The sequence below is a fragment of the Alteromonas sp. MmMcT2-2 genome, assembly GCF_022348305.1.
In the GTDB taxonomy this organism is placed as follows: domain Bacteria; phylum Pseudomonadota; class Gammaproteobacteria; order Enterobacterales; family Alteromonadaceae; genus Alteromonas; species Alteromonas macleodii.
On the sequence record NZ_JAKRFA010000018.1, the window covers coordinates 57,672 to 115,342 of the forward strand.

The window sequence follows — 57,671 nt, forward strand, 5'->3', positions numbered from 1 at the left end:
TCTTGTGTAATTTGTGACTGAATTTTTTCATCACTGCTGGTGTCATAGCCAAGTGTGTTAAGCAGTTTTGCTTTACTTGATTCTGCGATGGTTGCTGGCTTTCCCCATGCGTCGACGTATTGGGTTTCAATTCCCCGCATTTCAACCAGTTGTTGCAGAAGTTGTTGTGTCATGGTGTGTCATTCCTGTTATTCGGTAAAAGACGCAAAGCAAATTAAACATAGTGCGTCTACAAACAAATTTTTAACATTATTCTAGAAACAAGGGCTTGGCGATATCTGAATACGATTGCAATAGCACTTATTCGTAATTTTGCAACACTTTGGCTTTTTATTTTGCTAATTATGGCATTTTGATCCATACTTTACGTAATTTATTTTCATTTTATTTAAATAATCGGGGTACGTTATGACAATTCGCATCGGTATCAATGGTTTTGGCCGTATTGGACGCCTAGTAATGCGCGCAGCAGCGGAGCGCAACGACATCGAAGTTGTTGCAATAAACGACTTACTAGACACGGACTACATTGCTTATCTATTGAAATACGACTCGACTCACGGTTTATTCGACGGTGAAGTTACAGTAGATAACAATAGCCTAGTTGTAAACGGCAAAACTATCCGCATTACATCTGAAAGAGATCCAGCTGCACTTAAGTGGGATGAAGTAGACGTTGACGTGGTTGTTGAATCAACAGGTCTGTTCCTGACTAAAGAAACTGCCGCGAAGCACATCGAAGCTGGCGCGAAGAAAGTTGTTATGTCTGCACCTTCTAAAGATGACACGCCTATGTTCGTTATGGGTGTTAACCAAGAAAGCTACGCTGGCGAAACTATTGTTTCAAACGCGTCTTGCACAACTAACTGTCTTGCTCCACTTGCCAAAGTGCTTAACGATAAATTTGGTATTGTAGACGGTTTGATGACAACGGTTCACGCAACAACTGCTACACAGAAAACGGTAGACGGTCCTTCAATGAAAGACTGGCGTGGTGGTCGTGGTGCTGGTCAGAACATCATTCCATCATCAACCGGTGCAGCAAAAGCAGTAGGTAAAGTTATCCCTGAGCTTAACGGCAAGTTAACAGGTATGGCTTTCCGTGTACCTACGCCAAACGTTTCAGTAGTAGACCTTACTGTAAACCTTGCGAAGCCTGCTAGCTACGATGAAATTTGTGCAGCAATGAAAGAAGCTTCAGAAGGCGAGCTTAAAGGTATCATGGGTTACACAGAAGATGCGGTTGTGTCTAACGACTTCCTTGGCGACGCTCGCACATCGGTATTTGACGCCACTGCAGGTATCGCACTTACTGATACATTCGTTAAACTCGTTTCTTGGTACGACAACGAATGGGGCTACTCAAACAAGGTTCTAGACCTTGTGGCTCACATTTCTAAGTAATTAACGGTATTAAGCTAAAATAGTTAAACTATTCACGCTAAAGTTGAGTTAATCTAAAGGTGTAAACACGGCGTTTGCACCTTTTTTGTTTTTCGTGGTCGTAAACACGCATAATAACGATATTCCAGCGACATACGCTTTCCCGTCGCTTACCCTTTGTTGTTTTCTTATTAGTCCAAGGAGGGCTTATGCCACCTGTGAGTTCAGTTACCGTTAGTGAGTCTAATGGACTTACCTTTTTAGACGTAGATAATGCGTTTGCCTCTGCGCGTATTAGCCTATTTGGCGGTCATATCTTGTCATATGTGCCTAAAAGCGATGGCAGAGAGCGTCTTTGGGTAAGCCCCCATGCTTACTTGAACGGAGAGCGACCTATTCGCGGTGGTATTCCGGTGTGCTGGCCTTGGTTTAGCGATGATCACGGTCGAGAAAAAGGTGCCCTCCCCGCTCACGGCTTTTTGAGAACACAAGTGTGGAAGCTGATTCATTCAGAAGATAAAGAAAGCGGAACAACGATTACGCTTTCGCCAAGCTTTACCCGAGCTGAAGGGTTTGAGAACGATTGTAACGTGACCATGGTAATTACCGTTGGTGAGACGATGGACGTCGCGCTAACTACAGAAAATACGGGTGTTGTACCATTCGAATTTAACTGTGCACTACATACATATTTCCACGTTGACCACATTCAGCATACCCAAATAACTGGAATTGAAGGTCAATATAAAGACAAACTTGACGACTGGGGGCTTAAGACGACACCGAGTCCGTACACCATCACAGGCGAAACGGATCGCATTCATGTTGCGCCGATTAAAACGGCAGAAATTGAAGTCGAAGGCAACGCGTTCACGGAAGTGGTATCCGACGGCAATGACTCTTTGGTAGTGTGGAACCCGTGGTTAGGCGCAGCGTCTATTTCAGACATGGACCCATTTGGCTATAAGCATATGTTGTGCGTAGAAACATCGCTAACTCAGGGAAAGACACTGTCCCCCGGTGCTAGCCACACACTGAAACAATCTATTGTTCCGAAGTAAATTTTTTGAAGTGCAAGCGCAATTTCACTGACACTTCGGAAGGTAGACAGTCGCAGTTCACGATCAAGAGATAAAAAAAAACCTGCCAATGAGCAGGTTTTTTCATTTAAAGGTTCAGCAAATTACTGTTTAGCACCCGCAACAGCTTCTTTTGCTAGCTGCGTAATACGCGCCCAGTCACCTGATTCAATTGCGTCGTCAGGGGCAAGCCACGAACCACCTACACATTTAACGTTGTTAAGCGCTAAATAGTCATTGTAGTTGTTTGGACCAATGCCACCCGTTGGGCAAAACGTCACATCAGGGAAAGGACCACTGATTGACTTAATGGCTTTAACGCCACCTGAAGCCTCTGCTGGGAAGAATTTCATGTGGGTATAACCCGCATCTTTACCCTTCATCAAATCAGAAGTTGAAGAGATACCAGGGATAAGTGGAATTTCTGAATCCATACCCGCTTTTAGCAAATCAGCCGTCATACCTGGGCTAATTGCGAACTTAGCGCCCGCTTCAACTACCGCTTTAAGCTGTTGGGCGTTAGTCACGGTTCCAGCACCAATTAGCGAGTCAGGCACTTCTTGTGCAATTCGCTTAATCACGTCAATAGCAGCAGGGGTACGTAGCGTTACTTCTAGTACTTTAATACCACCTTCCATCAGCGCTTTTGCCAGAGGAACCGCTTTTTCTACGTCATTGATTACCAAAACAGGTACAACTGGACCGGCCGCAAAAATTTCCTCTGGAGAGTATTTCCATTTCGTTGTCATAATTTAGCTCGCTGTATTTTGATTCAGATATGCAGCCGCACCCAATAAACCATGATCAGGCTCTGCAATTAAATAGGTGGGAATGTCTTTCACGTAGTGCTTCATTTGACCTTTCGCTTCAAAACGCGCTCTAAAATCGCTATTTTGAATAAATTCAGGGAAACGGTTAGCAATACCACCACCAATGAAGATGCCGCCCGTGGTCGCCATGTTAAGTGCTAAATTACCCGCAAAGCTTCCCATAATTCGGCAGAATTGGGTAAGCGTCGCTTCAGCAATTTTACAGGTACCGTTCAGCGCAGCGTCAGTGATTTGAGCCGGCTCGGTAAATACAACTGGTGCTGATGCGTGGTTTGCTAGCGCGGTGTAAATATTATGCAGACCGCGTCCAGACATTACTTCTTCAGCAGAAGCACGTCCTAAGGTAGATTGAAGGTGACGCCATACGACAACATCGGTTTCATCTACCGGTGCAAAGTCTACATGACCACCTTCACCGTCCAGCGTCTGCCAGCCAGTTGAGGTCATTGTAATATGCTCAACACCCAATCCTGTACCAGGTCCAAAAACAGCGATATTGCCATTTTCTTTCGCAGTGCCTTCGCCAATTTGTACCACTTGCTCTTCGCCCAATACAGGCAAAGAGTGCGCTACGGCAGTGAAGTCATTGATAACGAACAACGCGTCTAGTTTAAGCTGAGAGCGAAGTGCATTTTGAGAAAATGCCCAGCTGTGATTCGTCATCTCGACTTGATCGCCCAATACTGGACATGCAATTGCAATACAACCTTGCGAAAAGCTGTATTCCGGCATGTCGCTAAAGTATTGTGCAATAGCAAGGTCTATGCTGGCGAAATCATTACACATATATTTTTTGATGTCGGCTACACCTGACTCGGTTACCCTTGCAACACGAATATTCGTACCGCCAACATCAGCCACAAACTTCTGGCTCATTATGCTTGCTCCTGCGTGTAAAACAGTGAACATGCACCCTCTTCTGCACCCGTCAGAATAGCGCGCATACCCGCAAACATTTCACGTCCCATTCCAACGTGATGCTTAGCTAAGTTCGCTGGCGCTGCTTCACGTGCAGCCAGTGTTTCATCGTCCACATGCAGTGTTAGTGCACCAGTTTGTGTGTTTAGCTCAATAATGTCGCCCTCTTGCACTTTAGCAAGTAGACCGCCTTTATAAGCTTCTGGAGTCACGTGGATAGCTGCAGGAACTTTACCTGATGCACCAGACATACGACCGTCAGTAACTAGCGCCACTTTAAAGCCGCGATCTTGAAGCACCCCAAGAGGTGGCGTTAAGCGGTGAAGTTCTGGCATACCAATCGCTGAAGGACCTTGGAAGCGAACAACTACAATGCAGTCTTTGTCTAACTTGCCAGACTTAAACGCGTCATCGAGTTCAAACTGGTCTTCAAACACAACTGCTGGTGCTTTGATATTACAGTGAGGCGTGCGAAGTGCTGAGGTTTTAATAACACCACGACCAAGATTGCCGTCAAGCACACTCAAACCACCATCTGGCTTAAACGGTGCGTCAACAGTTGCTAGCACTTCTTTATCAAGGGATTCCGTTGGGCCGTCTCGCCATTCTAATTCGCCGTCTTTAAGCACAGGCTCTTTAGTGTAGAAGTCTAAGCCTTCACCACAAATGGTCTTAACATCGTTATGTAGTAGACCCGCATCAAGCAACTGTCTAATTAGCAATGACATACCACCTGCTGCAACAAAGTGGTTAATGTCAGCTGAGCCATTCGGGTAAATGCGAGTAAGAAGAGGCACAGCATTAGAGATATCTGAGAAGTCGTCCCAATTTACGATGTAACCTGCAGCGCGTGCTACCGCAATAAGGTGCATGGTGTGGTTAGTAGAACCACCCGTAGCAAGAAGACCTACAAGGCCGTTCACAATGGCTTTTGCATCTACAATATGACCAATTGGCGTATAGTTGTCGCCAAGGTCAGTTAAGCGTGTTGCTTGAACCGCAGCCGCTTTAGTTAGCGCGTCGCGCAAAGGAGTGCCCGGATTAACAAACGACGAACCAGGAAGGTGCAAGCCCATCATTTCAACCACTAGCTGATTCGAGTTTGCCGTTCCGTAGAACGTACAGGTACCTGCAGAGTGGTAAGATTGAGATTCAGCTTCAAGCAGCGCGTCACGCCCTACTTTACCTTCGGCAAATTCTTGACGAACACGGGCTTTTTCTTTGTTTGGAAGACCCGATGGCATTGGACCTGCTGGCACAAAAACGGTTGGCAAATGACCAAACGTTAGTGCGCCCATTAGAAGCCCAGGAACGATTTTGTCGCAGATACCTAGCATCAGTGCGCTATCGAACATGTTGTGAGAAAGCGCAATGGCAGCCCCCTGAGCAATGTTATCACGGCTCATTAGGCTTAAGTCCATGCCAGACTGGCCTTGTGTAACACCATCACACATAGCAGGTACGCCACCTGCGAACTGGGCTACGCTGCCTACCTCTTTCACTGCATCCTTAATGAGCGCAGGATACGTCTCGTAAGGCTGGTGCGCTGAAAGCATATCGTTATACGCAGACACAATTGCCACGTTGGCTTTGGTCATTGAACGAAGATCTGATTTTTCGCTTGTTCCACATGCTGCAAAGCCGTGAGCAAGGTTACCGCATGACAACACACCACGGTGTGGTCCTTGACGTCGTGCACTCTCAATTTTTTCTAGATACGCCTTACGCGTTTCTTTACTACGCTCGATAATTCGTTGCGTAACTTCAGCAATTTTTGGATTCATGTTTGTCTCCTATGGCGCCCACATCAAAGTAACCGGCGCGCGATTAACTACGGCGGTGATGGGCTTTTGCGCTTCGGTGGCATTTTCAATAGCATCAAGTAAGACTTGTTTTTTCTTCTCGCCTGTTAAATGCAAAAAGATATTACGGCTATTGAGTAACGCTGGTAGCGTTAATGAAATACGTTGATGAGGTGCTGTTGTAGGTTGAACAGCGATGCAGGTTCTGCCGCTGCTCATATCTAAGCCGTCAAGTACTTGTTCAGAGCAAGGGAAAAGCGATGCAGTGTGACCATCTTCCCCCATGCCAAGAATCAATGCATCAAAAGGTTGTGACATGCTAGCCAGATTTGACTCTGCGGCATTTACGCCTTCGTTTGCATCATTAGCATCGCTTTTCAATTCGATAAAACGAGCTGCTGCGGCTTTATTTTGAATTAGATTATTTTTGACTAGGCTGGTGTTGCTGGCCTCGTGGCCCTCTTCAACCCAGCGCTCGTCGGCAAGGGTGACATCAACCTTATCCCACTCAAGTTCGGTTTCACTTAGTTGTTTAAAAAGCGCCAGCGGTGTACGACCACCACTAACGACAAGCGAAGCTCGACCGCGAGTTTTAATACCTGTTTTTAAAATGCTGACTAAGTCTTGCGCAAATGCATCAGTCAGCGCATCAGGTGTTTCAAATGATAGAGTTGTTAACGCCATATTACTTTTTCTTCCCTGTTTTGCTTTCGTACCAGCTGCGATTTTCGCGAGCAAGAAGACCTATAGAGTCTACCGGCCCCCACGTACCTGCTTGATACGGTTCTGGCGGCTCGCTCGATTGCTTCCACGCTTCAAGAATTGAGTCTACCCACGTCCAAGCTTGCTCAATTTCGTCACGACGAACGAATAGCGCCTGATTACCCAACATAACTTCAAGAAGGAGTTTTTCGTATGCGTCAGGAATACGCTCATCGGCAAACGCTTCAGAGAAACTTAGGTTTAGCTTAGATTTTTGTAGATCCATAGAGCCTGAGCTGGTTAAGCCAGGTACTTTATTCATAACGGTGATTTCTACACCTTCGTCCGGCTGTAGACGAATAACGAGCTTATTGGGTGGGAGATTCTTGAAGCTGTCACCGAACAAGTTGTGTGGCTGACGCTTGAAGTAAATAACAACTTCACTCACCTTAGTTGGCATGCGCTTACCTGTGCGTAGGTAGAACGGCACACCAGCCCAACGCCAGTTGTCAATTTCCGCTTTAATAGCAACAAAGGTTTCGGTTTTACTTTGCGTATTAGCACCTTCTTCTTCAAGGTACCCAGGCACTTCTTCGCCCTTCACGAAACCAGAGGTATACTGACCGCGTACTGTGCTGTCATTAATATTAAACGAGTTAATCGGACGAAGCGCTTTAAGCACTTTCAATTTTTCGTCACGAATGCTGTCAGCGTCGAGCGTTGTCGGAGGCTCCATCGCTACCAAGCTTAGAATTTGTAGCAAGTGGTTTTGCACCATATCTCGCATTTGACCCGCGTCGTCAAAGTAACCCCAACGCCCTTCAATACCCACTGACTCTGCAACTGAGATTTGAACATGGTCAATGCAGTTGTGGTCCCAGTTAGTAGCAAAAATAGAATTGGCAAAACGCAGTGATACTAGGTTTAGTACTGTCTCTTTACCAAGGTAATGGTCAATGCGGTAAATTTGCTTTTCGTCGAAGTATTCTGCAACTTGCTCATTGATCACTTTAGACGATGCCAAATCGTGACCAATTGGCTTTTCTAGCACAACGCGAACGCTTGAGTCGATAATTTTGCAGCTATGCAGGCCACGACAGATATCACCGTATATCGCCGGTGGCGTCGCTAAATAACACACCATGGTGCGGCTTGGGTCAACGTGGTCGTCTAATACGCAATAGCTTTCAACGTCCTTCATGTCTACACATGCATAGTGCAAACGCGCTTTCATTTTTTCCCAAGTGGCTTCACACAAGTTCTTCTCGCCAAACTTGATTAGGTTGGCATGAACTTCTTCAATATAGGCATCCAGCTCCATTTCTTGACGCGCAACACCCACAATAGTGGTGTCTGGGTGCATCAAGTTTGCTTTTTCAAGCTGATATAAAGAAGGCAACAACTTGCGTCGTGAAAGATCTCCCAGTGTACCGAAAAGTACAAAATCACAGGGTTCGTAGGAATTATCCAATACCATATTCGTCGACCTTTTAAATGTATGTGTCCGCGGCGTATTGTACAGTTATTTACAACACTAACGACTATTTTTACCGTATAGTTAACACCAAATGTAGTAAAATTACAACTTGTACCAACTATAGGATCTGAATCTTTACTGTTTCCCTCAGTTTACCCTCATTTAACCCGATTGAAATAACAAAAATTGTCAAAAAATTACATTTTTCTTGTCACAGACGTCACATTGGGTACTATTACGGGTGTACCTTACAATAAATTGTGCTAACTAATTGCTATATCTGTATGAACATTTTAGAAAAAATTACACAAAACCAAGCGGCATTCAGTAAATCTGAGAAAAAGGTAGCTGAAGTAATTCTAGCTAACCCACAAACGGCCATTCATTCGAGTATAGCAACTCTCGCTAAGATGTCGGATGTTAGTGAGCCTACCGTAAACCGTTTCTGCCGAAGACTTGATACTAAAGGCTTCCCAGACTTTAAACTGCATTTAGCGCAGAGCCTGGCTAACGGCACGCCTTATGTAAACCGCCATGTTGATGAAAACGACAGCCCAGACGAATATACCAATAAGATATTCGAATCGACCATGGCGTCCCTGGAAGTGGCGCGCCAATCTGTGGATGTGAACGTGGTAAATCGCGTTGTTGATTTACTTACACAAGCACAGAAAATTTCATTTTTCGGCTTAGGCGCTTCAGCTTCAGTGGCACACGATGCACTAAATAAGTTTTTCCGCTTCAATGTTCCAGTGGTCTACTTTGAAGATATTCTGATGCAGCGCATGAGCTGCATGAACTGTTCAGATGGCGATGTTGTTGTATTGATTAGCCATACGGGCCGAACTAAAAGCTTAGTAGAAATAGCGCAAATTGCCCGCATGAACGACGCTACTGTAGTAGGAATTACCTCAGCAGATAGCCCGCTGGCACAAGAGTGCAGTTACGTGTTATCGCTGGAAGTGCCGGAAGATACTGATATGTATATGCCTATGGCCTCTCGCATCGCACAGCTCACGCTAATTGATGTACTGGCAACCGGCTTTACACTGCGCCGCGGCAACAAGTTCAGAGAGAATCTCAAGCGAGTAAAGGATACGCTGCGTGGTTCACGTTATGAAAAGCGTGGTGAGTAATTTTCTTCCCACGTGATCAAATAAGAACCACCTACCGTAGCAATATTGGTTCAATAAATCAGCGAAAACGCCTAACTGGTCGAGCCAGTTAGGCGTTTTTGTTTATTTCATTCACATTTTTGTCAAATTCAACTATTATTCTGTAATAAAATTACGTAAAGCGATTACAGGCATACCGTATAAACGCGTAGCCTATCACTCTTTGTCTTTTCTAACTTAGAAACAGCGACGGAATCACATGACCAGAAGAACGAAAATTCTTGCCACCCTAGGACCTGCAACCGACTCACTTGAAAAGATTCAGGCACTTATTGCCGCAGGCGCAAACACTGTGCGCATGAACTTTTCACACGGACAAGCCGAAGACCACATTGAACGTGCAAAGCGCGTTCGTCAGGCAGCAAAGAACCTAGGTAAATACGTAGCGATTTTAGGTGATCTTCAGGGCCCTAAAATCCGTGTTGCTCGTTTTGCCGAAGGTGCAGTTCGTTTAGAGGTTGGCGCAAAATTCATTCTAGACGCTGAATTAGGCCGCGACGAAGGTGATATTAATCAAGTAGGTATTGATTACAAAGCGCTTCCTGATGATGTATCAGCAGGCGATATTCTGCTTCTTGATGACGGTCGTATTCAGCTTCGAGTAACTGGCGTTGAAGGCCGCAAAGTGATTACTGAAGTAACAGTAGGCGGCAAGCTTTCAAACAATAAAGGCATTAACCGTCAAGGCGGTGGTCTTTCTGCAGATGCACTTACCGAAAAAGACAAAGAAGACATTAAAACCGCCGCGAAAATTGGTGTTGATTACCTTGCAGTGTCATTTCCTCGCAGCGGCGCAGACTTGAACTACGCGCGAGAACTTGCCGAAGCAGCTGGCTGCTACGCAAAAATTTGTGCAAAGGTCGAGCGTGCTGAAACGGTGGCGTCTAACGAAGCCATGACGGATATCATCAGCGCTTCAGATGCGGTAATGGTTGCTCGTGGTGACTTGGGTGTAGAAATTGGCGATGCGGAACTTGTTGGTGTTCAAAAGAAACTGATTGCCCGTTCTCGCCAGCTCAACAAGGTTGTGATCACCGCGACGCAAATGATGGAGTCGATGATTGACAGCCCTATGCCTACACGTGCAGAAGTAATGGACGTTGCAAACGCTGTACTAGACGGCACTGACGCGGTAATGCTTTCAGCTGAAACAGCGGCGGGTAATTTCCCTATTGAAACAGTTGCAGCTATGGCTCGTGTTTGTGAAGGCGCGGAAACACATCCAAGCGTTAAAATTTCCAAGCACCGCATGGATCAGCAGTTTTCTTCTACTAGCGAGTCAATTGCTCTGTCAGCGGTTTACGCTGCGAACCACTTGCCAAGTGTTAAAGCGATTGTAGGTTTAACTGAAAGTGGAACTACACCAACGTTAATGTCTCGCATTACTACATCTCTGCCAATTATTGCGATGTCTCGTCACGAATCAACGCTTAACACGATGGCGCTTTGCCGCGGCGTTAAGCCGGTTTTCTTTGACTCTTCAAACAGTGAACCTGGCAAATTGAAGTACGATGTCATTGCATCACTTAAAGAGAAAGGGTTAGTGAAAAGCGGCGACAGTATCATCCTGACTTACGGCGATGAAATGGAAAAAGTGGGCGCGACCAATACCCTTAAAATCGTAGAAGTCGAATAGCGACGAATACACTATTAAAGCGAAGCAAATGCTTCGCTTTTTTTTGCCTGTAATTTACTAAAGCAGTGGTAAGCTGACGCTTATAATAAGAACACTCATCTAAGTCAGTATCAAAATTACAAGAAACATATCCAACAAAACAACGAGAATTCGTTAACACTCCTCGGGACAACAACGACAAAAATAAGGATAGACATGCAGCTAGTTTTCAATCGCTACACACGTTTTTCAGCAATTATAACGCTCTTGGCACTTTTCACTCATAGCGTATGGGCAAATACACAGCACGTACACACCATGAAGCGTGTAGAAGTAGCTTCACAGAACGCTCCGTTACAGCCAATAATGATTCAAGGCCCCATGCCCATTGAAGCCGAATACTTTGCTGCGCTTTTGGATAACACTACAACAGAGTATTCAGGTAATGCGGTATTCTATAAAGGGACACTAGACGGGTATCCCATTGTGGTAGCTAAAACCGGTAAGGGTTTAGAAAATACAGCGGCCGCCACCGCTATTGGCATAGAGAGATACCACCCTCGCCTTATCATCAATCAGGGAACATCAGGTGGCCACGATCCTTCCTTAAAAGTTGGTGATATTGTTCTTGGCGAACGCAGTATTAATGCATCCAACTTTAAAACGCCCAAGCTAGCTCAAGGAGAAGGTTCTCATCCGTTTAATTGGCTACCGATGGATCTTATGGCGTCAGAAGGCAGCGCGGGAGAAGGAAGTAGCGCTAAAGACGCAGAAAAGTTGCGTTTTTATTTAGGAGACAAACAGCTCATCAACCTAGCTCTATCGCTATCCAAGCAGTACAAACGCGGGAACGTCGTTAAAGGAACGATTGGCAGTGGTAACTTTTGGAATAATGAGTTAGATCGAATAGCATGGCTCCATAAGAATATGGGAACGAGTGTGGAAGAAATGGAAACCGCTTCTGCAGCGCAGATTGCACATGCCTACCACGTTCCCTTTTTAGGTATTCGCGTATTATCGAACAACATTACCAACCATGGTGAATATGACCCAACCACGGCCAAAGATTGTCAGGCCTTTGTTGAAAAAGTGGTAAGAGCTTATATTTCTGCGCTGTCGGAATAAATTTGGAAAACACTCAACCGAAAAACGCGCCCTACATTGTAAGAATGTAGGGCGCGTTTTCATGTATAGCCTTTGTATTAGATTGCTTGAGCGGTATAAGTTTCCGCATCTTGACTAACATCATTCGCGTATTGAGTAAGATGGTGATTTAGAATATTTTCGGCGCGCTCAACAAACTCATCACGCTTAAATTTCCAACCTCTTAAATCGGCTTGCTTAGCCTGTGCAATGTAGTGCTCTACACGCGTTTTTCTCAATAGATGTGCCTTTTTCGACAAATCAAATTCTACCAATGAGAAGTTGCGCTGTACTTTTTGAATATCCATGTGAACGGGGCGCTGTTCGTCATCAGCTGATGCTTGGCTTACGGATAGCTTTCCTTGCCCAATTACACCGACTATAACAATGATTGCTGATACCACTAAGCCTGAATAAACCCACTTTAAAAAGTTCATGCCCCACTCCTTGAACGATTTTGCACTTGTATCGATAAGCTCGCTACAATCCACTTAATTAGAAGTATTTATCACCAATGTATTGAGTCATTCGACTATTTAAGTTTCTAGCTTTCACGTTGCAGCAGATGTTTTCTGCCTGACAATACAAACTTTCGTCTATTCAATACATCAAGTAATTCACTCATATCTACTTAACCATATGCACCTTCCGCACCATATAGTTAATCTTTATTTTTCAGCAGCTTAGACCAACCCAAAACTTATACTAAAGTTGTATAAGGTACTTTCTACACACAGCAAGATAAAATTTTCCTTTCAAATTTAATAAACTCACTCCCCTTAATACTGTACACTTATACAGTATTGAGATATACCACAACAAGCAAAGTACTGGTATGGAATCTTGTTTTTTTTCAGACCGTCTACCACGTACATTTGCCTAGAGAAAGTGACCATTTGCGATGCATGACAAACTCATTCAAAAACTCGAAATTCTTTCAGATGCCGCTAAGTATGATGCTTCTTGCGCAAGTGGCTCCGCCGGTAAACGAAAAGCAGGTAAAACTGACAAAACAGGAATAGGTTCGCTCACAGGAGGGTCAGGGATATGTCACAGCTTTACCCCTGATGGTCGATGCGTATCATTACTTAAGATCCTAATGACCAACTATTGCATATACGATTGCCATTACTGCATCAATAGGGTGTCTAGCAACGTTCAACGAGCGCGTTTTACCGTTAAAGAAACAGTTGATTTAACGCTTAATTTTTATAAGCGTAACTACATTGAGGGATTATTTTTAAGTTCCGGTATTGTCGGCTCTCCTGACCTGACTATGGAGAGCATGGTACGCATCGCGAAGTCTCTTCGCGTTGATCACGGATTTAAAGGATACATTCATCTTAAGACCATTCCGAATGCATCTCCTGAACTACAGGCTGAAGCTGGCTTATATGCCGATAGGCTAAGTATAAACATCGAAATGCCGACGCAAAATTCGCTGAACAAATACGCCCCGGAAAAAGACCTTGGTGAAATTCACGGTTCAATGAATACATTGAAAGACAAAATAAATGAACACAAAGTAGATAAAACCTACTCGGGTAAACGTCCACCTCGCTTTGCTCCTGGCGGACAGTCCACCCAGATGATCATAGGAGCCGATGACTCAAATGATAAAGTTATCCTTGGCACGAGTGTCAAACTGTATGGTCAACAAAAATTGCGGCGCGTTTATTATTCTGCATTTTCGCCCATCCCAGATGCGTCTGAAGTCTTGCCTCTTAAACCGGCACCACTTATCCGTGAACACCGACTTTATCAGGCCGATTGGCTCCTGCGCTTTTATGGATTTGGTTTAGATGAAATCGTACACAACGACATGCTAGATATGGAGCACGACCCCAAGCTTGCGTGGGCGCTACGCAATCGCCACATATTTCCCATCGATTTAAACAAAGCTGACAAGCTACTTTTATTGCGAGTTCCTGGACTGGGAGCACGCACAGTACAAAAAATTCTGGCTATTCGACGTTACACGAAGCTTAGCTGGTTCGATCTCACAAAAATGCGTTTACCCTTACAAAAATTAAAACCGTTCATTACTGTTAGCGATTATTCCCCCGCTATACATTTGCTCGATAGCAGTAACTTTGAACAGCAATTTAAACAACCAAAACAGTTTGAATTGTTCAGCGCCTAATCTAATTGGTACCGCAATGAAAAAAGTAACAATTTCATCAGTGCCCGGATACGACGAATGGCGAAAAGCATCGAGAGAATGTCTAGCCCAACACATACCTCCCGAGAACGTTACATGGCAAACTTCGCAATCTAACCAAGACGACTTGTTTGCCGTGACCGATTCGTCCAACGCTATTGGTGAAAGCCAAACGAATTTCAGAATTCCCAGATCAGTTTTAACGCTGTTGAAGTATGCGTTATGCCACCAAGCCCCCGATCGTTTCGCTTTATGTTACCGCGTTTTATGGCGAGTAGTTTTCGAAAACAGAAACCTTATTCACTTAAAAACTGACGAAGATGTGTTGCGTCTCAACGTGCTGGCTAAAGCAGTAAAACGCGATGCATATAAGATAAGTGCTTTTTTGAGATTTCGAGAAGTTGTACTTGACGGACAAGAGCATTTTATTGCGTGGTATGAACCAGAACACTTCAGCTTGGAATTGAAGCTCGATTTTTTTCAGACTCGTTTTAAAAATATGTGTTGGTCAATACTTACCCCTTATCGAGCTGCGCATTGGAATACTAAAACACTTGTTTTGGAAGATAATCCTGATCCAAGTATCATTCCGAATGATGACAGAATTGAAAAATACTGGCTTACGTATTATGCAAATATATTTAATCCTGCCCGCGTAAAAACAAAGGCATTGTTAAGTTCAATGCCAAAAAAATACTGGAAGAATATGCCTGAGACGTCGCTTATTAACGATATGATACGCCAATCGGATGCTAGAGCACGTAAGATGATACTAAATGGAAAAAAGGTGGAGAATGGTGAATAAGTTCTCCTGACAAATATTAGCAGCTGTGCTTCCTTTGTTTATTGCGATTTGAAAAGCTCTGTAAAACGTGACCAAAAAAAAGGGGCCGAGGCCCCTTTTTTGTGTAAAGCAACAATGATATTAGTTCATCGCAGTTTCAGTAACTACACGAAGGTTGCTTTCAACATCTTTCACGTCAGACGCATTCTTAGCAATTTCCACAGCTAGGTCACGCTCAGCATCAGAATCAACGTCGCCAGTCAGTGTTACTACACCGTTTTCTACGTCAACATCGATGTCGAAACCTGAAATATCGGTATCCATAAGAAGACGAGTTTTGATTACTGTGGCGATTTTGGCGTCAGTTAACTCGCTTGTGCCTTCGTCAACAGTATCTTCCATGTCATCTGACATGTCGCCTTCCATATCTTTGTCAGAGACAACCGTTAGCTTGTTGTCTACAGACGTTACACCGTCAATATTCGCAACTAGCTCTTCCGCTAGCTTTTTATCAACAGAGTTCTCAACCTTACCAGTAAGAACGACATTACCGTTTTTAACGTCAGTATTAATGTCGAATGAATCAAGGTTACCATTGAACAACAGCGTTGCCTCTGCTTTGCCATCAATCCATGCGTCTTTGGCACCTTTCTCCCATTTATTACTTGCGCTGTCTGTGTCCATGTCACCTGCATATGCAGCTGTAGTCAAAGTTGTAGCAACAATCATAGAAATAAGTGAACGTTTCATAACATTTCTCCTTTGTCGAAACTCGTAGATAGTCATGCCAATTCCTTGCCAACAAAATAAGACATTGTTTTATATGATAAATATTAATATCCAGGGCTAGTTAAGTAAGTTTTGTTTTGCAAACTTTGCCTTTGTTTGAGAACTTTTTACTTAATTTTGTTAATGCCCAAAACTCGTCAACTTCACTTAAGAAAAGCACCTATCAATTGTACTAGGGGATAACTTTTTGTCGTTGGCCGCCGCTAAGTTACAGTGATACTTAGGTTAAACTTATTTCACAAAGCTGCCGTAGTTATAACGATTTGTGTCGCTTCACTGGGGCCTGTTGACCTTTGTTGTACATTTTTGCAGCGGTCTGTGTGCCATCTAGACAAGGCGAATGTTTGACGGTTTAGTGGTTCTAAATCGAGAACATTCAAAAGGCTTCCATTTAGACCAAAATTCGTACACCAAAGGTCAACAGGCCCTAGCTATAGTCATCAATTTAATTTTGCAGACAGAAGCAACATGTGGAGTGTTTTTCGTTAATTAAACTCAAGGACCAACTAGACATGGATACTGCACTTACTGCTGTTTCAGTCTTATTTATAGCCGTAAGCTGGGCCCCTTTGCTTCCTTCTTCTCACTGGTTAGTAAGAGTGTGGGAATTTCCGCGACTACAAATAGCAGCTATCATTTCTTTGTTAATTGCTGGGCATATTTTTGAATCAACCTATTACGCACAGATAGATAGCCTAGCAGTAATTATTGTCGCTGGATTAACAGTTAGCCTTATTTATCAGGTTATCTGGATCATTCCTTATACCCCTCTGTATAAAAGAGAAGTTAGGCACGTCGAGGTTGAGAGTGCGAGCCAAAAGCTAAGTGTTTTATCAAGCAATGTGTATATGCCTAATGACGATTTTCGCAAGCTCATTGAACATGTACGTAATAAGCAACCTGATTTTCTCGTAACGTTGGAATCTAATGAGAAGTGGCAGAAAGGCATCAGTGAAATTGAATCTGAATACCCGTATCGTAAATTTTGCCCACTCGAAAACCTCTACGGTATGCATCTTTATAGTAAGCTTCCCTTTGAAGAGGTCTCATTGCGATTTCTAATAGAAGAAGATGTGCCGTCTATGAAAGTTAAAATCAATCACCACGGACAAGATGTCACGCTATATTTTCTTCATCCAAAACCACCAAGCCCAACAGAAAACACGTATGCAAAGCCCAGAGACGTAGAACTTACTGTTGTGGGGGAAGAAATAGCTGAAACAGAGGGCCCTATTATCGTCGCTGGCGATCTTAACGATGTGGCTTGGTCACCTACTACCAGAAAGTTCAAGAAAATAAGCGGACTTTTAGACCCACGAGAGGGGCGCGGTTTTTTCAATACATTTCACGCGAAATATCCTTTAGTGAAATGGCCGTTAGACCACGTATTTCACTCGGAACATTTTGCATTGGTCAATATAGAGAAGCTTGAAAGCATAGGCTCAGACCACTACCCGCTTTATACCGAACTAGCGCTAATCACGGACAAGGAGTAATACTCAAGACTGTAAATCTAATGAGAGCTACGGTGTTTGACACACCACATGAGGCTATCACACGCCTCTTCACGCTTTTTAAAATGGGCTAGCCCTATTAGCTTGTTATCCCGAGGCCAAACCGCTTGGTTTAGCACCTCTTGATCTTCTGCCGATAGTTGTTCGCTATCTAACACAATCTCAACCGCTTTTTTGTTGGGTTTTATTAATGTGGGGTTAGCTTCCTTGACCAGAGCAGAGTTCACACAAATATACTCTCTCTTAACAGGGTCTCTCACAACGCCGATGTAGTTGTTGTCGCAAATTATAGCTGGCCAGCCTTCCGTTATTCTGCTCTGTCCAAACATTACGAGTGTAAAAGCAACAAGAACGAAAAGTGTTAAACCGATAAATTGAGCGCTCAAATCTGGTGCTACACTTACAATAACGCCGACAACAGCTGCGAAAAATATCCAGCCGCCAAATACTCTGCGCATAGCATTTGGTGAGATACCAGATATAACATCAACCACCTTTAATGATTGTTTGTCATAGTGTCGAATGAATACAGACGATTGTGATTCCACAGCCTTTGTCCACCAGAAAAAATACGAAATTCAGAAATTAATACGTTACAAGTAAGGCTGAAGATTTACCTACACTCCGAGTGAGTAAAAACCAATAACATGAGATTAGTTCTACTCGAAAGAAAACGTGTTAAGCAATATTTGTAGGAATATTTAAACTATTGAATTGTAATGTTTAACCTACTAACCAAGCATATCAAAATATGTGGGAACGGCAAAGCAATTACGCGCTAGATGCACAGTAAAACAAGACTTATGAAAAGAAGCGTCATGTTAATCTGCAAATTAGAACAAACCACCAAAAATTAACATAAAAAACTGCTGTTGGCCTCCATACATTCGTTTGTAAATTTTTCTCTCACTTTGCACCTCTTGCTTGCCTTGGCGCTCAACCATTGCTGAAAATACTCAAAAACAGAACTTGAAAATAAAACTTTTTACAAAAAATCAATAGCTTACAAAACAGGAACACTCTTTGCTTCTACGAAAGTATAACGTTCAACGTTTCATGTCGTCGTTGTTACAGGTTCAACAAATTAGAAAGGGAGGAAGAGTATGCGTTCACCAATAAGTGCAGTAACTATTGTTAAGAGCAGAACTGAGAAGCTGGCCAATTTGATTACTCAGTTAGAGCAATGCTCTCCAACGCCAGATGAGCTAGTCATTGTTTGGATGGCACCTCCTTCTGATTTGTCACTCGTACGCAGTGACAAATTCGACATTGTTCACAAGTTTGTGACTCAAGATGCTCTTCCGATAGCGAAAGCGCGCAACAAGGGTATGTCAGCGGCCAAGCACGCGAATTTAGTTTACCTAAACGTAGACGCAGTTATTGCCCCATCGCTTTTTAGAGATGGCTTGCTTGCGCTTCGTGACAACACCGTAGTGTTCACATCAGTGGTGTTTTTACCCAACGAGCGCTGTTGTAAGCCCTACCGACAAATTTCAAAAGATGAAAAAGAAATCGGTTATTTAGCAAGTAATGACGACACGTTACCCGAAGACGACAATAACGAAATACCTTCAAGAGATCAGGAAATTAATCATGGAAAGTTTAGTGACGATAGTATTTGTTCTACAGTGTTTTTTATTCGTAAGGCAGACTTTCAGAAAACCGGCGGCTTCGATGAAGGCTACGCGGGTTTCGGACTAAACGACGAAGATTTCTTCACTAACTGTAGAGCATTAGGGTTTTCGTTAGAGCAATTGCCCACGCGAACATTTGCACCACACCGCCCTAATTATCAATGCCCGATAAATCACCTTTTAGACTTTGTTCATAATGCTCAGCGTTTTCACTCGAAATGGGGATTTTACCCATGTGTCAATGTATTGAACGCGTATGCAGACCAAGGTTTTATTAATGCTGACTTCAAGCAAAACGGCATTAAGATCAAGCACCTCCCCCAGCAGGTAGAGGAAGACAAGGCGGACGCGCCGGTTGAGCAATTAACGGGAACCAACGCCCAAAACAATGTTGAATTTACGTCTTTTCATTCGCCGGAGAAAGGCTCTGACCTTTTAAGCACGACCGCATAAAACGCTTTCAGGGAGATATGGAATGTCTTTAATGAAACCGAATCTAACCGAGCGCTTTTTGTCGTTTGTAGGGGAAGCCGATTTCCCCTGCGTCGGAGCCAAAACAGCCCTCAATAAAAGCCAAATTCATGTAAATCAATACGACGATATTCGCTGTCCTCTCAATGAGACAGATATGTTGGCGTCAATTCACCAATTTGTAGAGTCGTTTGATCTTGAACGGGACATGTACTCCTCTTTGGTCGCAACTTTTGAGCTTCCAGATACGATAAGCGAAACTGAATTTGATCGGGTTTTATGGGAAAAATTGCAGCGTTTACACGAGATTGACGCCTGTTTAAAACCTTGGGATAGTAAAGTATCAAGTGACCCTCATAACGCTCAGTTTAGCTTGAGTTTAGGCGGAAAGGGTTTCTTTGTAGTTGGACTGCATCCAAATGCATCAAGAAAAAGCCGTCGATTTCCCTACCCTGCCATCGTGTTTAATTTACACGAGCAATTTGACATGTTGAGAAAGCAGAAGCGTTTTGAAGCATTCAAAGACCACATTCGTAAACGAGATACCGCGTACTGCGGAAGTAAAAATGAGCTACTCGCAAACCATGGTGATAGCTCAGAGGTATATCAATATAGTGGTGTAAAACATTCCGAAAACTGGGAATGCCCGTTCAAGCGGATTAAGCACTAAACCTAAATAAAAGGGACAAGTCACATAATGTTACAAACTATACAGCCAAGAAGCGGCACTGCATTTACTATGAAAAAAGGGGAAAGACTTAAAGTTATTGATCCAGAAGGTGAACAAGTGGCCGACCTCTATGCGTTCAATGAACACGATAAAAATGAGTTTATCTCTTCAGGACGAAGTTTAGATTACAATGAAAGCATCCAATTCAAAAAAGGCAGCTTGCTATACTCTAATCAAAGTAACGTGATGTTCGAAATTATTGAAGACACTGTAGAAGACCATGACTTTCTTTTGACTCCTTGCAGTGTTGACACGTTTAAGCATTTTTATCCCAATGAAGAGCCAGTACCTGGGTGCCACGGCAATTTAGTCGCGGCTTTTTCAGAGTTTGACATCCCAGAGCATCACGTTTGTACCACATTCAATACCTTTATGAATGTGGAGGTAGACGCCAAGGGTAAAATATCTGTTCTTCCTCCTAAGTCTAATGCCGGTGATTACACAATATTTGAAGCAAAGATGGATCTAATCGTAGGGTTAACCGCGTGTTCAGCGGGCGAGTCAAATAACTTCCGTTACAAACCGATTCAGTTTGAAATTTTACCCGCGGCTAACATCTAGCCGCGAGCGTTATCTTCTAAATAAACAAGCGCTACCGAGCTTCTGCAATGGCGCTTGGCTTTTCTTGTTGCCAGTTAAGTCGCATATCCCACTTGAAACGATGTTCAGGCTTAAGCGGTGGCTGTTCGGCATCAATAGTGCTTAACACGTTAGTCGCCTTAGTCAGCGTTGCGTCGCGACCGAACAAATAGCTTTGCTCTTTCACTATGGTCAAATACGCTTTGTTTAACGCATACGCGCGCTCTGGTGAAGGAGTAATGATGTCGTACACTGACTTGGCACGTTGCACTGCTTCCACCTTGACCATGCCTTTTTCATCAAACCATTTGGCCAGCATTTCTCCGTTCTGACGGAACTCATCGCCACCGCCCACGCGCTCCATATAAGTAAGGAACTCGCCTTTTTCCTCGTTAATATTTGGCACATCTTCAATTTCACGCAGGTCTATATAGCCCCACCCTGCTTGTCCGGGAACTTTCCGTGCAAATGAAAATGTTTGGTCGAAGGTTGACCCTACTGTTTTGTGACAGCCGTTACAAAACGCAAGCTCTTGATCGTGCTGTGCACGAAGTTCGCCCTGCTCATTTTCAATGAAGCCATTAATTGTCCAGCCAAAGCCGTTGTCTATTCCTTTTTCACCTAAGTAGCGGGTTTGAGGCAGCTTTTCAAAATGCTTATCTTTTGCTTCCGCATAATAGGCAGATGCTAAGCTTTCTCTGCTTCTGAACATATGCTTTTTCATGTAGCGCACTTCCTTCATACGCGGCGCGTTATAAATATTCCCGTTTTCATCCACGCCAATGTAGCGCACGGTATGTAAGAATTCTGTACCTTCGGGGTAAAGCATGTGCGCTAGCGGAACATCGCTTGCGTCGCCAACGTAATGCGACGAACGAGCAACTTCAGTTACGGATTCTGACAGCTTGCCGTCTTGATTAATGTCAATATTCAGTTCCACCTCATTAACCGGCGCTACAGTTAATGTGTCTAGCTCTTTAAGTGCCATTTCAACTAGGCTTAGGTTCAATGTGTAAATAGCTTTGTTGTAGTCGCCACTTAGCGTTTGAAAGTTTTCCGGAAGTCGGATCATGGCATCGCCCGTCGACCCGTTGGTCGGCCAGAAAGTGCTCGGGAAAGGTTTGTAGTTGTATGATACCCACCCGCTGCCATCTTTAGCAAAACCGTCGCTATCAAAGGCTTTATCAGCGGCGCTCAAGTTTTCAATACGCATGTAATCTGGCAAGGCGTCATTGTTAAGCGAAGATGTGTAGTTATCTTGCGCTATATATTTTTTAATTGTGGCATCATCAATGCTCGCAATCAGTGATGTACGGTCAATAAACAGGTTTTTCCAGCTGTTTGTTAACCCTACATCAGAAAATTCGTAGTTACCCTGTAGTGTGCCATCACCCATTTGATTGGGACGCTTTTCCATTGAATCGTAACTTTGATGGCATGCGTAACACGGGTTGTTAACGCCTTCCGTTTTTGTGTAACACTGAGGAGGAATAACCGATTCAGGGTTATACACTTCATTGTGTTCAATATATGCCAGAGCGGGAATAGCATCGCCTTCTTGATAAGGATAAGCGTGGGTGCTGTCGGTCTTTTCGTGAGTAGAAGGAGGCAGTTGCTTGTCAACTGTAAAGCTTGTTGAGTTTTGCTCATAGTTTGACTGATTGTTCACGTCAGTACCCGTGTTATCAGTGCATCCTGCACTGATAAGTAGTGAAAGCAGAATGCCCGCACTTGAGGTTATTTTTGATATTTTCATAATCATCACAACGGCAAAAGCCGGGTGTATAAACACCCGGCAAATTTTAAATTAAACGGAAAACTTACTTATCTGCTGGCTCATACATCCACAGCGTATTGTTTTCTTGGAAACCGTCTTCACCGATAAGAATACGGCCGTCGTTCATCACCACTACGTTATCTGGTTGAGAAAGCTGTTCAACGTCACAACGCTCGGCGCCAGTTAGGCTTGAACGGTACGTACCGCCCATCACCACAGGTTCAATACGAGAGATGTTATAGCCTTCTTCAAGCTTGGCACGATAAACGCCACCACAGTCTTTAACGCGGGCTGAAAGCTGCATATCGCCTTCACCGTCAATCATTGTGTTGTCGATATCAGCGATGCCGATGTAAAGGTATGCATTCTGTACCACTTCACCTTCGATAGTATCTACACCTTCAACCGCTTCCTTTGCGCGTTTCTGGTTGATTGAGATACCTTCCAGTTTTCTCCACTCTGCGGTAGCCCCTTTAAGACGGGCCGCTGCGCGACTCTCTAAGAACGCTACGCGGTTATCCATTGGCTGTCCTGCTGTTACGCTAGAGCCACCTTCCTCTACCGTTGGATAGGTCGCATCGCCATCAGCCCATGCTTGAACGTCGGCCATAGTAATGTAAGAACTTTGTCCATCCACGTAATCGTCGGTACCAATACCATTGTATTCATCAATCCACGCGCGAATAGTCAGGTTATCACCGCTAGCTAATTCCACCCATTCAACCGCAAAACCAGTTGTCGCAGGATCATTCTGACCTGCATCCTGAGTGAGCTTAGCGCCGTAGAGTGTACCTGCCGATAAGTCTTCAGCTGTGTCTGCGACAAACTTAAACAGTACGCCACCCGTATCATCTTGAGAAAGGTAAACCGTTTTGCCGTCAGGCATGACCGTTGAGTTCTCATGCTCGTAACGGCCCATGGCAAAATGCTTAACAATAACCGGCTCATCAGCCAACGGCTCTGTTACTTCCGCAATGTAGCCATAGTTGTACGGGTTTGGCGCATCTGGCGCCGTCATTTGCCACATACGACCTAAGCGCGCATCTGTAGAAACGGCCTCTGGGTTATTCCAGCTTGGTGATGTTGTCGTATCCACCGCCGAATCAACCACCCACTCTTCTGAAGTAAGCGGTGTACCCCAAGGTGACATTGAACCAAAGCAGTTTGCCGCCGTTCCCCACACTGGCGAGAAATCCAGCATCATGGCTTCAGTTACTTCCCACATACCAAACTCGTCTTTTTCAACTTTCATGCGGCTCATACCGCCAGGAAGCTCTTCCCAGTTCGAGAAAAGGTAACCTTCGCCTTCGGCGGTTGAGATGAAGCCGTTAAAATCAGGCATGTCATTTTCAAGAACCAACTCTTCGCCATCCAACGTGTAGATGTGACCTAAGCCTTCTGGCAGGTCAGTACCGAAAGTGTCGCCCGTTTGTCCAAGTACTTGATATTGACCAATGGCAGAAACCACCAGCTCTTTTTCTTCATCTGAGCTTGGTACAGGTGAATTTGGTAATGTTACTGGCAGATTGTTGAAGTTAGCACCTGCAAGCACGCCCACTGTACCGGTGTTGATAGGCATTGCATTTACACTGGTTGTCGCCGCATTAGTGCCAGACGGGTGCTGAACGTTAAAAAATAAATCGCCTTCGTCTGTTAAGAATATACCGGTCACTTCTGCACCAAGTGGAACCGTAGCAATACGTGTTAGCGTACCTGCACTATCACCTTGAGGACCTTGGTCGCCCACCGGGCCTTGATCTCCTGCTGGGCCTTGCTCACCTACAGGGCCTTGTACACCGTCTTCGCCATCGTCACCTTCCAGTGAACAGGCAGTCATCCCTAGTGTTACAGCCAGTGCTATCGCTGAATACTTAATTCCACGAAGAGTTTCGCTTTTCATTATAGTTCCTTGCTTATACTTGTTTTCGATGTTGAGTGGAGGTAAGCAGAAGACTCACCTCAGTAAACGGTCTTAGCGGGCGAAAGTCTGGAGGACATTTGTGACATTCCGGTGACAGTGAATTGACACCAAAATGAAGCTTTATTGACACAAGGGTATGAAAAAACGAATAAAACAAATGCGAAGATTTACGAAGGCGCTGTAATCATTGGGATTATTGAATACTCAATCAAGAAAACCTAAACCACTCAGTCAGTTTATGAATTATTTGTTTCACAATACTGGTCAGAGCTTTGTGCCCGTGAACACAACAGCACATAACTGCTTGAAAGTTGGATGGGCTAAAATGGAAAAAGTGGGTAGTTGAAGAAGGCAATTAGAGAAAGACATAATATAAGCTAACGGGCTACGCATTTCGCTACAGCCCGCTAGCCTGGTCGCTAAGTAATACTTAGTTTAAGACGGTAAGAGGATGATTATACATCTTTAATTTATTAACCAGATAATCTTCGAACTGCTTTGCAGTTTGTACATCGCTGCTGCGCTTAGGCCAAACCGCGAGAATTTTATAATCTAAAGCGGTTAAAGGTTTGAACAATACAAGGTGGTCATGTTCACCCTCGAATACCTTTTCGACCTGATCTAATCGATAAACAACGGCTAATCCTAAGTTGTCATTATCTGCCAAGATACTTTGCGTTCCCCAAGTCGCTACAACGCCCCACTCTCCACGCTCGGCTTTAATCACCTGCATTCCATCATGCGCCACTAAACCTGCGACAATATTATCCGATGGCTCTGATACAAAAACGCTGATGTGGGTTGTGGGGTCAAACGCATCAATTCGATAGTGCGTGGTAACGTCGATGCTGTCCGCTTTCGCATCAGACGATGACCACCCTTCGTAGCCAACCTCGAACTCAGCCCGCAACTGAGAATTCGAGACTAATTGGTATTGCGTATTCTCTACATGCTGAAAGTGCATAACTGTCTGCGTTGAGGAGTCTTGGGTTTCTTGTTCTGTTAATCGACCTAGCGCACCCACGCCCAACGATCTACCAACTTTAAGCGCGTCTCCACCCCACGAAGATAAATTATGATAGCTATCGTAGCCGTCTTGCCCCACCTCAGGTAATACTACACTGTCGTTCGCTTTAACAAAGACATCAATAGCGTTACGCCAATCAAGATAAAGGCGATAGCCCATTTGATCTGACTCCCAGCCTGGTCCTTCGTAACGCAAAAAGTAAGAATGATCGGTCAATTGCGGAGGCGATGTGAATGAAGTAACTTCTTCAAAAGAAAAACCCTCAGCGCTATATACTGCGTCTTGCCATTCTCCTCCTGTTCTTACGGAAAGTTCAGCGTGCGCCCGGTCTTGGAGGTTAACATTCGTAGCTTGCTCAGGTGGCCTAAGTTCCAATGACGCACTACTTCCTGGCGCAATGGATGCTGCACCTAGTAACACCGCTTGCCCTTCGCTATTCTCAATCCATTCTGACGGATATTGCTTTAACTTCCACCCCGAATATTGCGGGGGCAGAGATACTTCAAAAATTTGATCGCCACTACCACCGTCTGCCGAATTTTTCACCTTAACAGACAAAGCCGAATTTATATCCCCTTGTGAGCAACTTGCCAATAATGGCACCAAAATTAGACCTATCTTACTAAATTTCATCACTTTTATGCTCTCCATCGGTTGTTAACGCATTTAACTAATTAACGATATTTATAAACAATATATTGACAAATGCCACCGGTGGCAATTATTTTAAATTTTGTTAACGAGATTTTTCAATTTAGTATGTCGATAAAATTCGTCATACCCATGAACCATTTAGTGAAAGGTAAATTGCATGGTCAACTTTAGCCTAGAAGGTAAAACCGCATTAGTGACCGGAGCAAGTCGAGGTATAGGCCAAGCGCTTGCTTTAGCACTCGCCACTTCTGGCGCCTTCGTCATCTGCGCCAGTTCTCGACCAGGTGGATGTGACGAGACACTACGTAAAATTCAAAGTGAAGGTGGTCAAGCCATGGCATTAGATGCCGACCTCGCTGATGCCGACGCGGTAGTTAAACTTGCTGAAGATGCGTTAAGCATTAAAGGACACATCGACATCCTGCTGAATAACGGCGGCACTATTTTCAGAGCACCAGCAACCGACTTTCCTTTTGACGAGTGGAAAAACGTGCTTGCTGTCAACATCGATTCAGCTTTCCTACTTAGCCAAACTATTGGCAAGACGATGGTAGAACGGGGACAAGGCAAAATCATCAATATTGCATCAATGTTAAGTTATACAGGTGGCATCACCGTTCCTGCCTACACAGCGAGTAAACACGCCATCGCGGGTCTTACGAAAGCGCTAGCAAACGAATGGGGCCAATATAATGTGCAGGTGAACGCAATTGCGCCAGGTTACATCAAAACCGATAACACCCAAGCACTGCAAGATGATGAAACGCGCAGTGCTGAAATTTGTGCCCGCATTCCAGCTAATCGCTGGGGGGAAAGTGATGATTTAGCAGGTGCGGCGGTATTTCTTGCTAGCGCAGCAAGCAATTACGTAAACGGCCATATCCTTGCCGTCGACGGCGGCTTTCTAGCACGTTAATTCACGAATGGGGGATACAGCCATGAGCGATAGAAAAGACATGAGCAAGAAAATAGACACCCGATATGCTATCGGTCGTAAAGAGGCCAATGCTTACAACACGCAAGAATTGCGTGACGCGTTTTTAGTCGACGCCCTAATGACACAAGGTGAAGTCGTGTGGATATACACCCACTACGAACGCTTTATGCTTGGAAGTGCCGTACCGACAACGTCAGCGCTAACGCTAGAAACCATTGAAGATCAGTTAAAGATGCCGTTCTTTACCGCCCGTCGCGAAGTCGGTGTAATTAATATCGGCGGGCCTGGAACCATTACTGTTTCAGGCACCACTTATCACCTAGATAATGAAGAGGCCTTGTACATCGGACAAGGCAATGAAGAAGTCATTTTTGAGTCGGACAATGCGTCCAATCCTGCCAAATATTACTTAAACTCGGCGCCGGCTCACCACGCCTATCCCTGCAAGAAAATAGGCAGCACAGATGCAAACATCCTTCACTTAGGCAGCCAGGAAACCTCCAACAAGCGTGATATCAAACAGTTACTTATCAATACTGTTGTCGATACTTGTCAGCTTCAAATGGGCCTAACGCGTCTGCATACAGGCTCTGTCTGGAACACCATGCCAGCTCATCAACATGACCGACGCAATGAAGTGTACTTTTACTTTGATATGGATAGCGAAAGTCGCGTATGTCACTTCATGGGCGAACCTCACGAAACTCGCCATATTTTTGTAGCGAATGAAGAAGCCGTGGTATCGCCACCTTGGTCCATTCATTGTGGTGTAGGTACTGGAAGCTATGCATTTATCTGGGGAATGGCAGGTGAAAACCTGGATTACGATGATATGGATAAGTTTCCGCCTTCACAGTTGCGTTAAGCAGCCCTGCTCTAATTAGGTGTAATGATTATGTTGCGGTATATAAAACTCACACTGTCAGCCACGGCCCTGTTGCTAACCTCGGCGTGTTCGCAAAATGAACTGCAAGGCGAAGTCACCGTATTGCGCTTGGGGCATACGCTGGACACTCAACACTCAGTACATAAAGCAATGGAATATCTTGGAGAGCGCCTAGATTACTATTCTGACGGTACAATGAGTGTGGTTATTTACCCAAGCAGCCAGCTGGGAACCGAGAGGGAGATGGTAGAACTGCTGCAGATTGGCTCACTCGCCATGACTAAGGTGTCGGCAAGTCCTTTGGAAGGGTTTGCTCCCGAAATGAAGATTTTTAGCATTCCTTACATTTTCCGCGATAACGAACACTTCTGGCGTGTATTAAACAGCGATTTAGGCGATGAGTTGCTATCTGGTGTTGAAGACTTTCGACTTAAAGGTCTCGGCTATTACGATGCGGGAAGCCGCAGTTTTTACACCAACGACAAACCAATAGAAACACCAAGCGATCTGAACGGACTCAAAATTCGCGTGTTGAACAGCCCCACTGCAGTAGCAACAGTTCGCGCACTTGGAGGAGCTGCAACCCCCGTTGCCTGGGGAGAACTGTACACTGCGCTTCAGCAAGGCGTTGTAGACGGCGCAGAGAATAACCCGCCCAGCTACTACCTTTCACGTCATTATGAAATTGCCCGTTACTACAGCCTTGACGAGCATACCAGTGTTCCAGACGTCATGCTGGCATCGCTGCCGGTATGGGAAAGTTTGAATGAACAGCAGCGAACGTGGCTAACCAAAGCAATGGAAGACTCTGTTGAATACCAACGCGAACTTTGGAAAACATCTACGCAAGCCTCTTTAGAAAAGGTAAAAGCCGAAGGCGTCACAGTTATTACGCCTGATAAAGCGCCTTTCGTTGAAGCGGTAAAGCCTTTTCATAAGAGCTTTGAAGACACGCCAATTGGCGACTTAATTACGCAAATAAAAGCGATGTAACAATGACAATAATACGCCTCATCGATAAAGCCTTAGCCGGCACCCTTATTATTGCCATGGTAAGTATTTTACTTACCGTAATTTGGCAAGTGGTCTCACGTTACGTACTTAAAGACCCCGCTTCGGTCACCGAAGAGTTGTCTAGGTTCATACTTATTTGGATCGGCATCTTAGGTGCGGCCTACGCCTATCGCCAAAACGCGCATTTGGGGTTCAACTTAATTGTTGAGCGTCAGTCTCGTAAAGTGAAACGCCTTCTACTTACCTGCGTTGAAGTCATTGTCATTATCTTCTGTGTTTTGGTGATGGTTTACGGCGGCGCTGAACTAGTGTCTCTTACATTAGAGCTAGAGCAAATCTCAGCGGCGCTAGGTGTAAAAATGGGCTTTATCTATAGCGTGCTTCCCTTATCTGGAGGCCTTATCATTGCCTATGCACTGGTTAACATTACTGCACTTTGGCGAAACAACAATAAGGAGTCAGCGTAATGGAACTGACCGGTATTATCTTAGTCGTCGCCTTTTTTGTACTCCTTCTTTTAAATGTTCCTATTTCAATCAGCATTGGTGTAGCCACGCTGCTTGCTATGGTAATGAGCATGGACATTGCTCCGGCAACCATTACTATTGCCCAGCGTATGGCAGGTGGTCTTAATAGCTTTGCGCTCTTGGCAATCCCATTTTTTGTTTTATCTGGCCTAATCATGGGACGCGGCGGGATAGCCAAGCGATTAATTGAATGTGCAATGGCGCTTATTGGTGCCCTTCCCGGTGGTTTAGCCTTAGTAAATGTTGTTTCCTGCATGCTGTTTGGTGCAATTTCAGGGTCTGCAGTAGCGACTACGTCTGCTATTGGCAGCTTCATGTTGCCCGAAATGAAGAAAGCGGGCTACGAGCCGAATTTTAGCGCAGCGGTCACTGCCGCTGCATCAACTACGGGAATGTTAATTCCGCCAAGTAATATCTTAATTGTATACGCAATCGCTAGCGGTGGCGTATCCATCGCCGCCCTTTTTATGGCTGGCTATATTCCAGGCATTATGGTGGGTCTAGCGCTCATGCTGGTGTGCTTTGTCTACGCAAAAATGAAGGGATACCCCCTATCGCCGCGACTTCCTATTAAAGTAGTTGTCGAAAAAACTATCGCAGCACTCCCTTCCCTATTCCTCATATTCTTAGTGATTGGCGGCATTGTGGGTGGCGTTTTTACCGCTACCGAAGCTGGTGCCATTGCGGTGGTTTACTCATTGCTGTTAGCTGTGGTGTTTTATAAAGAAGTGGATGCGAAAGCCTTACCTGATATTTTCTTGAAGGCGGCAGAAACGACGGCAATTGTAATGCTGCTTATCGCGGCCTCAACGGCGATGTCTTGGCTATTGTCGTTTGAGAACATTCCGCAAACTTTAAGTAACGCACTGTTGTCGATAAGCGATAACCCATTACTTATTCTTCTCTTAATCAACCTATTGCTTATCGTAGTTGGTGCATTCTTGGATATGACACCTGCCGTACTTATTTTTACGCCCATATTTTTGCCGGTGGCCTTAGAACTTGGAATGAGCGAACTGCAATTCGGCATCATGCTCGTGCTCAACCTGTCTATCGGATTGTGCTCACCGCCCGTCGGCGCCGTACTTTTCATTACCTGTGCCATTGCCAAAACCAAACTTGAGAACATCATTCGACCGCTAATACCTTTATATGTGGCTATGTTTGTCGTTCTTATGCTAGTTACGTATGTCGCATGGTTCAGCGAAGCGCTACCACGTGCACTAGGATTTTAGTAAGGTAGAATCATCAAAACTGAAAGGTGTGGTCAGGCGTAGTTTGATCACACGAACTTTCACTTTTGAGTAACAAAAACATATTGCCCGTATTTGTGTGGTAATATCGGAAGTAACGACATAATAGCGCGGAAAAACAGAGAATTATGAACAAGCGCCCGACGATCAATGATGTTGCAGCCCTAGCAGGTGTTTCAAAGCGTACCGTGTCACGCGTCATTAACGGTGCGACCAATGTGGGAAAAGCAACACGTGAGCGCATTGAAGCGGTCATTCAAGAAACGGGGTTTGCCCCTGACAAGCAAGCGCGTGGTTTAAGTACTAGCCGCTCTTACTTGATAGGCCTAATTTACGACAACCCCGATGCCTTGTATATCGACCAAGTGCAAAGAGGCGTGTTAAGCATATGTTCTCAAAAGGGTTATGAGTTAGTTGTACACCCTTGTAGTTATAATGCCGAAGGTTTTGTAGAAGACTGTATTAACTTTGTACGTCGTTCAAACATAGACGGTGTCATCATATTGCCACCGGTATCCGAATCGAAGTTATTAGCCGACGCGCTGCAACAAAAGAGCATTAACTATGTGCGAATGGCGTCAGTAGATTTAGATGACCATCAAAATATCGTAGTGAGTGACGACAGAGCTGCTTTAAGTGATTTAGCGCGCTATATGGTTTCACTAGGTCATAAAGACATTGGCATCATCAGCGGTCCGCAACAGTATTATTCCTCAAAAGAGCGTTTGGAAGGCTTTGTTGAAACGCTTAACGGCCTGGGTGTCGATGTACCTAAAAACAGGGTAATTGAGGGTAAAAACAGCTTCGAAAGCGGTATAGAATGCGCGCGTCAATTGCTTATTCAGTCACCACGAGTTAAAGCTATTTTTGCAAACAACGATGAAATGGCAGCAGGCGTATTGAAAGTGGCTCATGAAATGGGAATAACCGTACCTGACGAACTATCCGTCGCGGGGTTCGATGACAACTTACTTGCTGCCCGCGTAATCCCTGCCCTTACCACTGTTCAACGTCCCGTTGGCGATATGGCAGCTATCGCAGCGCGTAAAATCATCGCGCATATCGAAGGCAGTGAAGTTAGTGAAACCGAAACGTATCTGGTCAAACCTCACCTAATTATTCGCGATTCAATCAAAAAAGTGTGATTTTTTACAATGAAGTGTTGCTAACACTTCTTTTTCGACCTATTATGCCACCGGTGGCACGACAATAAAAAAGAATGTTAAAAATAAACAATTTGTAAACAGAGCGTAAAAAGCAACGTTTTCTAATCTATCGCTCTTTTTAAATACACAGTGCTTATTTAACAACGCTTAGCAGTTAAATAAGCCGTAAAGATAAAGCAGGACTTGTAATGGACGTTAAAACACAACTAGTTAAAGTGCATAATAACGATAACGTTGCGGTTGCAACCTGCCCTATCGTGGCTGGCACTTACTTCGCTGAATATGACATTACAGTTAGCCAAGACATTCCTGCTGGCCATAAAGTTGCCTTAGTTACCCTGTCAGACGGTGGCGACATCGTAAAATATGGTTTCAGCATTGGTGCTGCAACAAGCCAAATTAATGCTGGTGAACATGTTCACAGCCATAACGCAAAGACTAAGTTAAAAGGCACTGAACAATACGTTTACGCGCCGTCAAATACCGCTTCAAAACAAAACCATCTTACTTCTGGGTTACAGTTCATGGGCTACAGAAGAGAAAATGGAAAAGTGGGTATTCGCAATGAAGTATGGATCGTCAATACCGTAGGCTGCGTAAATCGAACAGCAGACCGTATTGCCAACGAATGTAGTCGTCGTTTCTCTAGCGAGTGCGACGGGTTCCGCGCATTTACCCACCCTTTTGGCTGTTCTCAGCTAGGCGATGATTTAGATGACACGCGCACTATCTTAGCCTCTCTCGCATCTCACCCGAACGCTGGTGCGGTGTTAATTGTAGGCTTGGGTTGCGAAAACAATCAGCTTAAGAGTTTACTGCCTCACGTTGATAAACCGGCAAATCGGGTTCGCTTCTACAACGCACAAGAAGTGGTAGATGAGTTAGAAGAAGGCGTCAATGCGGTTTATGACTTGTTAAAAGTAATGGCTAATGACAAACGTGAGCCTATCGACGCTAGCGAATTAACCTTAGGCATGAAGTGTGGTGGTAGCGACGCTTTTAGCGGTATTACTGCCAACCCAACAGTAGGGCGTGTTACCGATTTAATGTGTAATCTAGGTGGCTCGGTTATTTTAACCGAAACGCCAGAAATGTTTGGTGCCGAACAGCTTTTAATGAATCGCGCTAAAAACAAAGACGTATTTGAGGCGTTTAACTCGCTGATTGATGAGTTTAAGAACTACTTTATCGCCCACAACCAACCTATTTACGAAAACCCGTCTCCAGGCAATAAGGCAGGCGGTTTAACCACGCTAGAGGAAAAGTCTCTCGGCGCGGTTCAAAAAGGTGGAACGTCTATTATTCAGTCCATCTTGCAGTATGGCGAGCCCAAGCAAGATAAAGGCTTAAGTTTATTACAAGCACCTGGTAACGATGCCGTTAGTTCGACGGCGTTGGCAGCATCGGGGGCACATATCGTTTTATTCACCACAGGCCGAGGCACGCCCCTTGGTTTTCCTGTACCCACAGTCAAGATATCGTCAAATTCAGATATCGCTAATAAGAAGCCACATTGGATAGATTTTAACGCTGGACAAGTTCTGGAAGGCGTATCTATCGATAAGTGTGCCGAAGCGCTACTCCAAAATTGTTTGGCAGTGGCATCTGGTCAACAAACCTGCAACGAGAAGAATGGCAGCCACGAGATTGCTATTTGGAAACGTGGCGTCACCCTCTAAAAGAGAGCGTTATGGAATCGATATTATTACATGAAGATAGACTTTTTCCTGCCGATGAAGCAACCCGAAGTGTTGCAAAGGCGCTGTATAAGGAAATTCGAGATCTCCCTATCATAAGTCCACATGGCCATACTGACCCACGTTGGTTTGCACAAAACAATAATTTCATCAATGCAACCGAGTTGTTTATCACCCCTGATCACTATGTGTTCAGAATGCTGTATAGCCAAGGTATTAAATTGACCGATATTGGTGTGCCACGTTGGGACGGCGGCGAAACGGAAAAGGATCCACGTAAAATCTGGAAACTTTTGGCAGATAACTATCATCTATTTGCTGCCACACCATCGCGTTTGTGGTTAGACACTGTATTTCACGACGTATTTGGTTTGCGAGAGATGTTGTGTAGCGACAACGCAACGCATTATTACGACCATATCACTGCACAGCTTCAAGGGGATGACTTTAAACCCCGTGCACTGATGGACCGCTTCAATATTGAAGTGATTGCTACCACCGAAGGTGCGCTTGATGCCCTTCCCCATCACGCGGCGATTAAAGATACACCGTGGGCAAAGCGGGTTATTACCACCTTTAGACCTGATGATGTAGTCGATGCTTCACGCGAAGATATTGTTTCAAACATTGAGAAACTTGGTGAGCTCACCGGTGAAGACACTGCAACCTGGCAGGGCTACCTGAACGCAATTCGTGCACGACGTGCCGTCTTTAGAGAACACGGTGCAACAGCAACAGATCACGGACACCCAACGGCGAACACAGCTGATTTAAGTGAAGCTGAGTGTATTGCTTTATTCGATAAAGTAAGAAGTGGAAACAGTAACCCTGAAGAGCAAGAGCTATTCAGAGCGCAAATGCTTACCGAATTAGCGGGAATGAGTGTAGAAGACGGCATGGTGATGCAAATTCACCCTGGTTCGTTTAGAAACCACAACAGTCAGCTCTTTACACAGTTTGGTCGCGATAAAGGCCACGACATTCCAATGCAAACAGATTTTGTTAAAGCGCTTCGCCCGTTACTCGGTAAATACGGTAACGAGCCTAACCTCGACATTATTCTATTTACATTAGATGAAACCACGTACAGCCGTGAATTAGCACCACTTGCAGGCCACTACCCTTGCCTGAAACTTGGTCCTTCTTGGTGGTTCCACGATAGCCCTGAAGGCATGTTGCGCTTTAGACATCAAGTGACAGAAACCGCAGGTTTCTTCAATACTGTTGGTTTTAATGACGATACGCGCGCGTTCTTGTCTATTCCTGCACGTCACGATGTTGCCAGACGCATTGATTGTCGCTTCCTTGCACAGCTAGTTGTGGAGCACCGCATCAGTGAAACAGAAGCGGCCAGCATTGCAAGAAAACTCACTTATGATTTTGCTAAACAAGCGTACAAACTGGGGTAATCATGACAAAGCCGTTATCAATTTCAACGCTACCTCTTTTAAGTGACAGCGTAAGTAAACCAAATTACGATCTGGAAGCAACCGGTTGTGGCATTGTGCATATTGGTCCAGGTGCCTTTCACCGTGCGCACCAAGCGTATTATACCGAAAAGGCGCTGGCTTATGGCGGTGACTGGCGCATTCACGGTGTGTCAATGCGCAGCGCATCTCTTAAAGAAGCGTTGAGTACACAAGACAATCTCTATGCGTTGTGTATTGTTGATAACGAGCCTGAAACCCACATTATCGGCGCAATTAAAACCCTTTCTACATTAGCACATGATCGTGAAGACATTGTTGCTGCACTGGTAAACAAGCAAACTAAAATTGTGACGCTTACCGTGACAGAAAAGGGCTATTGCCTTAATGCGCAAGGTCATCTAGATACTGATCATCCGGATATTAAAGCTGATTTAGTCACGCCAGAAACACCGGTAAGTGCAGTTGGCCTAATTGTGCAAGCGCTAGCACAACGTAAGCAGGCAGGCTATGCAGATATTACCATTATCAGCTGTGACAACGTGTCAGACAACGGTAAAAAGCTGCAAAAAGCGGTGACCGAGTTCGCCAATAAAACGGACGAATCACTCGGCCAATGGATCAGCGAGAACATCGCCTTCCCCTGCACTATGGTTGACAGTATTACGCCAGCAACTGAAGACAGCTTTAAAGCCAACGTTGCCGCTGAGCTGGGTTTAACTGATAACTGGCCTATTCAGCGAGAGGCATTTACTCAATGGGTGGTTGAAGATAATTTTTCTGGCCCACGACCCGCTTGGGATAAAGTTGGCGTTACTTTTACTCATGATGTGAGCTTCTTTGAAAAAGCTAAGCTTCGCATTCTAAACGGCACACATTCAACACTGGCCTACATAGGGTTATTGCTTGGCAAGGAAACCGTATTCGACGCAATGCGTACCCCAGCCATAAAGCAACTGATTCAAACCATGTTGAAAGAAGAAATTGTTCCGTCTCTATCCAGTGATAACGAGAATGCCGATAGCGGAACACAAGACTTCGATCTGAACGCTTACGCACAAGACATTGTTAAGCGCTATGAGAATAAGCATATTCGCCACTTGTTGTCGCAAATTGCTTGGGATGGGTCACAGAAAATTCCATTTCGAATTCTCGACACAGTACGCGATAACCTAAAAGCAAAACGAAATATTGATTTGCTCTGCAGTGCCGTTGCGGCATGGTGCCTATTTGTAAACAACAAGGCACGTCTAAACGAAACTATCACTGACCCGCTAGATAGTATGTTAAGGGCCACAGCAAAATCGGTAGACTTTCAGGCGATAGAACTTGCAAAAAAATTGCTATCTCTTGAAACTATGTTCGCCGAACTGTCGGTAAACACTACGTTCAAAGAAAAAGTGCTCGAAAAAGTTAATCAGCTGCTTAACATTTTATCGCGCGAAAACAGCAACGAAGGTCAGCAAGTTTCTGCTCCCACTACGTTAACAGAAAGTTCGCTAGATTCACTAAAAGGAACCGCGTGATGAAAAGTACCTTTTCCATGCTTAAAGGCGCCCCATTACTCCCTATTATTCAGCCTAAATCTGTTGACGACGGGCTTCACCTAGCAGAAGCAATTGCAAATAGCGGCCTGTGCAACATAGAAGTAGTGAAACGCAGCGACGCAGCATTTGAAGCCCTGTCAGCCATTAGAAAACAGTTTCCTGAACTCGTTGTGGGTATGGGCACATTGTTAAATCGCAACCACGTATTTGAAGCGTTGGATGCAGGCGCGCAATTTTTGATAACGCCCACAAGCTCAGAGACATTGCTCGATACACTGATTGCTTCAAATGCACCCTTTTTGCCGGGCGTCGCTACGCCTGCCGATATTCTTTTGGCGCACCAAAAAGGCATTCGCGAAATGAAGTTCTTTCCTGCGAGTCTTAGCGGCGGTACACCTTTTCTTAAAGCGATTTCAAGCGTATTCAGCGATGTTTGCTTCTGCCCTACCGGCGGCATTAATGGCGACAACGCGAATGAGTATCTCTCGCTTGGCAATGTTCGAGCAGTAGGCGGTACATGGATGATGCCAAAGGCAGCCATTGAAGCAAAAAATTGGCAAGCTATAACTTTGGCATGTCAACAAAGCCTAACATTGTTTGATGAGGCTGCGGCATGAGCATAGTTGATACCAACCAAAGAATGGTTATTTTTGGCGAGTGCATGGTAGAGCTTCGAAGCACTCAGCGTGAGTCATCAGTTAGTACGCGCGATGAAAACACAGATAATAATCTGATGGCGAAAAGCTTTGCTGGCGACACGTACAACACTGCGGTTTATTTAAAACGCTGCTTGCCTTCATCTTCCATTAGTTACTTAACGGCTATAGGCGCAGACTTTTTAAGCGATGAGCTGCTGTTTAAAATGGGTGAGCACGAAATTAACACTGATTTAGTGTTTCGCTCGTCGTCGCGTAACCTTGGCCTGTATATGATCCGCAACGACAACGAAGGTGAAAGAACCTTTGCATATTGGCGTAACCAATCTGCAGCAACACAGACGCTCAACATTATGAAGGGCGCTGAATTTGCTTGTGATTGGTTTTATTTGAGCGGTATCTCTATTGCCATTTTAGATGACGAACAGCGCGCTACACTTTTCGAACTAATTTCGTCCCTCAAGGACAAAGGAAGTAAGATTGCCTTTGATCCTAATTATCGAGCTCGCCTTTGGTCATCTCAAGAAGATGCCAAATACTGGACGGGTAAGGCATATGCTGAAGCAGACTTGGCGTTCCCAGGTGCAGACGACCATTTAATGCTGTTTGGCCACACCAATGCTGATGAAATATTTAGCTATTTAGCCGACAAACAGATTGAAGAAATCGTTATGAAAAACGGAGCGGTTGGCGTTCATATACTCCGTCAACAAGAACAATGTATTGTGCCTGTTGAGCGTGTTGAACAGGTGGTTGATACAACGGCTGCTGGCGATGCATTTAATGGCGGTTATATGGCCGCTCGACTTGCAGGTAGAAAGCCTGTCGAGAGCGCGAGCTATGGGGCAAAAGTGGCAGCGACTGTGATTACCTACCCCGGTGCCATTATATCAGGTGATGCCTTCACTAATCACATACCGTCGCTATAGTCGGTATGTGACATTCCTCTTTCTTTTCTCTTCTATTTCCTGCCATCGTAACCATAAGCAAGCACGCTAATTAAGATAAAGGCGCTCCCCCACTAAAAAACGCGGCACGCCCGCAATAACGCGCCACTTCATTTTTGTGTGAGCTTACAACGTGTCTCGATATACGTATTTTGCCAGTGGGTGCGCTGTCGCTTTTAGCTCTCGCACGAATATTTGCGCCATTTTCGCCGCGCCCACAACGTTCAAGTGAGTGTCGTCCGTTTTGCCTTCGGGGTAGCGCGCATAAAGGTCGGCGGGCACTTTAATGAAGTAATGGTTGCTGTTAGGCTCGCCTACCTGAGCGAGAAAATCGCAAGTTAAAGCGTTCATAGGAATAAATGGCACGTTATTTTGTGCTGCCACTTTCTTCGCTGCATCGGCATACGCCAGCAACGTCCGTTTTAACACACCTTCCTCAGTGAAATGACGCCGGCAAATACTACTTGCGATAATCACTGATGCCCCTTTTGCTTCAACATCCTGAACAAACTGATTCAAGTAAGCTGGATAAGCATTTTCCGGGTCGGCATAGCGAGCAGGATCCGACTGTTTTTGATCGTTATGACCAAACTGAATAGCCACAAAATCACCTTCAGACAGATCGGATAACAGAAGTTGCCAGCGTCCCTCATCTACAAATCGCTTTGTGCTTCTGCCGTTAGCCGCGTGGTTTTTAATATTAAGATTGGGCAGCATGAATTCAGGAAGCAATTGCCCCCACCCACGTTCTGGATATGACAACATAGGCTTGTCTGACATGGTTGAGTCGCCGACCAAATGTAGGGTAACTGGCTTTTTGTAGGGTGGAGCTTTTACAGCCTCTTCACTGCCTTTATTAGTAGCACTTTGGATTGAAGCACTTTGGGAACCCGAGCTGGTAAGTGCATAAGCGCTAGATTGCGCCGCGTAACTAATGTGAAGTGTACTCGTGCCTTGCTGGTCTGCCACTGCAAAAGTACTCGATACAACAAAAACGCTTGCAAGACTGTAGCGCAGCGCGGTGAATATTTTCCCTGTGGTGGGTTTACTTGAATTTTTCACACCTTTTCTCCTTCTCAATATTTCTATTGTTGCGACGCAAATTGCTTAAAAAGTGAGATACAGGAGTGCTGAACTCCTCCCGGCCTACACTTTTTGCACATAAAAAAGGCCATCATTACGATGGCCAAACACACCCGTCTTCACGGAACACAACATTTAATTATTATCTCAGGCCGGCCAGCATAATTGGCCGGCCTGTTTTTTTACATAGTATAACGAGCGCCCAAGAAGAACTGACGGCCCGTGTGGTTGTACTCACGTACCAAGTTCAAAGAGCCATCACCCGTGGTAAACAAGCGCTCGTACTCATCGGTAAGGTTAATTACTTCAAAGGTCAACGTTAGCTCGTCGTTTACGTTATAAAATGACGAGAAATCCACCTGCGTAGGTCCTGTCGTACCGTGGGCAACGTTACCATTGCTGCCAGTAAAGTCTGTCAGGTAATCGTCGCGTTTGTTAACTGACACACGCGCACCGTATTGGTCTGTTTCGTAATACACCGTGAAGTTGTACGATGTTTCACTCATACCTTCGATGTCGTCAGCGTTTACGTGAGTGTAGTTCGACACGATACCCATGTTTTCGAACAGTCCTGGTAAGAAACTTAGCGGCTGCTGATAAATTAACTCATAACCGCTTACACTTCTGTCTTCAGCGTTAATTGGACTGCTATGCTCGTATGGAATAGTGCGAGGGTCTAGCGCAATTACAGGGTCAAACTGTGCATCGTTGTCGATAAAGTCGTAGTAAGCACTGTCGACTAAACGCTCTTCTGATGCGCGAACAATCCAGTTATCAATGTCTTTGTAGAACACTGTTGCTGCTAGTAGCGCTTCGTCATCGAAGTACCATTCAACACCAAAGTCAACGTTGTTCGACGTAAACGGATCAAGGAATGGGTTCCCCACGCTCACAGAGCCGTTAATATAATCAAAGCTTGGGTTACCAGGGTTTAATGAGTTCAGGCTTGGGCGAGTCATAGACTGTGTTAAGCCAAGACGAACAACTACGTCATCAGTTGCTTCAAGTGCTAAGTTAACTGCTGGTAAAAAGTTATTGTACTCGTTTTCGATTTGTACCGTTTCGCCTTGAATAAAGCCTTCAGAGGTTGTGGTTGTTTTCACATAACGCACACCGTAATTAGCGCGAAGTAACATGTCGGCAATCTCATAGCTCGTATCAAGCTCAAGGTACATAGCTGATGTTTCTTCGCCTACTTGCCAGCTTTGTGCAGAACGCGGTGTCCAAACAACATCTAACAATTGGCTATTAATGGCGTCAAAGTCGGCAACAAGGAACGGGTCAAGAGGGCCATCAAAACCACTTCCGAAATCGTCTACCGGCATAATTTCAGCAAAACCTACTGCCGAGTCTTGATCTGGGAAGCCATTTATTTGTTCTTCACTGTAGGTTACAACACGGTCATTGTAGGCAAAGCCAGCCTTAATAGTGACTTCATCACCTAAGTATGTCGCATCAAATTTGACCGTGTCGTTTTCACGCAATACATCAGTAGCACGTAATCGGCCATCGCTTAGATTATAGTTGCTTGCATCGTTTACATCGTAACCGTAAGTCACTTCTGGCGCGTTGCTGTTATTGCTAAAGTCAAAGCCGTAGCTGGTTTCTTCCAGCAGCGTCATATTGTAACGATATTGCTCTGAACGAGCGTCAGACTCTGCTGTACCGGCCATCATATCAAGTTTAAGGTTTTCACCAATAAACCACTCGCCAGAAATTACAAATTGGCTAAAGTCAGTGGTTGATTCTTGTAAACGGCTTTCAATACGCGATTTGATACCGTCGTACGTACCAGCCAGCACCTGTTGACCATTAGGATGGACAGTAATGGAGGTAGGTGTAATTTCTTCGAATGTACTTCTGAACATGTGGAAGAAGTTATACATGGTACGGGTGTTATCAAGCTTGGACACTAAACCGTCTAACGTAAGTGTGAAATTATCTGTTGCAGCCCACTGAATTGAACCGGTGAAGCCTACACGCTCTTGATCATTACCAAAGTAGTCAGGTCTAGGTAAACGAGGAGTCCATAAACAATTAATCGGGTCTACCGACTCACCTTCATACTGGCAATCATCTACGTCAGGTGTGCCGTTAACAACCGTGTTTGATGTATCGCCAAAGATGCCACCACCATCACGAACTGGAGTAGTCCAACGAACTGTACCAAAACCTTCCTGTCTTACTGTACGCTCTGAGAACGCTGCCGAGAAAAGCACACCGACTTTGTCGTCAGCGAAACGGTTGCTGATCATGAAAGCGGCGCGAGGATCGGTCTCTTCTGTAATGCTGTTATAGCCGCCTTGAAGAGATGAAACGAATTTAAAACCGTCGTAATCAAACGGCTTTGCCGAGTACAGATCAACCGTACCTGCAATGCCGCCTTCTTCCATAGAGGCGGTAGGAGATTTTTGAATATCTACGCGGTTGAACAATTCAGAAGCGAAAATGTTAAAGTCAAAGCCACGTCCACCGTTTACACCGCCACCTGAGTCAGTGCCATCTGTACTTGCTGGCACTTCCATGCCATTAAGTGTTGTGCGGGTAAATGAAGGGCTCAAACCACGCAAAGTAATTTGGCGCCCTTCTCCACCTTCACGAGAAATGGCTACGCCGGGTACACGTTGAATTGACTCAGCAATATTTAAGTCCGGGAATTTACCAATGTCTTGCGCAACAATTGATTCTTTACTGTTAACTGATGTTCGCTTTTCCATCAGTGATTTATTAAGTGATCCACGAAAGCCTGATACTTCAATGACTTCCATATTTTGCGCTTCGGTTTCACTGGCTTGTTCGTCTGTGGCTTCTTGCGCATGAATATGTGCGCCTGACAACGCTAGCGTAACAAGAACAGCGAGTTGCTTTTTCTTTGGTAACATTGTTGTTTCTCCGGTTTTTATATTTATAAGAGACGCGCATACTGACAAAAGGTGAAGATGCTTTTGAAACGTGTGTGAACTATTCAAATTTACACAAATTCAACATTTATCGTATTTAACCATTTCACTTCCCTTTATGCCACCGGATAACATTTTGGTGATTAATACCGTCAATGCTTTACATTTATCCGATAGCACGTCTTGGCTGTTAAGGAAGCGAAAACGCGTCAATTCTAATTCATTCTCTATAGTGGTCTCGTAAACCACCAAAACCTTGAACGAGAAGAGTTGCAGGGTACAGCTATGTTTTCTAATTAACGCAAAACTTCTCTTCGGCAATAATGTAAACCTCGAAAACAACACTCAAGCTTTACATTTGATTTACATCCTAAACAGTTATGCTACCGGTGGCAACAATTTTGTTGAAAAAATTTACAATAAGTAGAAATTTGATATGCAATGTTAAAAAAAGAAGAGACTATAGAAACTTACCAAAGCAGGATAAGCGCTTTAATTAAAACATTTAAATACAGTTATTTACGTCACATTGAACACTTTTTAAATGCGTAAAATAAAAGTTAAAAAATGTAAATAATTCCGTTGACATATGAGCAAATAAAAACCATTATGCTACCGGTAGCACAGAGTGTATTTACAATGTTATAAAAATAAGGGTTTGTTATGCTAAAAGGTATTCTACGCGCAGCTTCCGTTGTAGCTTGCACGGCGTTTGTTTCTTCCGCTGCTAATGCAAATGATTGGGTACAAATGCCTCTCGACAACACACAATCATGGTCTATGAGAATGATAGAGTCTGAGATGGTGCGTTTCCCAGAAGCTTGGCAAATCGATTGGGATGAGAAGCCACAATGGGATTACGTTCACGGTCTCAACCTCCTTGCCATAACAGAAGTCTATCAAGATACTAAAGATCCCCGTCTCCTGTCTTATGTAAAAGGTTACTACGACATGTTGGTTCAACAAGACGGAAGTATCAAAACCTATGATATCAATAAGTTTAATATTGATATGGTTAACCCTGGTAAAGTGCTGTTTTTCCTCTATGAAGAAACCGGCAACCCTAAATACAAAAAAGCCGCTGACCTACTTAGAACGCAGCTTACTACTCACCCACGTACCGAGCAAGGTGGCTTTTGGCATAAGAAACGCTATCCAGACCAAATGTGGCTTGATGGCCTATACATGGGGGCCCCCTTCTACGCTGAATACATTGTTAAGTACGGCGATATGAAAGAGCTAGACGACGTATTTTTGCAATTTGAACTCATTGAAGAGCACCTTTACGACGAAAAAACAGGCCTCCCCTTACATGGCTGGGACGCATCTAAAAAGCAAAAGTGGGCTGATAAAGAAACAGGTCTTTCTCAACATCACTGGTCACGTTCGCTAGGTTGGTATGCTATGGCAATGGTGGATGTGCTAGAAGTTGTTCCTGCCGAACATCCAAAAACACCGTGGCTAAAAGCGCGCTTTAAAGCGTTTATCGACGCTACGCTTACCTATCAACATAATTCAGGCACCTGGTATCAGGTTACTGACTTGGGAAGCCGTGAAGGAAACTACCTTGAAGCATCAGGTACAGCAATGTTGACCTACGCTATGGCTAAAGGTGCAAGCCTTAAGTTTCTTCCTGATGAATACAAAGCTCACGCAGAAAAAGGGTTTGCTGGACTCCTTGATCAAATGATTTCGGTTAATCCAGATACTAACGTTATCAGCCTTGAGCAAGTTTGCGCTGTTGCTGGTCTTGGTGGAAATCCATATAGAGATGGTTCATTCGACTACTACATGAGTGAGCCAATCAGAGCAAACGACGCGAAAGGTGTAGGCCCATTCATTCTGGCTGCACATTATTTGAATAAGTAAAAAGCGCTAAATTGTAAATAAAAGGGGTATATGATGGTCCGACCTAACTCACCGAATGCCAGACGTCACTTCTTAAAGTCTGGTCTCGCCACCACTGTTGCAGCTTCTGGGATGGCTGTAGGTGTTCCTACATTCCTATCCGGATGTGCAAATGTGACCGAAACGGGAAGGACTCAACGCCAGTGGGACGCCGAAGCAAACCTTATTAAAGGGATGATAAAGCGCCCCACCTTTGCAAAGCGCGAAGCTAATGTTACCGACTTTTTAAATGAAAATGGCAGTGACTTTAAGCAAGCGTTACATGCAGCTATCGACCAAGTCGCACGCCAAGGTGGTGGCAAAGTGGTTGTGCCAAAAGGCGACTGGCTATGCAGCGGCCCAATTCACTTACAGTCGAATATAAACTTGCATATTGAGGCAGGCGCAACAATTCGATTTTCTACCAATCCTGATGATTACAAACCATATGTTTTTACTCGCTGGGAAGGTATGGAGTTAATGGGTTACTCCCCTCTTATTTATGCTTTTGAGCAAAGTAATATCGCAATCACCGGCAAAGGTACGCTTGACGGTAGCGCTGCGAAAGACAACTGGTGGCCATGGAAAGGTAAGTGGAAGGCTTCAACATGGGGTGACGATCCGGTTGAGAACCAAAAATATACCAGAGACCCGCTGCAAGAAATGGTAGAAAACGGGACACCCGTTAGTGACCGCGTTTTTGAAAATAATTACCTGCGCCCTCCGTTTATACAACCTTACCGCTGTGAAAATGTACTTATCGAGGGTGTTACCATCCTGCGCTCTCCATTTTGGTTAGTTAACCCTGTGCTTTGCAAGAACGTCACCGTTAACGACGTGTACTGTAAAAGTTTCGGCCCAAATTCGGACGGGTGCGACCCTGAAAGCTGCACGAACGTTCTTATCTCTAACTGTACATTTGATACAGGGGACGATTGCATTGCCATTAAATCTGGACGCAATGCAGACGGCAGAAGGGTCAATGTTCCCTGCAGTAATATCGTCATAGAACATTGCGAGATGAAGGCTGGCCATGGCGGTGTTGTAATCGGCAGTGAAATATCCGGCGGTGTAGAGAATCTCTATGCTCAGCATTGCACCATGAGTAGCCCTGATTTAGACCGCGGCATTAGAATTAAAACCAACAGTATTCGGGGTGGCCACCTAAAAAATCTAAACTATCGCAATATCGATATTGGGACGGTGAAAGACGCTGTTGTCGTGAATTTCTTCTACGAAGAAGGTGATGCCGGTAACTTCCCTCCACTACTGGAAGATATCACTATAGAGAACTTGAACGTTGCGTCAGCTAACCGGGCCTTTGTGCTTCGCGGGTATGACCATACGCCTATTTCTGGGTTGACGTTGAATAACATAACGATAAAACGTGCGCTTAAAGATGCCGTTATCGAAAACGTAGCGCATCTTTCAATAAACAATGTGTTTATTAATAGCCAACCATTTAACAAGCACGGGCTGTAGAAGAATAAATACTATGGAATTTAATAAAGCACGTGTCAGTCTTAGTTTAGCCTTTGTGTTGCTGGCAGGTATACTTTTCAGTGGATTAAGCGCGGCAATGCCAGCAACGACGGATGTAGTGGTAGCTAAATCACATGACAGTGACGTAAGTAAGGACGCTTTACCTCATTTTAACTCTGTGTCCCAAGCTGTTACTTATATCGCGTCTCACAAGCCACAAAAAGATAAAGTATGGACCGTCTTTATTAACGAAGGCGTTTATCGAGAGCGTGTCGTCATAAACGTTGATAATGTTCACTTTGTGGGCCAGTCGCAAGAAACAACGACTATCGTTTTCAATCGATATGCAGGTCAACAAGTCGCAGAGAATTCTCAAGAAAAATGGGGAACTCGTCGCACTGCCACTGTGGAGATTTTAGGTGATAATATCACTCTGGAAAATATCACTATCACCAATGATTTTGATTATCCCGGTAACGAGGTCAAAGCAAAAGACGACCCTACTCGATTATCAGGTACGCAGGCAGTAGCGCTTAAAACCGATGTGAACTCAGATCGCACTTACCTTAAAAATGTCGCACTCTGGGGTTACCAAGATACCCTCTATTTAAAAGGTGACCGCGCTCTGATTGAAGGCGGAACAATAGCAGGACATATTGACTTTATTTTTGGTGAGGGCACCGCGTTTTTTGAAAGCGTTTCTATTGTTTCCCGTAAACGTTATTCTGGCGGTGATAGCGAAGGACTAACAGGCTACATTACCGCCCCAAGCACTCATTTACAGCGTCCTTATGGGTTAACGTTCAATAACTGTAGGCTTGAAAGAGAACACGGCGTTCCAAATGAAAGCGTGGCACTGGGAAGGCCTTGGCATCCTACAACCACCTTTTCAGATGGCCGATATGCAAACCCTTACGCTGTAGGTAAAACCACGTTTATCAACACCTATATGGCAGGTCATATCATCCAAAAGCGCTGGACTACTATGGGTGGAACTACGCCATCAGGTACAAAGAGACCATTTAATCCCCACACAGAAGCAAGATTTTCCGAGTACCAATCTCATGGAGAAGGTGCACCTAAAGCAGTCTCCTCACCAGCAATAAACTCTCATTTTCTTAATGATAAAAACGCGGCTTTTTACACTAAAGAGGCGGTATTGCGAGGCTGGGTGCCTAATAACATCCCGAACGATATTAAATAGTGCAACATTAGCGTAAGTAATTTGCTCGGCACATTGCGTAACCACTTGGTATCTATTATCTTTTAGTTATCACTGTGCCACTACTACCCTTATGTCTATACGTGTTCGTTATATCGTTGCGTTATTGCTAACCGCTACACTCGTCACTCTTTCTTTTATTGTTCTTTATGAATTAATCAGTGATCAGAAGAAAGATGCTGAAATTATCAATATCGCGGGTCAGCAACGCATGCTTTCACAGCGTATTGCGTTGCTCACCTCTACACCAAACATTTGCGACGACAGTGAAGAGCAAAGGTATTTGGCGCAATCGTTAGCACGTTTCAAACAAAATCATCAACAGCTTGTGTCACTCGATAACCTTCCCTCCTCTATCTCTAATACTTACTTTAACGAAGGCCAGCTCGACAACAAAGTAAACCGATACATAAAAAGCGCCGATCAAATTTTAGATGCAGCACAGTGTCAGCCCACTACGCTTTTAGATATTCAAGCGCTGACATCGCTATTACAACAGCTTGATTATGTCGTCGCGCGGTTCGAGCAAGACGCCACTGCTAGAGTAGATGTGGTTCTTTCGATTGAAGTTTACTTATGGCTAGCCACACTCGCTCTATTATGTATCGAGGCAGCATTCATCTTTTCCCCTATGGAGCGCACCGTTAAACGGTCATTTGCCAAACTAACGAGCTTGAAAGAGCAAGCGGAAAGTTCGGCTGATGAGGCTCGTAGAGCAAGCAAAGCAAAATCAGAGTTTCTTTCAAGCATGAGTCACGAACTTCGCACACCAATGAACGGCCTGTTTGGCATGATCGAGTTGGCCATAGACAACCCTGACAAAAGCAACATCTACCTTAAAAAAGCCAAAACTGCTGGTAGGCAACTCCTTGTGTTAGTCAACGATATTCTCGATATATCAAAAATTGAAGCAGGCAAAATCAAAATTGAACAGGCGCCAGTCGACTTATTACAAGTCTTGGACGATGTGGTGTCGTTACAGCGGGTTTACTGCCAAAGAAAAGGTCTTGAATTTCATTACTTAAAAGACCCTGACTTACCTCACGTCATTAAAGGCGATATCACTCGTATTTCGCAAATTCTGCACAACTTGTTAAGTAATGCAATTAAGTTTACTGAACAAGGTTCTGTCACGTTAAAAGTCACCTATACCAAACGCCCAAACGGCAATTATTTAAGCTTCGATGTTATTGATACCGGCATTGGTATCGAGTCATCTAAGCTTGATAATATCTTTAAGAAATTTGAGCAGGCCGACCAATCCACCACCCGTGAGTACGGGGGCACAGGGCTAGGGTTAAGTATTGCGAAGCAGTTGGCGAAACTCATGCTCGGCGACATCAATGTAACCTCATTTGTAGGCCAAGGAAGCACCTTCAGTTTTACTATGGCAGCGGAAGAATCTCAGCTGCCTGACATTAACGTTGAACCCAGTGCTAATTTGCGCTGTGCGATAGTTGATGACTTACAAACCAGCCGCGAATATTTTGAGCATGTCGTTACCTCCATGTCGATTGTGCCCCAAAGTTATGATAGTGCAAAAGCCTACCTATCAGACAGCCCACTGGCTTTCGACGTTATTATTCTTGATTTGTCTATGCCAGAGATGAGCGGGGTCGATTTGCTAGAACAGTTGAAGGCTATGAACCCAGATAAATTTCCTAAAATCATTCTTATCTCTGCTGAACTGGAACGACTAGAAGATGAAAATGATGTTTCTGAACTTATCTGGCGTACGCATGCTAAGCCCATTAATCGTCGAGAACTTGAGCATGATTTAGGAAGGTTAATTGAGACAAAACCCGTATCTCATAATGATGTTAAAGAAGGCAATAAGAAGAAACGCATACTGCTAGCTGAAGACAACGAAATCAATGCCGAAATCGTGAAGACTATATTGCAGTCAGAAGGCTATAAGTTCCTGCATGTTAAGAACGGAAAAGATGCCGTAGACGTGGGCAAGCGACATCAATTCGACCTTATTTTGATGGACTGCAATATGCCCGTCATGGGAGGAATTGAGGCATCAACAATATTACGCAAGGCACTGGAGGTTGACACACCAATTGTTGCGCTCACTGCAAACGCCTTCGCAGAAGACAAAGAAGAGTGCTTGGCTGCCGGCATGACTGACTTTTTAGCCAAGCCTTTAGACAAAGACACGCTGCTGGTTTGTATCAAGAAATATATCGGTTAGCTGCATGTACTAACACTCAACAAGGTGCTGTTTGGCAGGCCACTTCCACATTTTATACGGTATAGGGTTCTTGCTCTGCAATGTACCCTGGCGCGATGGCTAAATTGTCGGTATTCGCAAGGCTCTGCTGATTCCTAAGCCAAAGTTGATACTCTCCGGTACGTAAGCTTGCATGTTTTGTACAATCAACATTCCAACGTCTAAGCAGATACCCCGCCATGGCAGCCCGTACTTCCAATGTAAGCACGCCTTCTTCCATGGCGTAATCAAGCTCTATTGCGGTGGCATATTTAATATTCTTAGGATGCGGCACAATTTCAAGTGAGATAAGTCTTCCCCACTCTTCATCACAATCTATGCATTCATGGGTTTCAGGTTCTGCTTTAACCGTTACCTTACTAATTCGAGTTAGCACAAAATCTCTGAAACTTTGTGATTTTCTGTCGAATGCGCGAACATGCCAGCGTTGACCATTATCAACAATACTATGAGGCACTAACTCTCTTGCACCACTGCCGCTTGAAAGCGACGTATAGATTACGCTCATCGCCTTTTTGTTCACGATGGCTTGTACCACTTTCGCCACCACAAAGATATCAGGAACATTAAGTGAAGATGCACTTTCAACAGGGAAATGTATGTCACCGATCGCATCGAATCCATCTGATATGTCGTTGGCAAGTTTCACAAGGGTTCGCTTTGCATCGTGTTCAAAAACTGGAATAAAGTTTTCTGTTTGAAAGTAACGTTTTTCCCTTGGATCGTAGACTAAGTTATCAGGGGCGAGCTCTTTGTATAGCGTAAAGTCACGAGAACCAGCCGATAGCCCCACTTCAAAACGATTTATTAAGTCTTGGCGATGAATAGCCCCTTTAAACAAAAGGCAGAAATCGATATACGCCAGTCGTTGGCGTTGAGAAAAAGAAATGGTTTCTAACATGGTGCACACTTATTGTATTTTTATTCAGTGTGGTTTATTTAAAGCCGTATGTAAATAGCAATAGAAATAAAAAAGCCCAGCACGTGGCTGGGCTTAAACTTTTAGCCATTAAGGTTTATGACTTCACACGTTTGCGAGCGAAAAACATACCACCTAAAGCCAGAAGCGATAGCGCGAAGGTACCTGGTGCAGGTACTTCTGCAATGGTGAAGTTTGCGCTGTTAATTTCAATTTCTTTATTATCACCGCCTAAAAAGACCCCTCCAAAATTGATGCTACCTTCTAAGCCATTCAACGCTGAAGTTCCCGCAGCCTGTGCAACAAACTTTAAGCTAAACAAGTCTATTACAGGAGTTGTCGACTGATAAATAAAGTCGATTCCTCCAAAATGATCTACGATTGAAGATCCTATTTCTAGCACGCCCCCAAAATATGTCAGTGGAAGGAATAACTCGGAAATGGGATCTCCTAAGGTATTAATCGCACCAAAAGGGTTTAATGTTGAGGCATCTACAAAATTTATAACTGTTGCGTCAAAACCAATTACCGTATTGTAGACGTCAAATGTTTGAACAATTAACGTTCTGTCAAGGAAAGCATCTTCGTTAGAAAAGCTTACCGTCGCCGTGATAGTTTCTCCTACTTGATAAATTGATTTATCCGTAGAGATTTCAATCATTGCGGCATTTGCATTAAAAGTAGCAATTGCCAATACCATTAAAATAATTTTTTTCATTTTCTTTCCAACTACTGAACTGCACATGCGGTACGTGTACACATAGACATTAACGCGTATAAATCGTAGATATTTAATCTGCCGTCATTGTTAAAGTCGTGCTCTTCAACCGTCGCTTGACGTTGCAGAAGCAAGGTGTAGAACGCCACAATATCGGTGTTGTCTATGTCACTATCGCCATCAAAATCACCAATTACTGGCTCCGGCTCACTCGTTTCAGGGAAATCCAGCACAACAATTACTGGATCGTGATCTGATGAACGATAAGCATCAGCCCCGTAATAGCTAGAAAGCTGTGTTTCTGACTTATATTCAACGTTGTAGTCGAAGACACGAGGCTCATCAGCATTGATATGCCAAACCGTTGCGTCTGCCACATACTCAGTCAAAGTTGAGCTTGATAGCGCGTGATCTAAGTAACCTATTTCGCCGCCGAAGCTATAAGAATAAGCACTTTCGCCGTGGAAGAGGTTCACCAAGTTGCTGTAACCGGCGTCTTCGAGAGCAAGAATTGGATCTTCTTTCGCATAAGCATTTAGGTCACCCATTACGATAACTCGGTCAGACAAACCTTCACTGTTTTGCACAAGCGCTGTCAGCCCTAACGCAGCTTGGGTACGTAGCTCGTTCCAGCAGCCTTGTCCATCACCCAAATCAGCATCATTACCTGTTGCACTGCCACAGCTTCCTTTTGATTTGAAATGATTTACCGCGAGCGTAAACGCTTCGCTGTTACTATTTACGCTAAAGGTTTGTAACAGCGGCTGGCGGTTACCGTAGTCAAAAGGAGCTTCAGAGGAAGTAACCGCTGCGCCTTGTGGTGTAACCGTTGCAGGCTTATAAATAATACCTACCGCAATTTCATCACCACCAAGTAATGATTCAAGTGCTACATAGCTATACACGTCACTACCAAGTTCAGCATTTACGCTATTTACAAGAGAAGCAATGGCAGAATCACTCCCGTATCCATCGTTTTCGATTTCTACTAAGCCAAGTACATCTGCGTCCATCGCAACGATGGCTGCTACTGTCTTCGCTTGCTGGCGGGCAAATTCATCTTCTGAGTCTGCACCACGAGAGGTAGGGAAGTTCGGACCATTAAAGTAGTTAAGCACGTTAAAGCTAGCCACTTTGACATCGCCTTGTACGTCTAACTGGGGCACATCTGTTCTTGGGTTTGTGCGTACAGTTTGAAGAGCGCCAACTGGAATTAAGTTATAAGCACCAAATGCGTAGTGCATTACACCTTCCAGGCCTTCTACACTGTCGCCTAAACGCAGAGGATTCGCATGAGATAAACCTCCAACTGGGAAAGGAATATCGTCAGCATTTTGTGCGCTTGAGCCATCATCAACCAACAATGTGTTGCGTGCATTCGCTTCAGCCAAGGCAATAGCTTCACTTGAACCCGCGGCATATTGGTTTGTAGGAATCATCAGGCGGCCTGATGACACGTTGAATTGCCCATATCGACCAAGATTGTAAACGTCTGTCACGTTCAAAGTTTGCTGGAATTGAACCTGCATACCTTCAAGTGACTCTAGGTTAACGCTCTCGTCAAATGGCATTTCAATGCTTGTCGTTAGTATATCACCACCTGCACCTAGCGTTTCAGCATTGGCGCTTAGTACAATTTCTGTAATGCCATTGTATTCAGCCACTGCACCGCTAACACGCACAGCATCACCAACAGATGGGTATTCAGTGAAGGTTGTCGAGTAGGCAAATACACCTTCAGACGTCGCAGCATTGCCATCAGAGTCGGCGGCTTCTTCTTGAATAAAGAATCCGTTCATTTCCGGCACAACTTTAGTCACTACTGCCTCAATAACAACGTCATTGCCTGTAAGTGGCGAGGTATCGCCTTCACCTTGAATAGCGCTAATTAAGACTACTTCACCAACTGGGTCTGTAGGATCAGTTGGGTCGGTCGGGTCAGTTGGATCCGTAGGCTCGCTAACAGATCCATTATGCGAACCAAAATTGTTAAGCGTATCTTTTGGTAGGCTATCCCATTCTTCAAGGGTAAACGCTGGGTTGCGGTTAGGATTGCCTGCTGTTACTGAACTCTTGCGTACCAAAGTAACGTCTTTACCCCAGTTAGTTTTAACGCCGTACGTACCTAGAGCATCAACAACCTGACCGTTAGCGACGAGCTCAATGTAGTCATCGCCATTGAAATTAATCACGAAGCTGCTAATCGTTGAGCCGGCAGTTAACAGTGCATCTGCACTTCCGTGAGCGAATGTTGCTACGCCACCTGCTGGGATTGTGCCTTCAAGTGCTAACACTTTACGGTCAGCATCTGCGGTCTCACCATTGGAGAGTAAAACTAACTCATAACCCGCTAGACTTACCGGTTGTGTCGAGCTATTGAAAAGCTCTATACCTTTATTGAAACCGCCACCTTCGATGTATTCTGAAATGTAAATACTGCTGGTAGAAGGTGTTGTGTCACCGCCGGTATCACCACCTGTGTCGCCGCCGGTATCACCACCCGTGTCACCGCCAGTATCACCACCTGTACTATCACAACTCTCGTTGAAGATAAGTGAAGCAAGTTCAGGTTTGTCAATAAACGGATTTCGGTTTCCTTGGAATTCATAAACGCGCTCGTTACGACGACGTTCGAAATCATCCACTGGATCACTTTCATGCCATTGAAGCAATACGCAAAGCTTACCAAACGCGGATTCGCTAGTAGAGGTAAGGCGATTTACTAACACTAAGTCGTCTTCGGTATCACCCGCTGTATTGCCATCGTAACGCACGTCCATGTATAGCATTGAGCGTGCTACATCACCTTTAACTGCGTCACGTGGCTCAAAAGAGTCACCATCAACTCGATTTAACGGAGCTTCAGAAAGCGCGCTATCACTAAAATCAAAATCTAAGTTGCCGCGCGAGCTATTTACAGAAATATCGGTAGGACGCAGGTGCAGAATATCGCTGTATGCCGTTAGGCTTGAGCTAGGAAAACCATGGCTCTTAGCCCAAACATGTTCGCGATTCCAATTGTCTGGGTTGGTGCTTTGACTACCGCTACCGTTGGTAAACTTGCCTTGTGATATGCCTTTGTAGAACAAGATAACGTTATCGGTGTTAGCAGGATCTTCATCAGTGTAAGTGAGTGCTGTCCACACTTCTGAGTAAGAAAGCGTACGATGACCATTTTCAATGATGTTATGCGCCGTGTCTTTTAACGTTTGCGCACTTTCACCGTTTGCAATAGCTGTGTCGAGAGCTGCGTAATAGTCAGATGCAACAAAGTCGCTGGCTAGGTTAACTGCTTCCAAATCAGGGCAGTTAAAACAAGTACCACTTAAGAAAAGAAGTTCATTTGAAGGTTCACCGCCGTTGTCAGGGTCACCGCCAGTATCCCCACCATCGGTAGTTCCATTTCCACTTACTGAAATACTGTCTAAATTGAGATATTCGGTACCCGAGTTGTTAGCCATGGCTACTTTCAGTTCTAAAGTGCTTCCGCTACCTATCGTTTCGGTCAGTGTTGCAGAACCAAAGTCTTCCTGTACCGTATTCGTTGCCCCTTCTGAAAGCGTAATAAGCTCGAATGCGCCACCATCTAATGAGTAAAATACATCGATGTAGTCTGTCGACTCAAAATTTCCACTTTGCGAAAGCACGGCATTTATGGTGATATCACCGGCACCAGATATATCGATAGACTCGCTCAACCAGACTACTTCACCGTCAGTATCACGTGCTTGCATTGCGCCGCTTTCAACACGGAACCAGTCTGAAGTGGCACTTAGCTCACTCGCTGACACGTCTACGGACCAACGATCAACACCTTCAAGGTCAACAATTGCTCCCGCTGGGTCTGAGCCAGTTGCGCCCTTGCCTTGCAGTTCATTTGCTTCGAAGTCCTCTTGCCATACTGTATCTGCAGAGGCATTAATAGAAACAACGCCTAACGACAATGCGCCCGCCAACAACGCGTTGACTACCTTAGCTGATTTCCTCAGCTTATACTTTTGTGTGTTACCCTCATGAATCATTTTGCTTTCCGCTTTTTTGTATAAGGAAGGTATAAATTCTTATACATACGTATATACAGCAAGCACTTAATAAAAATAATAATATAAACGTCACAAACTTTAAAAATCAGAAACTTAGACGTTTAAAATAAACTTACTTATTGATTAACTCTGCTGAACTTTGGTACAGGGAAAGTTGATTTGTCACAATGCGTAAATGTTTCAGCTTTGAAATATTTTAGTGACTCGCCGTGGTGCATGTTACAGTTTTATGAACAAAAAAAGAGCGCCTAGTGGACGCTCTTTCAATTATAACTTTAGGACAAAAAGCGCTGGGTAAACGCCTTTTCGTTGTTGCCTATAACTGCTCGTTTAAGAAGGCGTTAAAGTCTGCCTGAAATGCAGATTTCAGCCGCATACACTGTTGAGACTCGTCCTGCATAATTTCGACACCGCGTGCCATTCCTTGATAGGTCTCGCTAATTGGCGCGTAGAACGCATTGGCCATTTCTAAGTTTTCAGCCGAACAGGTTGTTGAAACAAATTCCGGCATTCTGCTTACATGGTAATCAGGCATTTTTGCTAGTAGCGCGTCTTTATTCTTACTAAGCCACTCGTACAATAGCGTATGATCGTCTAAGTTACGTGCCACTCTCACCACCATATACATGGTATTTGCAGGCGTAATATCATCGGTAAGCGCTAAATCTAACATTTTAAAGACGGTCGCTTTGTCTTCAAAGTACATCGAATACACCAGCGTGCTTTTCACATTTGGCAACTGTGCTTTTTTAAAAGCCTCTACAATTGTATTAAACCATGTGCCCTGCTCGCCTTGTTCACTATTTCGCGTAGCAATTTCAATTGCTGTACCGGCAATACCGGAAGGAACACTGCTAGTATCTGCAAGGTACTGTTTCGCTATTTTAACGCTTTGTTCAACAAGTTGATCATTGTTCGAATGAGTACCCAGTAAGCTGAATAGCTGGTTACGCAGGCGAATGACATCTGCGTTATCCTGCTCACTTTGAGACAAGGTAAGTTTGTTTAACAAAGGCATATAATTTTGATTTAGAAGCTTTGCATATGCGGCTTTATTGTCTTCATTTACTAAATAACTAAACTCAGCTAACACCCCAACAGCCGCACGAATGACCGCAGGGTCATCATCTTTTGCCAAGCTATTAAGCACCTTCATCACACTGTCTACACCTACTTGATCTGCGTTTAACAGCGCCTGGTAGTTGTATAGCACATTTTTCTTTTCACGCTTATTTAGCGCATCAATGTTGTTTAGCAGTGCGTTTAGCTGAGCTGGTTCAATTGACCAACGGAAGTAACCTGTTGCATTGTCATTAGGGAACACCCAGTCTGCTTCAGCAAGCTGAGGTAAAACTGTGGTTTCTTTATCAATAAAAACCACTTCGTTTAGTATTTTTCCGTTTGATTGATAAGTCAGCTTTAAAGGAACTGCCCATGTCTTATCTTCCACGGTCGCGCCAGCAAGGTGAAAACGGGACTGGGTTAATTTGCCATCTTTTGAAATATGAATAAGTGGGTAGCCCGGCTGTTCCAAGTAAGCTTTCATCATGGCGCTTAAGTTGAAATCAGACACTTCATCTAGGGCGCGCCACAAATCATCTGCTACGGTATTACCCCAAGCATGGGTATTCATGTAGTTTTGAACACCTTCACGAAACTTTTCTGTACCAATTAGCGATTCAATCATTTGTAAAATTGATTCACCTTTTGAGTAGTTCAAGCCCAACCCATCCATCACATCTGGCTGACTTTTCACTACTTTTTTGACAGGTTTCACCGTGGGACTAGCATCTGCACCAAATGCTCCCTCTTGTACTATGCGATCGGCGTAGTTCAACTCTGGATACAAGGTTTTCATAGTATGACTTGCAGCCCAAGACGCAAACGCTTCGTTCAGCCATAGGTCATCCCACCACGCCATTGTTACCAAGTTGCCAAACCATTGATGAGCAAGTTCATGCGCAATAACATTTAGCGGTCGTGAACGCTCTGTGACGCTTGGGTTATCTTCTAGCAGTAACAAACTATCGCGATAGGTAATTAAACCTACGTTTTCCATTGCACCGTGGGTAAAGTTGGGTACGGCAACAAAATCCATTTTTTTATAGGGGTACTTGATACCGAAAAAATCTTCTAGCGAGGCTAGGATTTCTGGGATGTGTTTGATAACAAATTTGGTTTTATCGGCATACCCTTTTGGAACGTATATTTTTCCTGGCACCGACAGCCCAGAAATTTCAGCACTATCAAAAGGCCCTACGGTATAGGCAATAAGATAAGTCGGCATGGGCTTAGTTTTTTCAAACACTACGGTTTTTATGCCGTTTTCCACTGTCACCTTTTCAACAGGTGTATTACCCACTATTTCCTGATGTTCAGGAGAACTGATGGTCATTTGATAAGGAATTTTGAAGTTTGGCTCATCAAAACTTGGAAACGCTTTTCGCGCATGCATATCTTCAAACTGGGTAAATATATAGTTGGTCTCTTCAAAACGTGACAGATACATGCCATCTGAAGACGTGTTCACTTTCCCTTCAAACGTAATCTCTAACGTATACTTCCCAGGCGCAATCTCATTTTGCGATTCGCCCCAATTGATGTCGTATTCTTCAATCGTAACATTTAGAGGAAAGCTGCTGCTTCCAGACACTAAACGCGCAGAAGTTACGGTCAAATCTTGCTGATAAAAGCCCACTTTCTTAGTTGGGGTTTTAACCGTTACATCAATATTCGTTTTTCCAGAATATGTAGGGTTGTCAGGGTCTATATTTAAGTGAATGCGTTGAAAAGTGGGAGCGATTGTTGACGGTAAGCGGTATTCAACATCAGCAAGCGTCTTTTTCGCGGGAGATACGACTGCAGATGCAGTTTGCGCTTCTTGCGCCACTACTGCTGTTGTCGATAGCGATGTGAATGCAAAAACACTCGCAACCACACCAGCTAGTGTAGATAGTTG

The 57,671-nt window shown here is 44.4% G+C and carries 44 protein-coding genes (2 of these 44 cut by a window edge); 26 read left to right on the forward strand and 18 right to left on the reverse strand.

Annotation, left to right across the window (positions count from 1 at the left end; translation table 11 throughout):
- On the reverse strand, positions 1–173 hold the beginning of the coding sequence (gene malQ / locus MHM99_RS11960) for a 4-alpha-glucanotransferase (protein ID WP_039234854.1). The gene continues 2,026 nt to the left of window position 1, outside the view; the window shows 173 of its 2,199 coding nt (coding positions 1–173); it begins with the start codon at positions 171–173; its stop codon lies beyond the left edge, outside the window.
- 235 nt (positions 174–408) lie between these two features.
- Here malQ and gap point away from each other — a divergent pair, with 235 nt between their 5' ends.
- Together gap and MHM99_RS11970 are read left to right on the forward strand one after the other, a co-directional pair.
- Positions 409–1,404, forward strand: a complete 996-nt coding sequence (gap, locus tag MHM99_RS11965; protein WP_014976817.1) for a type I glyceraldehyde-3-phosphate dehydrogenase — start codon at positions 409–411, stop codon at positions 1,402–1,404.
- A gap of 188 nt (positions 1,405–1,592) precedes the next feature.
- Complete coding sequence (locus MHM99_RS11970) at positions 1,593–2,444, forward strand: D-hexose-6-phosphate mutarotase (protein ID WP_239219494.1); 852 nt, start codon at positions 1,593–1,595, stop codon at positions 2,442–2,444.
- Between the two features lie 122 nt (positions 2,445–2,566).
- Here the strand turns inward: MHM99_RS11970 and MHM99_RS11975 are convergent, their stop codons facing one another.
- The 5 genes from MHM99_RS11975 to zwf are packed head-to-tail and all read right to left on the reverse strand — an operon-like array spanning position 2,567 to position 8,191.
- Positions 2,567–3,211, reverse strand: a complete 645-nt coding sequence (locus tag MHM99_RS11975; protein WP_014949849.1) for a bifunctional 4-hydroxy-2-oxoglutarate aldolase/2-dehydro-3-deoxy-phosphogluconate aldolase — start codon at positions 3,209–3,211, stop codon at positions 2,567–2,569.
- A 3-nt stretch (positions 3,212–3,214) separates the two neighbouring features.
- Entirely contained in the window at positions 3,215–4,168 is a 954-nt protein-coding gene (locus tag MHM99_RS11980) for a glucokinase (RefSeq protein WP_014949850.1), read from the reverse strand.
- Entirely contained in the window at positions 4,168–5,994 is a 1,827-nt protein-coding gene (gene edd / locus MHM99_RS11985; protein WP_014949851.1) for a phosphogluconate dehydratase, read from the reverse strand. Before edd ends, MHM99_RS11980 begins: the two co-directional genes overlap by 1 nt.
- Positions 5,995–6,003: 9 nt before the next feature.
- Complete coding sequence (gene pgl, locus MHM99_RS11990) at positions 6,004–6,696, reverse strand: 6-phosphogluconolactonase (RefSeq protein ID WP_101564973.1); 693 nt, start codon at positions 6,694–6,696, stop codon at positions 6,004–6,006.
- Between the two features lies 1 nt (position 6,697).
- Positions 6,698–8,191: a glucose-6-phosphate dehydrogenase gene (gene zwf, locus MHM99_RS11995; RefSeq protein WP_014949853.1), complete on the reverse strand. Its 1,494-nt coding sequence runs from the start codon at positions 8,189–8,191 to the stop codon at positions 6,698–6,700.
- Between the two features lie 284 nt (positions 8,192–8,475).
- Between zwf and MHM99_RS12000 the strand changes: the two genes are divergently transcribed.
- The 3 genes from MHM99_RS12000 (at position 8,476) to MHM99_RS12010 (ending at position 12,106) form a co-directional block, all read left to right on the forward strand.
- Positions 8,476–9,327: a MurR/RpiR family transcriptional regulator gene (locus MHM99_RS12000; protein WP_014949854.1), complete on the forward strand. Its 852-nt coding sequence runs from the start codon at positions 8,476–8,478 to the stop codon at positions 9,325–9,327.
- Positions 9,328–9,565: 238 nt separating this feature from the next.
- On the forward strand, positions 9,566–11,002 hold the full coding sequence (pyk, locus tag MHM99_RS12005; protein ID WP_239219496.1) for a pyruvate kinase: 1,437 nt from the start codon (positions 9,566–9,568) through the stop codon (positions 11,000–11,002).
- A 195-nt stretch (positions 11,003–11,197) separates the two neighbouring features.
- On the forward strand, positions 11,198–12,106 hold the full coding sequence (locus MHM99_RS12010; RefSeq protein WP_239219499.1) for a 5'-methylthioadenosine/S-adenosylhomocysteine nucleosidase: 909 nt from the start codon (positions 11,198–11,200) through the stop codon (positions 12,104–12,106).
- Between the two features lie 77 nt (positions 12,107–12,183).
- Here MHM99_RS12010 and MHM99_RS12015 read toward each other — a convergent pair whose 3' ends face one another.
- Positions 12,184–12,561, reverse strand: coding sequence for a hypothetical protein (locus tag MHM99_RS12015; RefSeq protein ID WP_239219501.1), 378 nt, complete (start codon positions 12,559–12,561; stop codon positions 12,184–12,186).
- Positions 12,562–13,025: 464 nt separating this feature from the next.
- Here MHM99_RS12015 and MHM99_RS12020 point away from each other — a divergent pair, with 464 nt between their 5' ends.
- Together MHM99_RS12020 and MHM99_RS12025 are read left to right on the forward strand one after the other, a co-directional pair.
- On the forward strand, positions 13,026–14,267 hold the full coding sequence (locus MHM99_RS12020) for a putative DNA modification/repair radical SAM protein (RefSeq protein ID WP_239219503.1): 1,242 nt from the start codon (positions 13,026–13,028) through the stop codon (positions 14,265–14,267).
- A gap of 16 nt (positions 14,268–14,283) precedes the next feature.
- Positions 14,284–15,090, forward strand: a complete 807-nt coding sequence (locus MHM99_RS12025; protein ID WP_239219505.1) for a TIGR03915 family putative DNA repair protein — start codon at positions 14,284–14,286, stop codon at positions 15,088–15,090.
- A gap of 120 nt (positions 15,091–15,210) precedes the next feature.
- On the opposite strand, the gene MHM99_RS12030 is transcribed toward MHM99_RS12025, so the two are convergent.
- Positions 15,211–15,819, reverse strand: a complete 609-nt coding sequence (locus MHM99_RS12030) for a BON domain-containing protein (protein ID WP_239219507.1) — start codon at positions 15,817–15,819, stop codon at positions 15,211–15,213.
- Between the two features lie 551 nt (positions 15,820–16,370).
- On the opposite strand from MHM99_RS12030, the gene MHM99_RS12035 reads away from it, so the two are divergent.
- Entirely contained in the window at positions 16,371–17,354 is a 984-nt protein-coding gene (locus MHM99_RS12035) for an endonuclease/exonuclease/phosphatase family protein (protein WP_239219509.1), read from the forward strand.
- Between the two features lie 17 nt (positions 17,355–17,371).
- On the opposite strand, the gene MHM99_RS12040 is transcribed toward MHM99_RS12035, so the two are convergent.
- Positions 17,372–17,920: a hypothetical protein gene (locus MHM99_RS12040; RefSeq protein WP_014949862.1), complete on the reverse strand. Its 549-nt coding sequence runs from the start codon at positions 17,918–17,920 to the stop codon at positions 17,372–17,374.
- Between the two features lie 555 nt (positions 17,921–18,475).
- Between MHM99_RS12040 and MHM99_RS12045 the strand changes: the two genes are divergently transcribed.
- Genes MHM99_RS12045 through MHM99_RS12055 form a run of 3 tightly spaced genes read left to right on the forward strand, consistent with a single transcriptional unit; the run spans position 18,476 to position 20,768 of the window.
- Positions 18,476–19,459: a galactosyltransferase-related protein gene (locus MHM99_RS12045; protein ID WP_239219511.1), complete on the forward strand. Its 984-nt coding sequence runs from the start codon at positions 18,476–18,478 to the stop codon at positions 19,457–19,459.
- A gap of 22 nt (positions 19,460–19,481) precedes the next feature.
- Positions 19,482–20,147: a guanitoxin biosynthesis heme-dependent pre-guanitoxin N-hydroxylase GntA gene (gntA, locus tag MHM99_RS12050; protein WP_061095321.1), complete on the forward strand. Its 666-nt coding sequence runs from the start codon at positions 19,482–19,484 to the stop codon at positions 20,145–20,147.
- 27 nt (positions 20,148–20,174) lie between these two features.
- Positions 20,175–20,768, forward strand: a complete 594-nt coding sequence (locus tag MHM99_RS12055; RefSeq protein WP_014976827.1) for an urea carboxylase-associated family protein — start codon at positions 20,175–20,177, stop codon at positions 20,766–20,768.
- A gap of 31 nt (positions 20,769–20,799) precedes the next feature.
- Here the strand turns inward: MHM99_RS12055 and MHM99_RS12060 are convergent, their stop codons facing one another.
- The 3 genes from MHM99_RS12060 to MHM99_RS12070 form a co-directional block, all read right to left on the reverse strand.
- Positions 20,800–22,542, reverse strand: coding sequence for a hypothetical protein (locus tag MHM99_RS12060; protein ID WP_239219513.1), 1,743 nt, complete (start codon positions 22,540–22,542; stop codon positions 20,800–20,802).
- A gap of 64 nt (positions 22,543–22,606) precedes the next feature.
- Positions 22,607–24,463: an alkaline phosphatase PhoX gene (locus MHM99_RS12065; RefSeq protein ID WP_239219515.1), complete on the reverse strand. Its 1,857-nt coding sequence runs from the start codon at positions 24,461–24,463 to the stop codon at positions 22,607–22,609.
- A gap of 451 nt (positions 24,464–24,914) precedes the next feature.
- Positions 24,915–26,144, reverse strand: a complete 1,230-nt coding sequence (locus MHM99_RS12070; protein ID WP_049589020.1) for a DUF4861 family protein — start codon at positions 26,142–26,144, stop codon at positions 24,915–24,917.
- Positions 26,145–26,322: 178 nt separating this feature from the next.
- On the opposite strand from MHM99_RS12070, the gene kduD reads away from it, so the two are divergent.
- From kduD to MHM99_RS12125, 11 genes are all read left to right on the forward strand, one after another.
- Positions 26,323–27,081, forward strand: coding sequence for a 2-dehydro-3-deoxy-D-gluconate 5-dehydrogenase KduD (gene kduD / locus MHM99_RS12075; protein ID WP_014976831.1), 759 nt, complete (start codon positions 26,323–26,325; stop codon positions 27,079–27,081).
- Between the two features lie 40 nt (positions 27,082–27,121).
- Positions 27,122–27,967, forward strand: a complete 846-nt coding sequence (kduI, locus tag MHM99_RS12080) for a 5-dehydro-4-deoxy-D-glucuronate isomerase (RefSeq protein ID WP_049589026.1) — start codon at positions 27,122–27,124, stop codon at positions 27,965–27,967.
- 30 nt (positions 27,968–27,997) lie between these two features.
- Positions 27,998–28,981 (forward strand): TRAP transporter substrate-binding protein, encoded by a 984-nt coding sequence (locus MHM99_RS12085; protein WP_075177447.1) that lies wholly within the window; start codon positions 27,998–28,000, stop codon positions 28,979–28,981.
- Between the two features lie 2 nt (positions 28,982–28,983).
- On the forward strand, positions 28,984–29,469 hold the full coding sequence (locus tag MHM99_RS12090; RefSeq protein WP_014949872.1) for a TRAP transporter small permease: 486 nt from the start codon (positions 28,984–28,986) through the stop codon (positions 29,467–29,469).
- On the forward strand, positions 29,469–30,764 hold the full coding sequence (locus MHM99_RS12095; RefSeq protein WP_239219517.1) for a TRAP transporter large permease: 1,296 nt from the start codon (positions 29,469–29,471) through the stop codon (positions 30,762–30,764). The genes MHM99_RS12090 and MHM99_RS12095 overlap by 1 nt, the downstream gene beginning before the upstream one ends.
- A 146-nt stretch (positions 30,765–30,910) precedes the next feature.
- Entirely contained in the window at positions 30,911–31,927 is a 1,017-nt protein-coding gene (locus MHM99_RS12100; protein ID WP_014949874.1) for a LacI family DNA-binding transcriptional regulator, read from the forward strand.
- 209 nt (positions 31,928–32,136) lie between these two features.
- Positions 32,137–33,627, forward strand: a complete 1,491-nt coding sequence (locus MHM99_RS12105; RefSeq protein WP_239219519.1) for an altronate dehydratase family protein — start codon at positions 32,137–32,139, stop codon at positions 33,625–33,627.
- Between the two features lie 11 nt (positions 33,628–33,638).
- On the forward strand, positions 33,639–35,054 hold the full coding sequence (gene uxaC, locus MHM99_RS12110) for a glucuronate isomerase (RefSeq protein ID WP_239219521.1): 1,416 nt from the start codon (positions 33,639–33,641) through the stop codon (positions 35,052–35,054).
- A gap of 2 nt (positions 35,055–35,056) precedes the next feature.
- Positions 35,057–36,598 carry a mannitol dehydrogenase family protein gene (locus MHM99_RS12115; RefSeq protein WP_239219523.1) on the forward strand — a complete coding sequence of 514 codons (1,542 nt, stop codon included), beginning with the start codon at positions 35,057–35,059 and terminating at the stop codon, positions 36,596–36,598.
- Entirely contained in the window at positions 36,598–37,236 is a 639-nt protein-coding gene (gene eda / locus MHM99_RS12120; RefSeq protein WP_239219525.1) for a bifunctional 4-hydroxy-2-oxoglutarate aldolase/2-dehydro-3-deoxy-phosphogluconate aldolase, read from the forward strand. The genes MHM99_RS12115 and eda overlap by 1 nt, the downstream gene beginning before the upstream one ends.
- Complete coding sequence (locus tag MHM99_RS12125) at positions 37,233–38,204, forward strand: sugar kinase (RefSeq protein ID WP_239219527.1); 972 nt, start codon at positions 37,233–37,235, stop codon at positions 38,202–38,204. Before eda ends, MHM99_RS12125 begins: the two co-directional genes overlap by 4 nt.
- A 144-nt stretch (positions 38,205–38,348) precedes the next feature.
- On the opposite strand, the gene MHM99_RS12130 is transcribed toward MHM99_RS12125, so the two are convergent.
- Both MHM99_RS12130 and MHM99_RS12135 read right to left on the reverse strand, forming a co-directional pair.
- Positions 38,349–39,284 (reverse strand): rhamnogalacturonan acetylesterase, encoded by a 936-nt coding sequence (locus MHM99_RS12130; RefSeq protein ID WP_101565001.1) that lies wholly within the window; start codon positions 39,282–39,284, stop codon positions 38,349–38,351.
- 203 nt (positions 39,285–39,487) lie between these two features.
- Complete coding sequence (locus tag MHM99_RS12135) at positions 39,488–42,187, reverse strand: TonB-dependent receptor (protein WP_014949881.1); 2,700 nt, start codon at positions 42,185–42,187, stop codon at positions 39,488–39,490.
- Between the two features lie 681 nt (positions 42,188–42,868).
- Between MHM99_RS12135 and MHM99_RS12140 the strand changes: the two genes are divergently transcribed.
- The 4 genes from MHM99_RS12140 to MHM99_RS12155 all read left to right on the forward strand — a co-directional run bounded on the left by MHM99_RS12140 (position 42,869) and on the right by MHM99_RS12155 (position 48,993).
- The gene (locus tag MHM99_RS12140; protein WP_239219529.1) at positions 42,869–44,074 is read left to right on the forward strand and encodes a glycoside hydrolase family 88 protein; all 1,206 of its coding nucleotides are present in this window, start codon (positions 42,869–42,871) and stop codon (positions 44,072–44,074) included.
- A 33-nt stretch (positions 44,075–44,107) separates the two neighbouring features.
- Positions 44,108–45,574, forward strand: coding sequence for a glycoside hydrolase family 28 protein (locus MHM99_RS12145; protein WP_239219531.1), 1,467 nt, complete (start codon positions 44,108–44,110; stop codon positions 45,572–45,574).
- A gap of 13 nt (positions 45,575–45,587) precedes the next feature.
- On the forward strand, positions 45,588–46,778 hold the full coding sequence (locus tag MHM99_RS12150) for a pectinesterase family protein (protein WP_239219543.1): 1,191 nt from the start codon (positions 45,588–45,590) through the stop codon (positions 46,776–46,778).
- 91 nt (positions 46,779–46,869) lie between these two features.
- Positions 46,870–48,993 carry a response regulator gene (locus tag MHM99_RS12155; RefSeq protein ID WP_239219545.1) on the forward strand — a complete coding sequence of 708 codons (2,124 nt, stop codon included), beginning with the start codon at positions 46,870–46,872 and terminating at the stop codon, positions 48,991–48,993.
- A 52-nt stretch (positions 48,994–49,045) separates the two neighbouring features.
- On the opposite strand, the gene MHM99_RS12160 is transcribed toward MHM99_RS12155, so the two are convergent.
- The 4 genes from MHM99_RS12160 to MHM99_RS12175 form a co-directional block, all read right to left on the reverse strand.
- Positions 49,046–49,933 (reverse strand): WYL domain-containing protein, encoded by an 888-nt coding sequence (locus MHM99_RS12160; RefSeq protein ID WP_039225312.1) that lies wholly within the window; start codon positions 49,931–49,933, stop codon positions 49,046–49,048.
- Between the two features lie 115 nt (positions 49,934–50,048).
- Positions 50,049–50,669, reverse strand: coding sequence for a PEP-CTERM sorting domain-containing protein (locus MHM99_RS12165; protein ID WP_168463444.1), 621 nt, complete (start codon positions 50,667–50,669; stop codon positions 50,049–50,051).
- A gap of 11 nt (positions 50,670–50,680) precedes the next feature.
- The gene (locus tag MHM99_RS12170) at positions 50,681–54,691 is read right to left on the reverse strand and encodes an ExeM/NucH family extracellular endonuclease (RefSeq protein WP_239219547.1); all 4,011 of its coding nucleotides are present in this window, start codon (positions 54,689–54,691) and stop codon (positions 50,681–50,683) included.
- A 337-nt stretch (positions 54,692–55,028) separates the two neighbouring features.
- On the reverse strand, positions 55,029–57,671 hold the 3' portion of the coding sequence (locus tag MHM99_RS12175; RefSeq protein ID WP_187446275.1) for a M1 family metallopeptidase. 6 nt of this gene lie beyond the right edge of the window; only the last 2,643 of its 2,649 coding nucleotides appear in the window; the start codon falls outside the window, past its right edge — the gene reads right to left on this strand; its stop codon occupies positions 55,029–55,031.

What these genes read in the sequence shown, in the direction of transcription:
- gap (WP_014976817.1), top strand. Translation starts at nt 409, where the DNA reads ATGACAATTCGCATCGGTATCAATGGTTTTGGCCGTATTGGACGCCTA.
- MHM99_RS11970 (WP_239219494.1), top strand. Translation starts at nt 1,593, where the DNA reads ATGCCACCTGTGAGTTCAGTTACCGTTAGTGAGTCTAATGGACTTACC.
- MHM99_RS11975 (WP_014949849.1), bottom strand. Translation starts at nt 3,211, where the DNA reads ATGACAACGAAATGGAAATACTCTCCAGAGGAAATTTTTGCGGCCGGT.
- MHM99_RS11980 (WP_014949850.1), bottom strand. Translation starts at nt 4,168, where the DNA reads ATGAGCCAGAAGTTTGTGGCTGATGTTGGCGGTACGAATATTCGTGTT.
- edd (WP_014949851.1), bottom strand. Translation starts at nt 5,994, where the DNA reads ATGAATCCAAAAATTGCTGAAGTTACGCAACGAATTATCGAGCGTAGT.
- pgl (WP_101564973.1), bottom strand. Translation starts at nt 6,696, where the DNA reads ATGGCGTTAACAACTCTATCATTTGAAACACCTGATGCGCTGACTGAT.
- zwf (WP_014949853.1), bottom strand. Translation starts at nt 8,191, where the DNA reads ATGGTATTGGATAATTCCTACGAACCCTGTGATTTTGTACTTTTCGGT.
- MHM99_RS12000 (WP_014949854.1), top strand. Translation starts at nt 8,476, where the DNA reads ATGAACATTTTAGAAAAAATTACACAAAACCAAGCGGCATTCAGTAAA.
- pyk (WP_239219496.1), top strand. Translation starts at nt 9,566, where the DNA reads ATGACCAGAAGAACGAAAATTCTTGCCACCCTAGGACCTGCAACCGAC.
- MHM99_RS12010 (WP_239219499.1), top strand. Translation starts at nt 11,198, where the DNA reads ATGCAGCTAGTTTTCAATCGCTACACACGTTTTTCAGCAATTATAACG.
- MHM99_RS12015 (WP_239219501.1), bottom strand. Translation starts at nt 12,561, where the DNA reads ATGAACTTTTTAAAGTGGGTTTATTCAGGCTTAGTGGTATCAGCAATC.
- MHM99_RS12020 (WP_239219503.1), top strand. Translation starts at nt 13,026, where the DNA reads ATGCATGACAAACTCATTCAAAAACTCGAAATTCTTTCAGATGCCGCT.
- MHM99_RS12025 (WP_239219505.1), top strand. Translation starts at nt 14,284, where the DNA reads ATGAAAAAAGTAACAATTTCATCAGTGCCCGGATACGACGAATGGCGA.
- MHM99_RS12030 (WP_239219507.1), bottom strand. Translation starts at nt 15,819, where the DNA reads ATGAAACGTTCACTTATTTCTATGATTGTTGCTACAACTTTGACTACA.
- MHM99_RS12035 (WP_239219509.1), top strand. Translation starts at nt 16,371, where the DNA reads ATGGATACTGCACTTACTGCTGTTTCAGTCTTATTTATAGCCGTAAGC.
- MHM99_RS12045 (WP_239219511.1), top strand. Translation starts at nt 18,476, where the DNA reads ATGCGTTCACCAATAAGTGCAGTAACTATTGTTAAGAGCAGAACTGAG.
- gntA (WP_061095321.1), top strand. Translation starts at nt 19,482, where the DNA reads ATGTCTTTAATGAAACCGAATCTAACCGAGCGCTTTTTGTCGTTTGTA.
- MHM99_RS12055 (WP_014976827.1), top strand. Translation starts at nt 20,175, where the DNA reads ATGTTACAAACTATACAGCCAAGAAGCGGCACTGCATTTACTATGAAA.
- MHM99_RS12060 (WP_239219513.1), bottom strand. Translation starts at nt 22,542, where the DNA reads ATGAAAATATCAAAAATAACCTCAAGTGCGGGCATTCTGCTTTCACTA.
- MHM99_RS12065 (WP_239219515.1), bottom strand. Translation starts at nt 24,463, where the DNA reads ATGAAAAGCGAAACTCTTCGTGGAATTAAGTATTCAGCGATAGCACTG.
- MHM99_RS12070 (WP_049589020.1), bottom strand. Translation starts at nt 26,144, where the DNA reads ATGAAATTTAGTAAGATAGGTCTAATTTTGGTGCCATTATTGGCAAGT.
- kduD (WP_014976831.1), top strand. Translation starts at nt 26,323, where the DNA reads ATGGTCAACTTTAGCCTAGAAGGTAAAACCGCATTAGTGACCGGAGCA.
- kduI (WP_049589026.1), top strand. Translation starts at nt 27,122, where the DNA reads ATGAGCAAGAAAATAGACACCCGATATGCTATCGGTCGTAAAGAGGCC.
- MHM99_RS12085 (WP_075177447.1), top strand. Translation starts at nt 27,998, where the DNA reads ATGTTGCGGTATATAAAACTCACACTGTCAGCCACGGCCCTGTTGCTA.
- MHM99_RS12090 (WP_014949872.1), top strand. Translation starts at nt 28,984, where the DNA reads ATGACAATAATACGCCTCATCGATAAAGCCTTAGCCGGCACCCTTATT.
- MHM99_RS12095 (WP_239219517.1), top strand. Translation starts at nt 29,469, where the DNA reads ATGGAACTGACCGGTATTATCTTAGTCGTCGCCTTTTTTGTACTCCTT.
- MHM99_RS12100 (WP_014949874.1), top strand. Translation starts at nt 30,911, where the DNA reads ATGAACAAGCGCCCGACGATCAATGATGTTGCAGCCCTAGCAGGTGTT.
- MHM99_RS12105 (WP_239219519.1), top strand. Translation starts at nt 32,137, where the DNA reads ATGGACGTTAAAACACAACTAGTTAAAGTGCATAATAACGATAACGTT.
- uxaC (WP_239219521.1), top strand. Translation starts at nt 33,639, where the DNA reads ATGGAATCGATATTATTACATGAAGATAGACTTTTTCCTGCCGATGAA.
- MHM99_RS12115 (WP_239219523.1), top strand. Translation starts at nt 35,057, where the DNA reads ATGACAAAGCCGTTATCAATTTCAACGCTACCTCTTTTAAGTGACAGC.
- eda (WP_239219525.1), top strand. Translation starts at nt 36,598, where the DNA reads ATGAAAAGTACCTTTTCCATGCTTAAAGGCGCCCCATTACTCCCTATT.
- MHM99_RS12125 (WP_239219527.1), top strand. Translation starts at nt 37,233, where the DNA reads ATGAGCATAGTTGATACCAACCAAAGAATGGTTATTTTTGGCGAGTGC.
- MHM99_RS12135 (WP_014949881.1), bottom strand. Translation starts at nt 42,187, where the DNA reads ATGTTACCAAAGAAAAAGCAACTCGCTGTTCTTGTTACGCTAGCGTTG.
- MHM99_RS12140 (WP_239219529.1), top strand. Translation starts at nt 42,869, where the DNA reads ATGCTAAAAGGTATTCTACGCGCAGCTTCCGTTGTAGCTTGCACGGCG.
- MHM99_RS12145 (WP_239219531.1), top strand. Translation starts at nt 44,108, where the DNA reads ATGGTCCGACCTAACTCACCGAATGCCAGACGTCACTTCTTAAAGTCT.
- MHM99_RS12150 (WP_239219543.1), top strand. Translation starts at nt 45,588, where the DNA reads ATGGAATTTAATAAAGCACGTGTCAGTCTTAGTTTAGCCTTTGTGTTG.
- MHM99_RS12155 (WP_239219545.1), top strand. Translation starts at nt 46,870, where the DNA reads ATGTCTATACGTGTTCGTTATATCGTTGCGTTATTGCTAACCGCTACA.
- MHM99_RS12160 (WP_039225312.1), bottom strand. Translation starts at nt 49,933, where the DNA reads ATGTTAGAAACCATTTCTTTTTCTCAACGCCAACGACTGGCGTATATC.
- MHM99_RS12165 (WP_168463444.1), bottom strand. Translation starts at nt 50,669, where the DNA reads ATGAAAAAAATTATTTTAATGGTATTGGCAATTGCTACTTTTAATGCA.
- MHM99_RS12170 (WP_239219547.1), bottom strand. Translation starts at nt 54,691, where the DNA reads ATGATTCATGAGGGTAACACACAAAAGTATAAGCTGAGGAAATCAGCT.